The following is a 47,001-nucleotide window of genomic DNA, read 5'->3' on the forward strand; positions in this document are numbered from 1 at the left end:
ATGCTGCTCGGCGACGCCAAGAAGGTCACCGAGAACATCGTCAAGGCGATGTAGGGCAGGCGGCGGATGGCGCTGAACCGGGAGTGGCATCGAGACCATCGCATGCCGCCTCGGGCCACCCGCGAGCAGCGCATCAAGTGGCATGTCGCGCATGCGGTGGCGTGCGCGTGCCGGCCGGTCCCCGACAGCATCAAGGTTGACGTCGAGAAGCAGCGGAAGCCCCGCGGCAAGACATAGCTGCGGTACCGATCATGGGGCTGGCACTCGCAATCCTGAAATGGCTCGTGATCGCCGCGGTCGCCATCTATCTCGGCGGGCTCGCGGTGCTGTACGTCAAGCAGCGCGAATTGCTGTTTCCGATCCCGCCGGTCGGGCGGACGGCGCCCGCAGCCGCGGGCCTTCCCGACGCGGAAGAGCATGTCCTCACCACGGCCGATGGCGAGAAGGTCATCGTCTGGCATGTGCCGGCGAAGCCGGGCCGGCCGGTCGTGCTGTTCTTTCCCGGCAATGGCGATTTCCTGGCCGGCCGTGTGGCGCGCTTCAAGGCCATCACGGCCGACGGTACCGGGCTGGTCGCGCTGTCCTACCGGGGCTACGCCGGCTCGAGCGGAGCTCCGAGCGAGCAGGGGCTGCTACAGGACGCCGCAGCCGCTTACGCCTTCACCACCGCGCGCTACCGCGCCGAGCAGATCGTGGCCTGGGGATTCTCCCTCGGCACCGGCGTTGCGGTCGCGCTTGCCGCCGAACATCCGGTCGGCAGGCTGATCCTGGAGGCACCCTATACCTCGACGGCCGACGTCGCCGGTGAGCACTTCTGGTTTGTGCCGATCAGCCTGCTGATGCGGGATCAATTCCATTCCAATCGACGAATCACAGGCGTCACGGCGCCGCTCCTGATCATCCATGGCACCAACGATCCGGTGATCCCGATCGGCTTCGGCGAGCGGCTGTTCGGCCTCGCCCATGAGCCCAAGCAGTTCGTGCGCCTGCCCGGCGGCGGGCACGACGATCTCGATAATTTCGGTGCGATGGATCCCGCGAGGCGGTTTATCGACGCCGCAAGAGGCTGACGGCGGCGATTGTCTGTCGCATAATCGGGGCCAATGACGTGAGGGGACCCCCACAATGAGCGCACACGGACCGATGCCGCGGTCGGCCTGGCTGTATCCCGTTCTGGCGGTGCTGTTGTTTGCCGCGGTCTCCGCCACCGGCTACAGCTTCGCGCCATCGGCCGGGGGCTGGGTGTTCGCGGCCGTGCTGCTGGTGATTCTGTTCGGCACCGTGTTTGCGGCCGTCCATCATGCCGAGATGATTGCGGAGCGGATCGGCGAGCCGTTCGGCACGCTGCTGCTGACGCTGGCGGTGACGATCATCGAGGTGGCGCTGATCTCGACCATCATGCTGGGCGACACCCCGGCGCCGACGCTGGCGCGCGACACCGTGTTCGCGGTGGTAATGATCGTCTGCAACGGCCTGGTCGGGCTCTGCATCTTCATCGGCGGCATCCGCTACCGCGAGCAGGATTTCCAGATCACCGGCGCCAACCTTTACCTCAGCGTGCTGTTCGTGCTCGCGACCATCACGCTCGACATGCCGAATTTCACGCTCACCGCGCCGGGACCGATCTATTCCACGGCCCAGCTCGCCGTGATCAGCATCGTGACCCTGCTGCTCTATGCGGTGTTCCTCTACACCCAGACCATCCGCCACCGCGATTACTTCGTCAGCGGCGCCAATGAGGCGGCTGCGCATGGCGAGGTGATGTCGGACCGCGAGACCGCGATCAGCGTCGCCCTGCTGCTGGTGTCGCTGCTGGCGGTGGTGCTGCTGGCGAAGAAATTTTCGCTGGTAGTCGACGTTGTCACCGTCAAGATCGGCGCGCCGCCGGCCTTTGCCGGCCTGGTGGTGGCGGCGCTGATCCTGCTGCCGGAGAGCGTTGCGGCGGTCTCGGCGGCGCGCAAGAACGACCTGCAGAAGAGCATCAACCTCGCGCTCGGCTCATCGATCGCGACCATCGGGCTCACGGTTCCCGCGGTGGCGGTTGCCGCCTCTGTGCTCGACAAGCAGCTGGTGCTGGGGCTCAGCAATCAGCATATGCTGATCCTGTTGCTCACCTTCATGGTCAGCATGCTCACCTTCGGAACCGGCCGCACCAACATCCTGTTCGGGCTCGTTCACATGGTGGTGTTCGCCGTGTTCGTGTTCATGGTTTTCGTGCCCTAGAGCCGTTACCGTCCCGATCGAATCGGGACGCGGCTCTGGATTCCTGCTTTGACGCGTTTTTCTTCACGCGAACCGGTACCGACTTCGCTTGAAAACGCTTTCGTGGAGAGGTGATGTGACGATGCTCAGTGCCAAATCGGATGTTCAGGTGGATACCGCGGAGGTCCGCGTGACCGAATGGCGGCTCGCGCCGGGCAGCGCCACCGGCCACCACACCCATGAGATGGACTACGTCATCGTTCCGATCACGGCAGGCGAGATGACGATCGTGGCGCCGAACGGCGAGCGCTCGAAGGCGCAGCTGGGGGCCGGCAGGTCCTATTTCCGCAAGGCCGGGGTCCAGCACGACGTGCTTAACGAGACGGCCAGCGAGATCGTATTCCTCGAGGTCGAACTCAAGCCCTGACGTAGTGCAAGAGCCCTGCAGAGAACCTTACAAGGAACCCTGCGTGCGCCGAATGGCAGGTCCGAGTCCGCGAGGCTGTGGAAATTCATAACCCGTTAACGGCTGCACGATGATCTAGAAGGCGGATGCGGCCTACGCAGGGGGCGCCTCCGCTGAAACCAAAGTGACACCAAAGGTGACGTCGGAACGGGGGTTTGCCACCGATCCGTCGCAGTTGATCCCTGAATGTGCCTCAAAGTTCCAGCATGAAATAACGGGGTGGGAGTGGCAGGTCATGCTGAGTTACCTGAAGAAATTCGTGATGGACATCTTACCCTCGGTGGCAGCGACCATCATCGGGGCGTACATCGTTAATCACTACATCGTGGCCAAGCCGCAAGCGCCGGATGCCGCAGCCGTGACCGCGGCCGTGGATCCCAAGGCGGATCCGAAAGCCGCCGCCAAGCCCGCCGAAAAGTCCACCGTCGTCAGCAGCCTCCCGGAAGCCGGTGTGAAGGCCAAGGGCATGTCCGAGCGCACCCTGATCGAGCGGTCGGCGTCGGAGAAGGCCACCGTCACCGAGAAGCCCGCCGATCCCAAATCGGCTGATCCCAAATCCGCCGACACCAAAGCTGATGCGCCGGCCGAGACGGCCAGCATCCCGGCCGACGCGCGCCATCATCCGGCGGCGCCGAAGGCGGTCGCGAAGGTTGCGCCCGCCGCCGCGCCGGTCGAGTCCGCCGTCACGCCGGAGGAAGCCCGCGATGCCAACGACCTTGCGCGTGCCGCCATCGAGCGGCTGCGCAAGGAGCGCCCGCAGGAGGCTGCGCGTTCCCAGGACGCTGCGCGTTCCCAGGACGCTCGCAGCACCGATCTCGCCCGCCTGCCTGACCAGCAGCGTCCGGCGGCAGCCCCGGCGATCCGGCCGTTGCCGCCGCCGATCATGGTGTCGAACCCGTCCACCGACAATGCCGATCAAGCCGCGCAGCCGCGTCCGCCCTACGCTGCCAATGCCCAGGATGCGAATCGGCTGACGCCGCCGGCCGACATTCCGGTCCCGGTGCTGCAGGCCCCGCTCGATCTGCGCGCCGACGCCGCCATGCCGGCGCCGAAGAACGACCGTACGTCGGTGACCGACGACATGTTCTCCGGCATGAAGTCGATGTTCCACGCCGTTCTGCCGAAGTAACCCGAAGCTCTAGCCGCCGGTGCGCGCCAGCCCGCTGCGCGCGCTGCCGTCATTCGGCCGCAGCGCGAGCGCGCGATTGTAGGACGCCGCCGCCTTGGCCTTGTCGCCGAGCCGCTCATAGGCTTGGCCGCGGGTGCTCCACGCCGCAACATTGCTGGGATCGGCCTGCACGGCCTCGTCGAGGTCGGTCGCGGCCTGCTTGGCCTTGTCGAGGGCGAGGTAGCTGGTGGCGCGGCCGATCAGCGGCTCGGCCTTCTGCGGCGACAACCCGCTCGCCGCCGTGAAATCGTCGATCGCCTGCTGATGCTGTCCACGGCCCTGATAGATCAGGCCACGGCCGTACAGCGCCTGGATGTTGTAGGGGTCGGCGGTCAACGCCTGCTCGAACTCTGCCTGCGCCTCATCGACCTTGCCGGAATGCGCCAGCACCTGGCCGCGCGTGGCGTGATCCTTGGCGCTGTTGATGTCCTGTGGGGTGATGGTGTCGGCAGCAGGCTTGTCGGCAGCGGCGGCCTGCTTCGGCTTGTCGTCCGAGCCCCATGATCCCAAGTCGAAGGAGCAGCCCCCGAGCGGCAGGCCGAGAACCACGGCCATGATGACGAACTGCGCCGCACGACGGCGGTGCGCAGTGTCCGGGAGCGGGGGGCGGGACGCCGGAACGGCCATCATGCAAAATGCTCTTGCCGGTCGTTTTGCATGGGTACCCCGGAATACGGCTGGCTTCAAAACAACAACGCGGGCCCGTGGCCCGCGCTGTTAGACTTCCAGATCGGTAAAACGGTTCAGCGCGGTCCGCGACCAGCGCCTGCACCACCGGGACGGCCGCCGCGGTCGCCACCGGGACCAGCGCCGAACACCGGCTTCGGCTTCATCGGCAGCAGGCCTTCGCGCTGCAGCTTCTTGCGCGCCAGCTTGCGTGCACGGCGCACGGCTTCAGCCTTTTCGCGGGCCTTCTTCTCAGAGGGCTTTTCGTAGTGACCGCGGAGCTTCATCTCGCGGAAAATGCCCTCGCGCTGCATCTTCTTCTTCAGCGCCTTCAGGGCTTGGTCGACATTGTTATCGCGGACGAGAACCTGCACGCGGCATCCTCTTTTGAATTGATCGGTTCGGAATTCTGGCGAGGTAAAGGGGCGGCAAAAGGCCTGCCTCTTAACCCTAGGCGCGCGCATGTATCAGACAAACGCGCAGATGTCCACCGGTCGAGTGACTTTAGGGCCTAGTAAAGCCACGAAATGGGGCGAAAATGCCTTTGTGCGGCCCTGATTTGGGTGGTTTGGCGCCAGGATCGGGGCCGCTCCCGGCGTTTCAGATAACCCGGACATTGGAAATAGGGGAGATGCCACATGGACATGAAGAAATACGCGGCCGAACTGATCGGTACGTTCTGGCTCACATTCGCGGGCTGCGGCAGCGCGGTGATCGCGGCCGGCTTTCCGCAGGTCGGAATCGGCCTGGTCGGGGTATCATTGGCGTTCGGGCTCAGTGTGGTGACCATGGCCTATGCGATCGGCCATATCTCGGGTTGCCACCTCAACCCGGCCGTGACGGTCGGGCTCGCCGCCGGCGGGCGTTTCCCCGGCGGCCAGGTGTTGCCCTACATCATCGCGCAGGTCGCCGGTGCGATCATCGCGGCCTGGCTGCTCTATGTGATCGCCAGCGGCGCACCCGGCTTCGATGTCACCAAGGGCTTCGCCTCCAACGGCTATGACGCGCACTCACCGGGCCACTACAGCATGGTGGTGTGCTTCATCACCGAGGTGGTGATGACCATGATGTTCCTGTTCATCATCATGGGATCGACCCACGGCAAGGCGCCCGCCGGCTTCGCGCCGCTCGCCATCGGCCTCGCGCTGGTGATGATCCATCTCGTCAGCATTCCCGTCACCAACACCTCGGTGAATCCGGCGCGCAGCACCGGGCCGGCTCTGTTCGTCGGCGGCTGGGCGCTGGGGCAACTGTGGATGTTCTGGGTCGCGCCTCTGATCGGCGGCGCGCTCGGCGGCGTGATCTATCGCTGGCTGAGCGATGAGCCGACCGGCGTCGTCGCCGGCGTCAAGACTGCGTGATCGGCTAGCGCGCTAATGGGATCGTGGTTGCCACGATCCCATTTCCGTTGATGCCGCGAAGGCGGCCGCGACCGCGGGTGTGGAATTACGGCTTGCGGGCCGGCGTCACTTCGGTGACGTGGCCCATCTTGCGGCCGGGACGCGGCGTGCCCTTGCCGTACAGATGCACGGTGGCGCCGGGAACGGTGAGCCACTGCTCGTAGCTCAGGATGTCGTCGCCGATCAGGTTGGTCATGGTGACCTCGCCGTGGCGCACCGGCTTGCCGAGCGGCCAGCCGGCGATCGCACGGATGTGCTGCTCGAATTGTGAGATCGAGGCGCCGTCGAGCGTCCAGTGGCCGGAGTTATGCACGCGTGGCGCGATCTCGTTGACCAGCACTGTCGCTGCGCCGTTACCGGGCACCACGAACATCTCCACCGCGAGCACGCCGACATAATCGAGCGCCGTGGCGATCTTTTCGGCGATCGCCCGCGCTTGCGCGGCAAGCTGCTCGGGGATTGCGGCGGGGACCCGGGAAAATTTCAAAATGTGGTCGCGGTGCTCGTTCTCGGTGACGTCGAAGCACTCGACATCGCCGGACGCCGAGCGCGCGGCGATCACCGAGATCTCGCGCTCGTACGGCACGAAGGCCTCGAGGATGGCCGACTTGGTGCCGAGGTCCTGCCAGACCTGCTCGAGGTCATCGCCGGCGCGGACGATGGCCTGGCCCTTGCCGTCATAGCCGAAGCGCCGGGTCTTGATCACGGCGGGCAGGCCGATCCGTTCGATCGCTGCGCGCAGCGTCGCGACCGAGGAGACGTCGGCATAATCGGCGGTGCCGATCCCGAGCTTGCTGACGAAATCCTTCTCGATCAGCCGGTCCTGCGTGGTCTCGAGGATCTTGTACGCGGGCAGCACCGGCCGGCGCGCCGCGAGCACCATCGCGGTCGCGGCCGGGACATTCTCGAATTCATAGGTGACGACGTCGACGTCGTTGGCGAACAGTTCGAGCGCTTCGACGTCGGCATATTCCGCGCAGGTCGCGTGCTGCACCACGTCGAAGGCCGGCGAGTCCGGATCCGGCGAAAACACCTGGCAGCGCAGTCCGAGGCGCGCCGCGGACATTGCCAGCATCCGGCCCAATTGTCCGCCGCCGAGGATTCCAATGGTGTCGCCCGGCTTCAGCTTCACGAGGTTCGAAGCCGTCACGCCGTGCCCTCCGGATGGTCCTTGACCGCATCGGTCTGCTGCTGGCGCCAGGCCGCAAGACGGGCCGACAAAGCGGGATCGCTGAGCGCTAGCACGCTCGCCGCGAGCAACGCGGCATTGATCGCACCGGCCTTGCCGATCGCCAGCGTCCCGACCGGGATGCCGGCCGGCATCTGCACGATCGAGTACAGCGAATCGACGCCGGACAGCGTCTTCGACTCGACGGGAACCCCGAACACCGGAAGCTCCGTCAGCGCCGCCGTCATGCCCGGCAGATGGGCGGCGCCGCCGGCGCCGGCAATGATCACCTTGTGCCCGGCCGCCTTGGCGCTTTTGGCAAAGGCATAGAGCCGGTCGGGGGTGCGGTGTGCCGAAACGATGCGCGTTTCGCAGGCAACGCCCAGCGCGGCCAGGGTCTCGGCGGCATGGCGCATGGTCTCCCAGTCGGACTGACTTCCCATGATGATGGCGATCGGAGCGGTCATCTCTTCAATTCTGTGCAGGAATCCAAAAGCATAGGCCGGATTATAGGGGCGGCCCGGGCGTCATCCAAGGCGTGGCAAGGGAGTTAGAATGGACTATCCTGTCTTGGTGAATCCCGGCAAGCCTTCATAAGCAGGCCTCAACAAGGATGCGCATGAAGAAGAAGACGACGGCGGCCGCCTCCGGGGCGGCAAAACGACGAAAAGGCGCGCCCGCCGCGCGCAAATCCGGCCCCGGCAGGACGGCAGCAAAGGGGACTGGAGCCAAGGCGGCTGGAACCGAAGCTTCCACTAGAGGCGCGGTTGCGTCCGGCGACAAATCCACGATCCGCAGGTTGCGGGCGCAGCTGGCGCGGGCCCAAGCCCGGATCGAGGAGCTGCAGGCCTCCGCCGAGACCGACTTCCTGCTCGACATCCTGAACCGCCGCGGCTTCGAGCGCGAGCTCGTCCGTTCGCTCTCCTTCATCAAGCGCTATCAGGCCTCCGGCGCGCTGGTCGTGCTCGACGTCGATCGCCTCAAGCCGATCAACGATGCCTTCGGGCACGCGGCAGGTGACGAGGTGCTGAAGACGATCGTCGCCGCAATATCGGACCAGGTGCGCGCCTCCGACGTGATCGGCCGTCTCGGTGGCGACGAGTTCGCGGTGCTGCTGTGGAATCTCAGCGAGACCGATGCCCGCGCCAAGGCCGCTGCACTGGAAGAGGCGATCGACCGCCTGACCTTTGTGTTCCGTGGCAGCCGCGTCACCGCAGGCGCCTCAGCAGGCGTTGCGATCCTCACCGCGCATTCGGATGCCGATCGCGTTCTCGATGAGGCCGATCGTGCGATGTATGTGCGCAAGGCGCAGCGGCGCCATGAATCCAGCAGCTAGTAATCCAGCAGCTAGCAGGCCTAAAGCGCGCTCAGATCCTCCGGCACGTTGCCGTAGGCCCGCAGCAGCTTGGCATCGCCGAATTCGCCGATCGCGGGATCACCGGTGCGGCTGAACGCGACGGCGCCGATGCTGCCGGGCATCCGCGACATCGTCTCAGCCCGGCGCAGCGCGACCGCCGAGCTCTGGCATTCCTCGGCACTGCCGGCGACCGGCGTGCCGTCGTCGTCCTGCATGAAAGGCAGCGCCACGTAGTAGGTCACATCTGCCATTGCTGTGCTCCCTCAGAGATCAGGCGGCATCGCTCGCCGCATGGGTTCGCGCCGGCACGCAGCCGGCCGCGATCGCGGCCTGCAATTCCTCGAGTTCGGCTTCCAGATATTCGTTGGCCATGATCAGCGCCTTGATGGTGCTGCGCAGATTGCCGTCGCACATCGCGATCGCCTGATCGCAGGCCTTCTCGTAGCGGCTGTTGTCGGGCAGGGAAGGCAGTGCGGACATAACGAAACTCCCTCTGATGGCTGGCGGCTGGATCGGCATGTTCTTATTTTGTTCTTTTGGAGTCAAGCGCCGAAAAGCACGTCCGCGTCCGTTGCCGCGAACGTGAAGCCAATGAGGCGCTGTGGATGACGGGGAAAACCGCCGCCTGATCTGAACCGGCGGGCCGCCGAAACCGCGGAGGCGGGCGTCAGGCGATGATGTCGGGCGTGATCTGATCTTCGATGAAGGCGATGCGGTCGCGCAATTGCAGCTTCCGCTTCTTCAAGCGTTGCAGCATCAAGAGATCCGGCGCCGGCGATTGATGCAACGCGTCGATCGCGGCATCGAGGTCGCGGTGCTCTTGTTGCAGACGCGCAAGCTCGGCGAGGAGTTCGCGCTCATCCTGATCGTTCATGGTTGTGTATTGACTGGTAAGCACGATGAGGTTGTTGCGGCCGAAGCAGCCGCTCGCCGGAATATCCTCCCTGAGCGCGCGCGGCGCAAGCCGAACCGGTTCCATAGTCACGATTAGTTACAGATAAACCGAAATGAGTGCGTGCGGCATTTCGCGTCCCCTATCGACAGCACCGTCCACTCGTGTAGACTTATTGGTCCGGATCGAACCTGAGGTTTAACGCACCGAGGAGTGTTCGCAATGGCAATACAGGCCCATCTCGTTGAGCTGGAGCGTAAGCACAAAATACTCGAGAACGAACTGCACGAAGCACTCGTTCACCCCTCCGTAGACGATCTCCACATTTGCGAGCTCAAGCGCCGCAAGCTGATGGTCAAGGATCAAATCGAGCGGTTGAGACTTTCCGCCGACGACACGGTCCACTAAGCCGGTTCCTCCGCAAATTTAGCAAATAGTCTGGCCTTTTACCGAGGGATGAACGCCGCAGCGCGCATCCCCCGGGAAGGCTATGCTGCATTTGCTCAGAGCTCCGCCAGCTCGCCGACGTGGTCGGCGACCGCGAGCGATGACGTCAGTCCTGGCGATTCGATCCCGAACAGGTTGATCAGGCCGGCGACGCCGTGATCGGCTGGTCCCTGGATCAGGAAATCCTGGGTCGCGACCGCCGGCGGCACGATCTTGGGCCGGATTCCCGAATAGCTCGGCATCAGCGCCCCGTCCGGCAGGGTCGGCCAGTATTTGCGGATCGCCGGATAGAACCGCTCGGCCCGATCGGGGTCGACGGCATAATCGATGTGATCGATCCATTCGACGTCGGGGCCGAACCTCGCCTGTCCGGCCATGTCGAGCGTCAGATGCACGCCGAGCCCGCCGGGCTCCGGCACCGGATAGATCAGGCGCGAGAACGGCGCCCTGGCGCTGCAACTAAAGTAATTACCCTTGGCCAGATAGGCCGTTGGAATCAACCCGATCGGCATGCCCTCGACGTTGCGCGCGACGGCCGTTGCGCCGAGGCCGGCGGCATTGACCAGGAGATCGCAGGCCAGCGTCATCGGCGCCGCGCCGCCGGCCTCGACCTCGAACCCGTTGGCCGTGGCCCTGGCGTGGAGCAGCGGCGTATGGAAGGCGAACGCCGCGCCGGCCGCCTCGGCGTCGCCGCGCAGCGCGAGCATGTAGGCATGGCTGTCGATGATCCCGGTGGAGGGCGACAGCAGCGCGGCGTCGCAGTTCAGCGCCGGCTCCAGCGCGCGTGCCGCCTCGCCGGATAGCAGCTGCATGTCGTCGACGCCGTTGGCCTCGGCATGGGCCCGGATCGACTGCAGTTTTTCGGTTTCCGCAGGCGTGGTGGCGACGATCAGCTTGCCGCAATTCTTGTGCGGGATGCCGTGCTCGGCGCAGTAACGATAAAGTGCCCGCTTGCCGCTGACGCACATCCGCGCCATCAGGCTGCCGGCCCGGTAGTAGATGCCGGCGTGGATCACCTCGCTGTTTCGCGACGAGGTCACAGTGCCGATCCCTTCGGCCTCCTCGATGACAATCACTTCGCGGCCGGCCTGTGCCAGCCGGCGCGCCACGGCGAGGCCGATCACCCCCGCACCGACGATCACGCAATCAACCCTGTCCATCTCGTCCTTCAGGTCCGAACATTTCCGCGCAGCGACGCGCGTGCTGCTACCGCCACCATCGTTCTGCCGATCCCGCCGATTTGGGCAAGTGCTTGGGCCATCTCAAATAGTTGGGGAGCCATGCTCTGTTAGGGCAGCATTAATCATGTCAGGGCAATTGCCGTACATTAAGTGGCATTTTCCAGTTGCGTCCCTATGCGTTTACCCGATCCAAACCGCCCGAGCCGGACACTCGCCCCGGAAATCCGCGGGTGATTGATGGCTGGCAGGAAGTGGCAGGCGGGCGGGAAGAATTCGATTCCGGCAAGGGCCGTCCTTTGCCTGATCGCCGCCGTCGTGCCGTTCGGTGTCGCCCAGGCCGCCACGGCCGCCTTCGCACCGTCGACCTACCTTGGTGACCTCGATCCCGGCGTGGTCTGGGAGCTCCTGATCGGCAGCGTGGTGGTTGCCTCCTTCCTCGGCGCGGTCGGGCTGTGGATCCTTTCGGCCCTGCGCAAGGCCAAGCGCGCGCAACTGCGTCGCAACGCCTTCGTGTCGTCCGCCCTCAACCATCTGAACCAGGGCGTGGTGATGACCGATGCGCGCGAGCGCATCGTGTTCTGCAACGACCGCTATCTCGACATCTACGGCCTGTCGCGCGCCGACATCAGGCGCAACATGACCGGCACCGAGCTGCTGGAACTGCGCCGCGACCGCGGCGTGCTCGACATAAGCGCCGAGGATTTCTTCGCCAGGGCCGCAGCGCCCGATGGGCTGGTCACCGAACTGCCCGGCGGCCGGTCGGTGCTGGTGAAATATTTTCCGCTGCCGAACGGCGGCTCGGTCGCAACCCATCTCGATTGCACCGACCAGCGCAAGCTGTCGCGCAAGCTCGCCTCGACCACGCAATTCCTCGAATCCGTGCTCGACAACGTCCCGGTCTGCGTCGCGGCCAAGAACATCGAGGACGGCCGCTACATCTTCGCCAATCGCGCGTTCGAGCGCTTCTCGCGTTTCTCGCGCGATCACATCGTGGGCAAGCGCGCCGACGAGATCTTCCGTTCCGAGACCGCGGTCAGCATCGATGCCGCCGACCGCGCGGCGCTGGACGCGCCCGAAGGCTATCATCGCAGCGAATTCTTCGTCGAACGTGGTTCGGAGAAGCGCATCCTGGCGTCGAACCGCGTGATCGCCCGCAACGAGGCCGGCGATCCGGAATTCCTGATTGCGCTGTTCGAGGACGTCACCGATCGCCGTTCGCTGTCGCGCGAGCTCGAGAACAACAAGAAATTCCTCGAGCTCGTGGTCGACAACATCCCGGTCTCGCTGATCGTGCAGCGCGTCAGCGACGGCCGCTACCTGCTGGCCAATCGCAGCGCCGAGACGATCCTCAACCGCCGCCGCGAGGACGCCGCCGGGCTCACCGCGTCCGACATCTTCAATGCGCGCGAGGCCAAGCTGATCGTCGCTCGCGACGAGGCTGCGATCCGCAAGCGCAGCATGATCGCCGAGGAGCACCCGATCTCGACCAAGGACGGCCTGCGGCTGTTCCTGACCCGCCGCATGACCGTGCTCGATGACCATGGCGAGCCGCAATATCTGATCAAGACCCATGAGGACGTCACCGACCGGCGGCAGACCGAGTCGCGCATGGCGCACATGGCCTATCATGACGGCCTGACCGATCTGCCGAACCGCGCCGCCTTCCTGCAGGCGCTGACCCAGATGATCGAGGCCTGCGATGGCACCGACGAAGAGTTCGCCGTGCTCTGCGTCGACCTCGACGGGCTGAAGGAGATCAACGACGTCTACGGCCATGCGATGGGCGACAAGGTGCTGATCGAAGTCGCGCAGCGCCTGCAGACCGTGGCGCGCGGCGGCGTGGTTGCGCGGCTGTCCGGCGACGAATTCGGCCTCATCATCGACGGCCAGCAGCCGGCCGCCGGCATTGCGCTGGCCGAGCAGGCCGCCGAGGCGCTGGGTGAGGATTTCGCGATCGACGGCAAATCGGTGCGCACCGGCCTGACCGCGGGGGTCGCGGTGTTCCCGCACAACGGATCCGACGCGGCCTCGCTGCTGGCGAATTCCGGCGCGGCGCTGTTCCGCGCCAAGGCCAAGTCGCGCGGCACGATCTCGATCTTCGAGCCGGAGATGGACCAGCAGATCCGCGATCGCCGCGTGCTGCATCAGGAGCTGTCGGTCGCGATCAAGAACGGCGAATTGTCGCTCTACTACCAGCCGCAGGCGGCCACCGGCGCGAGCGTTGCGGGCAGCCAGATCATCGGCTTCGAGGCGCTGGCGCGCTGGCACCATCCGGTGCGCGGCTTCGTGCCGCCCAGTGACTTCATTCCGCTCGCGGAAGAAAGCGGCCTGATCGTCGAGATGGGCGAATGGATCTTGCGCGAAGCTTGCCGGGAGGCCGCCTCCTGGGCGGTGCCGATGCAGGTCGCCGTGAACCTGTCGCCGGCGCAGTTCACCCATGGCGACCTTGTCGGCCTCGTGCATTCGATCCTGCTCGAGACCGGGCTGACGCCCGACCGGCTCGAGCTCGAAATCACCGAAGGCGTGCTGATCGAGGATTTCGACCGCGGCCTGTCGCTGCTGCGGCGGCTGAAGGCGCTCGGCGTCCGCATCTCGATGGATGATTTCGGCAGCGGCTATTCCTCGCTGAGCTACCTGCAGGCGTTTCCGTTCGACAAGATCAAGATCGACCGCGCCTTCGTCATCAATCTCGGCCGCAATCCGCAATCGGCCGCGATCGTCCGTGCGGTCATCGATCTCGGCCACGGCCTTGAGATGTCGATCGTCGCCGAAGGCGTCGAGACCGAGGCACAGCTCAGTTTCCTCGCTGAGGAAGGCTGCGACGCGGTGCAGGGCTATCTGATCGGCCGGCCGGCCCCGATCGGTCAATTTGCCGCGCTGGTCGGCGGCGACCACCTTGCCGAAACCGTGCGCAGGGCCGGGTAAAATCGGCCTGAGCCGTCGGATCGGCCCGGCCGGCGGTGCTTGCCATCCGCGGTACGTCCGGTTAAATCTCGGCCCACCACAACATTCTTGCCGAGAAAGGAGGGCTGCGTCGTGGCGACATTCATCGATCATCACCTCAGGCGTGGCCCCGTCAACGCCCTGCAGATGCGTTTGCAGGGCTGACCGGAAGCTCGGATAAAATCTCTTCCTGGTCTGCCCTTCGTGGCCGTGCGGCGCCGAACGTTTGAACGTCCGTGCCTGCACATGAATCCCTCGCCGCGCTTCGACACGCACATCCGATGATGGCTGGATGCCCAAGGGCATGCTGGCATGCCCGGGGATGCTGTGGTGATCGCCGGCAAGACCAGAGAATCGATCGTGACCCTCATCAATGTCCGCAATCTCGGCGTGACGCTGAACGCGCCGCTGTTTTCCGAACTGAACTTTGTCGTCAATGCCGGCGACCGGATCGGCCTCGTCGCCGCCAACGGCCGCGGCAAATCCACGCTGCTGCGCTGCATCGCAGGCAGCATGGAGCCCAATGCAGGCGACATCACCCGCGCGCGCGGCCTGACCGTCGGCCATGTCGAGCAGGATGCGCCAGCGAGGCTGCTGGATACCCCGTTCCATGCCGCCGTGCTCGCGGCGCTCCCCACCGAGCAACGCACGAGCGAGAGCTGGCGGGTCGATGTCGCCTTGCAATCGCTCGATGTCCCGGACGAGCTGTGGGCACGACCGCTCAAGCAATTGAGCGGGGGCTGGCTGCGGCTTGCGCTGCTCGCGCGCGTGCTGGTGACCGAGCCCGACGTGCTGCTGCTCGACGAGCCGACCAACCATCTGGACCTTGCCAAAATCGCCCGGCTCGAGGCCTGGCTGAATGCGCTGCCGCGCGAGATGCCGGTGGTGATCGCGAGCCACGATCGCGCCTTCCTCGATGCGACCACCAACCGGACGCTGTTCCTGCGCCCGGAACGCTCGCAGCTGTTCGCGTTGCCCTACACCGCGGCACGCGCGGCGCTCGACGAGTTCGATGCCTCGGACGAGCGGCGCTATCAGCGCGACATGAAGGCCGTCCGGCAACTGCGGCAGCAGGCCGCCAAGCTCAACAACCTCGGCATCAATTCCGGCAGCGACCTTCTGCTGTCGAAGACCAAGCAGTTGAAGCAGCGCGCCGAGAAGCTCGAGGAGACCGCAAAGCCGGCGCATGTCGAGCGTTCGGCCGGCACGATCCGGCTTGCCAATCGCGACACCCATGCCAAGGTTCTGATCAGGCTGAACAACGCCGCGATCGCCACGCCGGACGGCAGGCCGTTGTTCAGGACCGGCCAGCAGTTCATCTGCAAGGGTGACCGGATCGCGTTGCTCGGGCCGAACGGCGCCGGCAAGACCCGGTTCGTCGCGGCGCTGCGGCTCGCGATGGAGAACCCCGAGGCGGCAGCCGCCGAGATCAGGGCCACCGAGTCGCTGGTGCTTGGCTATTGCGACCAGGCGCTGGCCGATCTCGCGGATAGCGACACGCCGATGCGCATGCTGACGCGGCGCTTTGCGGTCGGCGATCAGCGCGCCCGCGGCCTGCTCGCCGGTGCCGGGCTCTCGATCGAGATGCAGTGCCGTCCGATCGGGCGGCTGTCGGGCGGGCAGAAGGCCCGCCTCGGCATGCTGGTGCTAAGGCTCACCCAGCCGAACTTCTATCTGCTGGACGAGCCGACCAACCACCTCGACATCGAGGGCCAGGAGACGCTGGAGGAGGAACTGATGGAGCAGCAGGCCAGTTGCCTCCTGGTGTCGCACGACCGCCAGTTCGTGCGCACGGTCGCCAACCGGTTCTGGGTGATCGAAGGCAAGAAGCTGATCGAGGCCGATGGCCCCGAAGGCTTCTTCGCTTCGGCCGGTGCGGGCTAGCGCTGCCAAAATATCGAAAACAACCCCATGCAAAGTAGCCGGTGGCGGTCGGCGTTGCAGCAAGCGACTTGACACGTCGGGCAACTCAGGAGCATTATTCTAATATTCCGAAATCGTGCAAGCGTACGCTCGTCGCCGCAAGCGGGAGAGGTGCGCCACGCCTTGACGCATTTTTCGCGCGAACACGTATTTCGTTCGCATTGAAATGCGATAGGCGTTGCCATGGCGGACTATGACGTCGCGATCATCGGCGGTGGCCTGAACGGCACGAGCATTGCGCGTGATGCGGCCGGCCGCGGCCTGCGCGTGATCCTGCTGGAGCAGGGCGATCTCGGCTCCGGCGCGTCGCAGGCCTCGCCGCGGCTGGTCCACGGCGATCTGGCCGGGCTGGAACGGCGCGCGTTGTTCCGCGTCCGCAGGGCGCTCAGGGAACGCGACGTGTTGCTGCGCATCGCGCCGCATCTGGTGCGGCCGGCGCGCTTTGCGATCCCGGCGCATGCCGAGGAGCGGCCGCCCTGGCAATTGCGGTCGTTGCTGCTGCTCTACGAGCGGCTCGCCTCGCGCAGCGGCCTGCCGCGGTCGACGACGCTGGATGTCACCCACCATCCGGTCGGCAATGCGCTGAAGCGGCCGTTCGGAACCGCGTTCGAGTATTCCGACTGCGTGGTCGACGATTCCCGGCTCGTGGTGCTTAACGCTGTCGATGCCGCGGCACGTGGCGCCGATATCCGCACCGGCGCGCGCGTGATCCGGGCCGAGCGCAGCGAGACCTGGCGGCTGGTCGCAATCGACCGCGGCTATCGCCGGGTGATCACGGCGCGGTCGCTGGTCAACGCGACCGGCGCATGGACCGCCTCCGTCGCCGACACTGTGTTGCGCGTGCCGGCGCCACCGCTTGCGACCGTGCAGATCAGCCAGATCGTGGTCCGCCGCCTGTTCGACTGCGACAACGTCTATGGGTTCCAGAACAGCGACGGCCAACTGATCTTCGCCAGTCCCTACGCGCGCGATTTCACCCTGATCGGCAGCGTCAGCCATGCCTTCAAGGGTGATCCCGCCATTGTGGCGATGGGCGTGCGCGAAGTGGCCTATCTCTGCGACGCAGCCAATCGCTATTTTCGCGAGCAGATCACTCCGGCCGATGTGCTGCGCACGATCTCCGGCGCCAATTCCGTCATCGCCCCCCGGCGACGGCGCATGAGCGATGGCGCCGCGTCGCTCGATTATCGGCGCGGCAAGGCCCCGCTGCTCACCATCTTCGGCGGCGACGTCACCACCGCGCGTTACCGCGCCGAGCGGGCGATGTCGGAGTTCACGCGGTTCTATCCGATGACGCCGCGCTGGACCGCAACCGTGCAGCTGCCGGGCGGCGAATTCGCGTGGCAGCGCTTCGAGACCGAGGTCGACATCGTTCGCGACCGCTGGCGCTTCCTGGGCGAGGACGAGGCGCGGCGGCTGGTGGCCGCCTATGGGTTGAACGTGAAGGACATCCTGGGCGAGGCGAAGCAGAAGGCGGATCTCGGGCCGGCCTTCGGCCCGGAACTGACCGGCGCGGAGGTGCGCTACCTCATGCGCAAGGAGTGGGCGCGCTTTCCCGACGACGTGCTGTGGCGCCGCTCCAAGCTCGGCCTGACCATGCCGCAAGCCGATCAGGATTCGCTCGCGGCGTTCATGACGAAGGGCGATTAAGGCTCGGCTACTGCCGCGCCGCCTCCTGCGACCAGGCGAGGTCACGCCGGGATGGACGGCGATGCAGCCGATCCGAGATCAGGTTCGTTGCTTGCCGGCCCTGGCCGGCGCGGAGGCAGGCGACGATGAAGGTGTCCTCCCACAATTCGCGTTGCGCATGGCTGCCGCCGATCCGCACCAGTTCGGGCATCAGCGGCGCCAGGATGCGCACGGCGCGCTCATGGTCGCCGGCGGCGAAGGCGGCAACGCCGCGGCCGAGCCCGATTGCGGCAGGGCCGGGCGCCAGCTTGCCGTCGGCGTCGCGCGCCGCCATCTCGGTCAATCGCGCCTCCAGCGCATCAATGTCCGTCGTGGCTGCGACCAGCGCATGGTGCACGTCGGCGAAATGCGCGCCGGCCTTCGGGAAGTAGCCGTCGCCATAGGCGGCGACATCCTTCCAGTGCGGTTCGAGGCCGGTCTTGCCGGCGACCGACAGCCGCCACAGCAGCGAGGCCGTGTCGGTGTAGATATTGAGCGGCGGATAGGGCCGGCCCGCCGGCTTGATGTGTTGCTCGTAGATCGCGAGCGCGCCGTCGGCGTCGCCTTCCTCGATCGCGATCAAGGCGAGGTGCCAGGCGAGGTGGCCCTGCAGGAAGCTGGTGCGATCATTCGCCGGCAGCCATGCGGAGAGGAAGCTGCGGCCTTCCGCCGCGTCGCCCTGCTCGAACAGCGCATGCGCCACCGCATGTGCGGCGCCGGCATTCTCCGGCTTCAGCGCATAGCCGCGCTCGGTGATGGCGCGGCCCGAGACGAGGTCGCCGGCCTCGGTCTTCGACCAGCCGAGATAGGTGAGGAACCACCAGTCGTCGCCATAGTCGCCGGCATAACGTTCCGAGATTGCGAGCCGCGCGGCGTCATGGTCGGGCCGGCCGGAGAAGGCATAGAGGCCGAAGGCGCCGAGCAACAGCGAGAGGATCTGCGCATCGCGCGGATATTCGGCGAGATGCTGCTCGGCCGCTGTCATCGCCGTCTTGCCCCGACCCTCGATCACCGACGCGATGATCTCGATGTGCTGACGCTCGCGCGGCGTCGCGGTCGGCGCGAGCTGCCGCGCATCGGCCGCCTTGGCGCGCGCCTGGGCGCCTTCCATGTTGAGCTGGTGGACGCGGGCACGGCCGAGATGGGCCAATGCGAACGCCGGGTCCTCGGCGATCGCAGCCTCGAACGCTGAGTCGGCGCCGTGCAGCGCCGCCAGCATGCGATCGACGCCGTCGACATAGTACGCGGCGGCGCGGTCCGAGGTGGTGGTCAGTGGCAGGCCGTAGCGGTCGTGAATCATCGGTTGTCCTCCCGAGTTTGGCTGCGAAGTCTAGCAGAGGCGCGGAAGCCGACAATATTGCGGGAGATGTTCCGAGAAGCGGTTGAGCCGGTACCGATCCGCCGCTAGCTTGCCGCCAGGATTGGACCTTGTGGGGAATCGGGGCTTGCGGACGTGACATCGGGCGAAGCGAGTGCGCAGGCGGCAAGGCCGTTGCCTGAACCGGCCGTCTCGGACATGCCGCTGCTGCGGATCGAGGGCGTCGCCAAATCGTTCGGGAATTTCCGCGCGGTCGACCAGCTCTCGCTCGACATCCGCGCCGGCGAATTCTTCGCGCTGCTCGGCCCGAGCGGCTGCGGCAAGACCACGCTGCTGCGCATGCTCGCAGGCTTCGAGACGGCGGACGAGGGCCGCATCCTGCTCGGCGGCAGCGACATCGCGCAGGTGCTGCCGCATGAGCGGCCCGTCAACATGATGTTCCAGAACTACGCGTTGTTTCCGCATCTGTCGGTGCGCGACAACATCGCCTTCGGCCTCAGGCGTGCCGGCATGGCGCGCCGCGACATCGCGACCCGCGTCGCGGAGATGGTGGCCCTCGTCAAGCTCGAGGGGCTCGAGAAGCGCAAGCCCGACCAGCTCTCCGGCGGACAGCGGCAGCGCGTGGCGCTGGCGCGCTCGCTGGCGCGCCGCCCGCAGGTGCTGCTGCTCGACGAGCCGCTCGCCGCGCTCGACAAGAAGCTGCGCGAGAGCACGCAAGGCGAGCTGATGGAGCTGCAGCGCCGGCTCGGCATGACCTTCATCATCGTCACCCACGATCAGGAGGAGGCGATGACGATGGCCGGCCGGATCGGCGTGATGGATGCCGGCCGTCTGGTCCAGGTCGCCACCCCGCGCAATCTCTACGAGGCGCCGGCCTCGCGCTGGATCGCCGAGTTCGTCGGCGACATCAACCTGTTCAACGGCCAGATTGCCGCCCGCGAGAACGGACGGTTGACGGTCTCGACCGCGGAAGCAGGCGCGCTCGCGGTCAGCGAGCTGTGGCCGCCGGTGACCAAGGAGATGGTCAGCGTTGGGATCCGCCCCGAGAAGGTGAAGCTGTCGCGCCGTGCGCCGGCCTCGGATGCGGGCGCATCGCAGACCATCAACCGGCTGGAGGGTGTCGTCACCGACGTCAACTATCTCGGCGGCGTGACCAGTTACCGCGTGAAGCTGGAGACAGGCGCGGTGGTGCGCTCGTCGATGGCCAATACCGCGCGGCTCGATGTCGACGCCTATCTCGCCGGCCAGCGCGTGGTGGCATGGTTCACCGCCGACGACTGCCTGGTGCTCGAGCAATGAGCGCGCGCCGCATCTTCGCTCGTCCGGCGCGGTTCGCCGCCATCGCACCCTATCTCTGGATGGTGCTGTTCTTCCTGGTGCCGTTCGGCTTCGTGCTGAAAATCAGCCTGTCGCAGACTGCGATCGCGCAGCCGCCCTATACGCCGGTGTTCGATTTCACGGAGGGGCGCGCGGCGCTGGCGGCCGCGTTCGCGCAATTGTCGTTCGATAATTTCCGCCTGCTGCTGCAGGACAATCTCTACATCCTGTCCTATCTGCGCAGCCTCGTCGTCGCCGTAACCTCGACCGTGGTCCTGCTGCTGATCGGCTATCCCATCGCCTACGGCATGGCGCGGCTCCCGCAGCGTTGGCAGGGCGTGGCGATGATGCTGGTGATCGTGCCGTTCTGGACCTCGTTCCTGATCCGCATCTATGCCTGGATCAACATCCTGCAGCATGACGGCCTGCTCAACCAGATCCTGCTCGCGCTGCACATCGTGTCCGCGCCGGTGGTCTGGCTGTCGACCGACAGCGCGATGTATCTCGGCATCGTCTACTCCTATCTGCCGTTCATGATCCTGCCGCTCTATGCGACGCTCTCGAAGATGGATGCATCTCTGCTGGAAGCCGCGGGCGATCTCGGCGCCTCGCCGCTGCAGGCGTTCTGGCTGGTGACGTTCCCGCTGTCGCTGCCCGGCGTCGGCGCCGGCGCGCTGCTCTGCTTTATCCCCATCGTCGGCGAGTTCGTGATCCCCGATCTGCTCGCCGGCTCCAATTCGCTGATGATCGGGCAGACGCTGTGGCTCGAGTTCTTCACCAACAAGGACTGGCCGGTGGCGTCAGCTGCGGCGGTCGCATTGCTGCTGCTGCTGGTGCCGCCGCTGGTGCTCTACGACCGCCTGCAACGCCGCCAGTTGGCGGGTGGCCGCTGATGGCGCACTCCGCGACCCGCCTCACGCGCTTCAACATGACCTCGCTCGCGCTCGGGCTGGCGTTCCTCTACCTGCCGATCGTGATCCTCGTGATCTACTCGTTCAACGCCTCGCGGCTGGTGACGGTGTGGGGCGGCTGGTCGCTGCGCTGGTACCACGAGTTCTTCAGCGACCGCGCCATGCTGGATGCGGCGTGGATGAGCCTGTCGGTCGCCGCGGTGTCGGCGACGCTGGCGACTCTCCTAGGCACGCTGGCGGCAGTCGGGCTGGCGCGGGGTGAGCGGTTCCGGGGACGGGCGCTGTTCTCCGGCATGCTGTATTCCCCGCTGGTGATGCCCGAGGTGATCTCCGGCCTGTCGCTGCTGCTGCTGTTCGTGGCGCTGAATGCCGAGCGCGGCTTCTGGACGGTGACGATCGCCCATACCACGCTGACGATGTGTTTCGTCACCGTGGTGGTGCAGTCGCGCCTCGCCACGCTCGATCGTAGCCTGGAGGAAGCCGCAATGGACCTCGGCTGCGATCCGGTGCGCGCGTTCCTCCTGGTGACGCTGCCGCTCATCGTGCCGGCGATCGTGGCGGGGTGGATGCTCGCCTTCACGCTGTCGCTCGACGACGTCGTGATCGCGAGCTTCACCACCGGTCCGGGTTCGGCGACGCTGCCGATCCGGATCTATTCGGAAGTGCGGCTCGGCGTGAAGCCGGAGATCAACGCGATCTGCACGCTGGTGATCGCGCTGATCGCCGTGATCATCGTGGTCGCCTCATTCGCCTCGAAACTGTCGAGCGCGCGCGGCGAGAGCGCCGCACCGCTGTGAGGCGCGTTACGATTTGACGGCGCCGGCAGTCAGCCCACCGACCATGTAACGCTTGAAGGCGTAATACACCGCGGCCGGCGGCAGCGCGTAGATGAAGCCGGTGGTCATTAGCAGCTCCCATGGCGAGTCGTCGGCGGCGAGGAAGTTGCCGAGCGCGACCGGCAGCGTGATGTCGGTGTCCTTCGACAGCAAGAGGAACGCGTAGAGATATTCGTTCCAGGCAAGCAGGATCGCATAAGTGCCGACCGCGACCAGCGAGGGCATCATCAACGGCACATAGACCAGGCGGAACAGCTGCAGCGTGGTGGCGCCGTCCATCGTCGCGGCTTCGTCGAGCTCGACCGGCAGCTTGTCGGAGGCCTGCTTCAGCACCCAGATCGCGTAGGGCGCGGCGATCGTCACCATGGCCAGAATCAGCGACCAGTGATTGTTGAGCAGGCCGTAGGTGCCCATGGTGCGGTACATCGGCACGGCGAGGAACGCCGCCGGGATGAAATAGGTGAACAGCGCCATGTTCATCACCACCCGACCGCCCGGCACGCGCAGCCGCGAGATCGAGAATGCCGCGGCGGTGGCGACGAACAACGTCAGCGCGCCGACGGCGAGCGCGATCACGGCCGAATTCCAGAACTGGATCCAGAAGTCGCGCAGGAAGTAATGCTGCTGGTGGAACACGATCGAGAAATTATGCAGCGTCGGATGCGTCGGCCACAGCTTGCCGGTGAACGCGTCCTCCTTCGGCGAGATCGCGAACACGAACATGTGGTAGATCGGGATCATGGTCCAGATGAAGACCGGGATGCCGATCAGCAGCAGCTTGGCTTCGGTGCCGACTTCGCGGAGGGTGGGCAGCTTCATCGCGACAACCGTTTCATCATGTAATAGACCAGCGGCAGCACGAACGGCATCGCGCAGACGATCGAGGCCATCGCCAGCGACAGCTGGTCGAGCCTGAGATAGCGGATGCCCAGCGTCGACAGCACGTGGGTGAGGTCGGCGGGTCCGCCGCCGGTGAGCAGATAGACGCTGTTGAAGTCGCCCAGCGTCCAGATCATCGAGAGCAGCGTGCAGGTGATGTAGAGCGTCTGCATCGACGGCCAGGTGATGTAGCGGAATTTCTGCCACCAATTGGCGCCGTCGACGTCGGACGCCTCGTACAGATCGTGCGGGATGGCGAGCCGTCCGGTCAGCAGGATCAGCGTCCAGAACGGCAGCGACTTCCAGATGTGCACGCCGATCGCCATCGCCAGCGCGACCGCCGGATCGTTCAGCCAGTTCGGGCCGTCGTCGCCGGTGAACTTGAAGATCAGCTGGTTGACCACGCCCCATTCCGGATTGAGCATGAAGCGCACAGAGAGAATGGTCGGGATCGACGGCACCGCCCAGGGCAGGATGAAGATGACCGACAGCCACCTGATCCAGGGCCGCTGCTGGGCGAAGAAGCCGGACAGGAACAGCGCGATCAGCATCTTGATGTTGATGCCGATGACCAGGAAGATCAGCGTGTTGACGGCGGCGCGGGCGAAGATCGGATCGTTGTACAGCGCGACATAGCTCGATGGATGGCGCGCCAGCCACAGCCCATAGCCGACCGGATAGACCACGAAAGCGAGGAAGACGAGCAGATAGGGCGCAAGCAGCGCGATGCCCCAGATCTGCGGCGGCGACAGCCGCGCCGACAGCGGCGGCGAGGGGACATCGGATGCGGAGAGCGTGATCGCCATAGTCTGTCTCGTCTCTTGGCCCTCTTTACCTCGCCCCGCTTGCGGGGAGAGGTCGGATCACATCGCAGATGTGATCCGGGTGAGGGGGTACAGGGCTCTCCGCGCGTATTGCTCGCGGATGGAGCCCCTCACCCCGACCCTCTCCCCGTGAAGGACGGGGAGAGGGGGAAGATTATCACCCCGCCACCTGCTTGATGCGCGTGATCAGCTCGTCGACGGCCTTGTCCACCGGCACCTTCTCGCTGACCACGCGGTTCATGGCCTTGGCCCAGACGTTCTCGTTGTTCAGGATGGTGAACTTCCAGTTCTTGGTAAAGTCGAACGGCGCGGTGCCGCCGGTGAACTGGTTCCAGACCGCCTTGCGATGCCGGTCGGCCTGCCAGAACGGGCTCGCCTGGCTGGCCTTGGTCACCGGGAACCAGCGGCCGAGCGCACCTTCGATGTAGGGCCGGACGTTGTCTTCCTGCATCAGGAAGCTGATGAACTGCTTGCCTTCCGCCTTGTTCTTGGCGTTGGCGAAGATCAGCCCGGTCTTGACGTCGGAGCGGTAGCGGATCGTCGAGCCGTCCGGAGCCTTCGGGAACGACGCGGTGATGATGTCGTGCTCATAGGCCTGCTTGCCGGCGGCGCGCTGCGCGTCGGTCAGCGCCGGGTTGGTGGAATCCTCGAACCACTTCGCCGCGATCGAGATCGTGAAATTGTGGGTCATCACGATCGTCTTGTTGTGGAAGGCGACGTTGTTGTCCGGGTCCTTCCAGGTCGTCGAGGAGGGCGGCGTGCAGCCCTTGGTGTAGGTGTCGGTATAGTCCTTCAGCGCGTGGATCAGGCCCTCGCGCACCTTGGGATCATCGACCAAGAGCTTGCCGTCGTCGTCGACCAGCTTGACGTGGTAGGCGTCCATGAAGGTGTAGAACGACTGGAACGAGTCGGTGGATTCCACGCCCATCGGCTGGCCGACGCCGTAGATGCGCTGGCCGGTCGCCTTGCGGATCCCCGGCTGCACCTTGTCGCACCAGAACGTCCAGTAGTCCTCCCACTTGGTCGGGATGTCGGCGGCCTTGAAGCCGGCCTTCTCCAGCATGTCGTTCCAGATCTGGACGTGCATGCTCTGCTGCTTCAGCGGGAAGCCGTAGTAGGACTTCTTCTTGGCGACGCCATTGTAGAGCAGGGCGGCTTCCAGCGTGTTCGGCGCGAAGGCATCCTTCATCGGCAGCATGATGTCGGAGAGGTCTTCGAGCTTGCCCTCGAAGGCCCATTTGCCCTGGGCCTGCACATCGTAGGTGTCGGAATAGGCGACGTCGGGCACGGTGCCGGAATCGAGCGCGGCGACCGTCTTCGGAATCATGTCCTGGATCGCATATTGCGACAGTTCGACCTTGATGCCGGTCTTGGCTTCGAATTTCTTGATCGTGTCGAGCAGCGCGTCGTCTTCGGATTTGTAAAATCCCTTGCCCCACCAGACGGTGATCGTCTTGCCCTGGGCGAGAGCGGGTGCAGTTGCGGCGAACAGGCCGACCGCAGCGACCGCAATTGATAGCGCACCGATAACCTTGGATCTCACGTTCTTCTCCCCTCATGAGGCCGGCTTTTTTTAACCGGTTGGAGAAAACATTAGCGCATGCCCGTGACCCGATAAAGATGCCGCGTCGACGACTTCTGTAGGGGGCTCATGGGAGAGCGTGGATCAGTCCCGCTGCATCGATGCGGAAAGTGAATGGATCGATCGGTTCGGCCTTGGTCAGTTCAACTGGGCCAGTTCGACTTCGGTCAGTTCGATTTGGCATTCTCGGCCGATGTCGCCGGTGCGTTGCCGGGCACGCCGGAAGCGGCATCGGGCGCGACCGCGGGCCGTGCGGCGCCGCCGGTGAAGCGCTCGATCACCGAACGCACCGCGTCGCGGGTCTTGCGATCCTTCACCGCGTCGAGCAGCGGGGCGGATGCCGGCGAGCGGCGGATCAGGCTTTCCGGATCGGGGAAGATCAGCGGATCGTCCCACGGGCCTTGAATCACGAACGGCAGATCGAACGCGGTGCCGCCGGCCGCCGCCGAGGTCAGGCTGGCGACGCCCTTGAGATCGTACTCACGCGACGGCACCGAGGCGGTGCCGGTCAGCGTGATCTTCGCCGCCGGGCTCACGACATGGATGTCGTCGGCGGTCGCGACTCCGTCGGAGAATTTCACCGAGACACTGAGATTGTCATAGGGTGTCGAGCCGGAGCGGAAATTGCCGCCGCCGGACAGCGGCCGCTTCTCCAGCCGCCGCAGCAATTGCTCGACATTGAAGCCGGCGATCGCGCCGTCGTGGCCGTTCAGCGTCGCGGTGCCGTCCAGCGACGACGCGAGCCCGAACGGGCTCGAGCCGGAGGCCGTCAGCGAGACGTTGAGGTTGCCCCGGCCGGACAGCTTGTTGATGCCGAACAATTCGCTGGCGCAGGCCTGCAGATCGACATCGGTGAACTGGAATTGCGCCCTGACGTCGGCGACCGCATCCGAGCGCGCGATCGCGAACGAGCCCTTGGCGATGCCGCCATACATCTGCGCCTCGCCGACGCTGAGCGCGAGCGCGCCGCCGCGCAGATTGGCGCCGAACGCGGTGCGGCCGAGCTTGGACGGACCAACCGTCACCTTGGCGGCCGACAGGCGCATGTCGAGATCGGTCGACGACAGCGAGGAGAGGTCGAACAGCTGCCTGTTCCAGTCGCGCTGGCCGCTGGCCAAGAGGCGGAAGGTCGAGATGTAGGGCGTGAAATCGAGATTGCCGGCGGCAAGCGTCGCCTGCAGCGTCTGCCGGCCGTTATTGGCGTAGGTCATCACGCCCTCGGCGACATTGCCGTCGAGCTCGACATTGACATTGGTGAGCGCGACCGAGCCGCCGACCACATTGGCGCGGGCCTTCAGCGCGAAACGGCCGAAGCCGCCACCGCCGCCGGGCGGCGCCTGTCCCATCCAGCGCAGCGCGTTGCGCAGCGACGGTGAGTCCATGGTGGCGGTGCCTTCCATCATCAGGCTGGTGCGGTTGGCGACGGTTCCGTCGAACGCAACCTTGAGCGGTGCGCTGGCCAGCCGCGCCTTGAGGCCGGAACGGTCGCCCGACAGCAGCGCGACGAAATCGCTGGCGCTGATCGAGCCGTCGACGCGCTCGCCGCGCCAGTCGAACTGGCCGGTTGCGGCAAACGAGCGCGAGATCGAGGGCCAGGCCAGCGACAGGTCGATGTCGCCGAGCTGCTCGGAGATATTGTTGGTGCCATCCTGGTAATTCAGCTCGCCGTCCTGGATCCGGATTTCGGAGAACGACACCTGGTTCTCGGCGCCGGGCGTCATCGTCCTGGCGATGGTCTCGACGAACGGGGTCCAGTTGCTCTCGCCGGCGCTGTCGCGGACCACACGGATATGCGGACGGAGCATCATGACGTCGGCAATCTCGAACCGCCGCAGCAACAGCGGCAGCAGACGCAGATTGGCGGTCAGCACATCGACCTGCAGGGCAGGACCGATGGTATCGGCGCCCTTCAGCCCGACATTATGGAAGGAGACATAGCTGCCCGGAAACACCGAAACATCGATCGGGCCGTTGACGACGAGCTCGAGCCCGGTCACGGCGCGAATCTGTGCTTCCACCGCGCTCCGCAGCGCGTCCCGGTTGAGGAACCACGACGTTCCGACCAGCCCGACGAGCGCCAGGCCGAAAAGCGCCGCGATCGGCATCCCCAGGCGCTTAATTCCTTGGGCCATCGTCAATGACATATCCGGGTCGGGTTGAGTTTTGTCGGGTCGTCGTCGGACACAGCGGGCTCGCTCCGGAGGCCCCTGCCAACCCACGCAACTTGAAGGGTTTTCTTGACGCTTTCAAGGCCATGTTGATGTGGCAGGCCGCCGCCCGTCGCCGCACCGGGGCCGTGATTGACGCATTGCGAAGATTTCGCCTAATAATCCGCTGGACAGAGCCGTTCCGCGCCCTCCATCAGGTATTCATTGCATGAACAAGGTTTATCCCGACGCCAAATCGGCACTCGATGGTCTCCTCAAGGACGGCATGATGATCATGTCGGGCGGCTTCGGCCTCTGCGGCATCGCCGAGACCCTGTCGGACGCGATTCGCGAATCCGGCGTCAAGGGCCTCACGGTCGTCTCCAATAATGCCGGCGTCGATGGCATCGGCCTCAGCCGGCTGCTGGAAACGCGCCAGATCAAGAAGATGATCTCGTCCTATGTCGGCGAGAACAAGCTGTTCGCCCAGCAATATCTCGCCGGCGAGCTCGAGCTCGAGTTCAACCCGCAGGGCACGCTGGCCGAGCGCATCCGCGCCGGCGGCGCCGGCATCCCGGCCTTCTACACCAAGACCGGCGTCGGCACGCTGATCGCCGAGGGCAAGGAAGTGAAGGAATTCGACGGCGAGAAGTACATCATGGAGCGCGGCCTGTTCGCCGACGTCGCCATCGTGCACGCCTGGAAGGGCGACACCGCCGGCAACCTGGTCTACCGCAAGACCGCGCGCAACTTTAACCCGATGATGGCGACCGCCGCGAAGGTCACCGTTGCCGAGGTCGAGCATCTGGTGCCGGCCGGCGAGATCGACCCGGACCACATCCACACCCCCGGCATCTTCGTCAAACGCATCATCGAGGTCGGGACCGGCAAGAAGCGGATCGAGTTCCGCAACACCCGCCCGCGGCCCGCCGCTTAAATCACACCTCTTCAGGAGAGCCTCATGGCCTGGACCCGTGAACAGATGGCCGCCCGCGCCGCCAAGGAATTGCGCGACGGCTATTACGTCAATCTCGGCATCGGCATCCCGACGCTGGTCTCGAACTACATTCCCGATGGCGTCGACGTGAACCTGCAGAGCGAGAACGGCATGCTCGGCATGGGCCCGTTCCCCTATGAGGACGAGGTGGACGCCGACCTCATCAACGCCGGCAAGCAGACCGTGAGCGAATTGCCCTCGACCAGCTATTTTTCCTCGGCCGATTCCTTCGGCATGGTGCGCGGCGGCCATATCGACCTGTCGATCCTCGGCGCCATGCAGGTGGCGCAGAACGGCGACCTCGCCAACTGGATGATTCCCGGCAAGATGGTGAAGGGCATGGGCGGCGCCATGGACCTCGTCGCCGGCGTCAAGCGCGTCGTCGTCGTGATGGAGCATTCCGCCAAGGACGGCGCGAAGCTGCTCAAGCAGTGCAACCTGCCGCTGACCGGTGAGCGCGTGGTCGATATGGTCGTCACCGATTTGGCGGTGTTCACCATCGACAAGCACGGCAAGGACGGCATGGCGCTGATCGAGCTCGCCGACGGCGTCACGCTCGACGAGGTCAAGGCCAAGACCGAAGCGGAATTCCGCGTCGCGCTGAAGAACACCTGAGATGATTGGTGCGGGACGATCCTCGATCCGTCCCGCACGATCCGACGACGCCGGCTTCATCGCCCGCGTCGTGCTGGCCGCGCAGCGCGGCCCGTTGCCGCGCGGCTGGTTCGACATCGCGCTCGACCGGCCGGAGGGCGAGTGTCTCGCGTTCATGACGCGGCTCGCCGTGGCGCGGGTGCGCTCATGGTACCATGTCGCCCATTTCCTGATCGCTGAGGTCGACGGCGTGCCGGCTGCCGCGCTGTGCGCCATGCCCGCATCCGGAACGGTCGTCGCCGCACGCGCGGCGATCGAGGAGGTCGCGGCCGAGACCGGCGCGGATGCCGACGGCATCGTCGCACGCGGCGGCTATGCCCGCAATTGCTGGGTTCAGGGCGGCGAGGGCGACTGGCTGATCGAGCACGTCGCAAACCTCGGATCCTATCGCGGCGGCGGTCTGGTGCAGGCCCTGATCGCCCGTGCGCTCGCCGACGGCAAGGCTGCCGGCTATTCGCGGGCATCGATCTCGTTCGTGATCGGCAACCACGCGGCCGAGCGCTGCTACACCAAGGCCGGCTTTGCCTTCGCCGAGGAGAAGCGCGACGCGGCCTTCGAAGCCCTGACCGGCGCGCCGGGCTTTCGCAGATTTGCGCGGGGGATGTGAGGGGCGGCAGGCGCCGCATTCACTCCCGTCGTCCCGGCGAAGGCCGGGACCCATAACCACCGCATTCCGTGATGAACGGGATAGCGGCCCCAGCGACGCGCAACAACAGCATTTGGGGTAATGGGTCCCGGCCTTCGCCGGGACGACAGCGAATGTGTTGCGCTGCCGGTGAATCAGACATCCCATCCTCACGACATGAGTTGCCGTCGAGCAGTCACACAGCGCGTGACATTCGGCAACCGCTTGCCCGCTCCCGCCCGCGATGGCAGAATTGCCCCATCTTGTGCAAGATCGGACACGGCCATGCCACTCACCCGGATTTGGGTCTATGACGGCATTCTCGCTTCGGGCGTTGCGGGCATCGTCGATGTCTTCACTGCCGCCAATTCGGTGGCGGCGAAGCGGCCGCTGCGTCACAACGGCAAGCCGTCCCAGCTGCGCTGGCGCGTCGAGTCACTCGATGGCCGGCCGGTGCAGACCGCGTCCGGCCAGGTCGTCGGCGTCGATGGACCGATCAGCGCGCGGTCGGCGGCGGATGCGGTGGTGATCCCCGGACCGTTCGTCGGCGATATTGAGCGCTTCTTCGCCCGGCTCGAGACGGTCGAGCCGCTGCTCACCGCGCTGCGGCGGCAACATGAGCGCGGCACGCTGCTGGCGTCCTATTGCACCGGCAGCTTCATCCTCGCCGAGGCCGGCCTGCTCGACGGCCGGGTCGCGACCACCCATTGGGCGAACGGGCGGACATTCGCGATGCGCTATCCGGCGGTGGATCTGCGTGTCGCCGAGATCCTCACCGAGCAGAATCGGATCGTCTGCTCGGGCGCGGTGACCACCTCGCTCAATCTTGCGCTCCGGCTGGTCGAGAAGTTCGCCGGCACTGAGGTGGCCGCCGAGACCGGCAAGCTGATGCTGATCGACGGCAATCGCGTCTCGCAGGCGCCCTATGCCGGCCGCACGCACGACGCCCAGCATTCCGATGCGCTGGTGGCGCGGGCGCAAAGCCTGATGGAGAAGTCGCTGCAACGCGGCTTCAGCCTCGCCAGGCTGGCCCGCGACCTTTCGGTCAGCGAACGCACCTTGAACCGCCGCTTCAAGCTCGCGGTCGGCGAGGCGCCGCTGCAATATCTGCAGGCGCTGCGCGTCGACGTGGCCAAGCGGCTGATCGAATCCAGGCGGCTGAGGCTCGACGCGGTCAGCGCGCGCGTCGGCTACACCGATCTGTCGACCTTTCGCCGCCTGTTCAAGCGCGAAACCGGGCTTTCGCCTCGCGAATACCAGCGCCGGTTTGCGCGTGTCACCGCGCGCATGGCGCCTGCAAGCTGACGCCGTGTCTGAATCTGCCCTGAGAATGGCGATACTGCCACTGCTGCCGGAAACGTCTCGCGCATAAACCTCCTGTTGCAACAACAGGAGGTTTCTCAAATGCCGATGATCGACGTCACAATTCCCGAAGGAGCCCTGAAGCCGGCCGCGGAAGCGCGGCTGATCAAGGAGCTCGGCGATATCCTGATCGGTCACGAGGGGTTCGACCCGGCAAGCAAGGTTGCGCAAAGCGTCACCGTCGTGTTCCTGCATCGGCCGGCCGCGGTCTATGTGGCGGGCGAACCGTCGCCGTCGCCGCGCTATCGCATCGTCCCGACGGTGCCCGAGGGGCAGTACACCGAAGCCTCGCGCGCGGCTTTGGTGAAGGACGTGACCGCTGCCGTGGTCCGCGCCGACGGCGGGTCGTACGAGGACGTGGCGCCGCAGGTATGGGTGTTTCCGACCGAGATACCGGATGGCCAGTGGGGTAGCCGCGGCGTCATTCGTCTGCTGCCGGACATTCAGGCCTTCATCGCCGGCGAGCATGAACGCAAGGTCGGCGAAGAGCGCCTTGCACGGCGGCGGCGCGTCAAGGCGCTCGAACTGCTGGGTGGCGCGATCGATGCGGCGCGACGCGGCGTCGATTAGGCCGCGTACTCATAAATCGACTGCATCAATCGACGTCCGCTGTTCCCGACAGCGACGCAAAAGCGGTCGTTGCCTGACCTCCGAGATGGGCCATCGGCGAATTAATGCAGGTCGTCCCACTCGATTACCTCTTCGGCGCGAGCCCGGGTTTTGCCGGATCGTAAATGAACCAGCACTCCTTCTTCTTCTGGAGCTCAACGTCCTTCAGATAACAATTCTCAATTTCGATGCCGTCGCCCTCGCAGAAGGCACTCCGCCTTCCGCATTTGCTTCCGGCCTTGTCCATGTCCTCGGGGCAAGCGCAGGGACCTTTCTCTTCATGATATCGCTGTGCTGTCATGGACTGCGCCGCGACAAATGTCGGAACGGCGATAGAGGCTGCGAAGGTGAGAAGAGTCAGCGTTCGCATGACGGGCACCTCCTCCTTGGGGCGTCGGCTATCACCACCGTGGTCCGCGTCGACGCCCCACATGTCGATCGCCTACTCTAGCGCCGCAGATCTATCGGTTGGAAGCCGAGACGTCATCAGACCACCGCGACGTCAGCGACCTTGCCTTGGTCCAGTTCGCTTCTATGGCTCCGCGCCAATCCGTCCACGCCCTGATTGCACGGCAGCGGGCAAAGCAGCGTCATCCGTGATGACGCTCACGCCGTCGGTTGCGATGCGCGCAACTCTGGAAGCGATTTAATCGCGATTGGCGTGTCGCGTCAGTCCAAACGCGTGTCGCAATAGTCCAAATGTTCGAACGCAAGTGACGCCAATCAAAGACATTTTGGTGTTTCGTCGCAAGCGCGCCGCACGTGCATCGCATCGGCAATCCGGCCAACAAAAAACAAAATCCGGATCGAATGAGGGCGCGGTTGCGGCAAGGCGCGGATGATCTCACGATGTGCCGCGCCGTCGCAGCCGTCTTTGCCCTCCGATTGTCTCCATCATCGAGGATCGATCCGTGATTAAGGTTTTTCGCCGCTCGTTCGTTGCCGGCCTGCTGTCGCTTGGCCTGGCGTTGCTGTCACCTCATGGCGCCCAGGCGCAGGCGCAAGGGCAGGGGACGGACACCATCCTCGTGCTCGATGCATCCGGCTCGATGTGGGGCCTGGTCGACGGGCAGAGCAAGATCTCCGCCGCGCGACAGGCGGTCGATGCGATCCTGTCGAAATGGAATCCCGCCGATCGTCTCGGCGTGATGGTCTACGGCCATCGCTCGAAGGGTGACTGCAAGGACATCGAGCTGATGGTGCCGGTCAGCAAGTTCGATCCGGCGAGGATCAAGGCTGCGATCGATGGCATCAACCCGAAGGGCAAGACGCCGATCTCGGACTCGCTGCGTGCTGCCGCCGAGGCGCTGCACTCGACCGAGAACAAGGCCAATGTGATCCTGGTGTCCGACGGCATCGAGACCTGCGCGCCGGATCCGTGCGCGGCCGCGGCCGAGTTGAAGAAGGCCGGCATCGGCTTCACCGCGCACGTGATCGGCCTCGACGTCGCCGATCCCGCGGCGAAGAGCCAGCTGCAATGCATCGCGCGCGCGACCGGCGGCGTCTATCTCGATGCCGGCAACGCCGCGAGCCTCACCGGCGCACTGACCAAGGCGGTGGCGGCGACGCAAGGCACCAAGGTCGCAAGCGAGGCGCCGCCGAAGCCGGCGGCCGCCGATCCCTATCTCGGCAAGAACCTTCGTGGCGTGGCGCGGCTCGCCGAAGGGCTCGATCCGATCAGCGACGAGGACGTCAACTGGGGCGTCTACAAGCGCGCCGGAGGCGAGAAGGGCGAGCACGTCAACACCTTCTACGGTGCGCCGTTCGCCGACAACATCGCGCCCGGCGATTACATCGTGGAAGTGAGCTACCGGCAGCTCAAGCGCGAGTTTCCGCTCAAGGTTGAGAACGGCAAGCCGACGACGCTCGACGTCATCCTCGATGCCGGCTACGTCACCAGCGAGGGCTCGGTTGCGGGCGGGGCTGCCAAGGTGGACGACGTGGTCTGGCAGGTCACTGACAAGGGCGGCAGACTGGTCGCGCAGGAGTATGACGCGGTGCCACGCTTCGTGCTCGCGGCGGGCAATTACACGCTGACCCTGACCAAGGGGCAGTCGAAGACCAGCAAGCCGTTCGCGGTCGCCGCGGGCGACTCCAGCAATGTCCAGCTCACCCTCGACGTCGGCAAGCTGATCGTCACCACCACCTATGCCGAGGGCGGCCCCAAGGTCGAGAAGGACCTCGTGGTTGCCGTGCACCAGCCGGCGAAGGCCGACGGTGACGAGGGCGAAAAGGTCGCGCAGGAATACGACGCCGAATCGAAGTTCGATCTGCCCGGCGGCAGCTACGAGGTGATGGTGACGGTTGGCGAGGCCAAGGGCACGGCGCACGCGGAGGTGAAGTCCGGCGCTCCGACCCGGATCACCGTCAACCTCAACGCCGGCGTGGTCGGGATCAAGGCCGACGGCGCCCAGGAGATCGACATCTACGGCGCCGAGCGCGACATCAATGACGAGCGCAAGCGCGTCTCGGTGAGCTACGAGGCGACCACCAACGTCGCGCTCAGCGCCGGCGACTATGTCGCGGTCGCGACCTATGCCGACGGCCAGAAGGCGGAAAAGCCGTTCTCGATCGCCGCCGGCAAGCGCCAGACGCTGGAGATCAAGCAATAAGGCGGCTGGATCGTTCGGGCGGCGGAAACAGTGCACCTCTCCCGCTCGCGGGGGAGGTCGCATCTCATCGAAGATGAGATGCGGGTGGGGGCTCTCTCCACACCGGGACTCGCGGAGAGAGCCTCCACCCCGACCCTCCCCCGCAAGCGGGAGAGGGAGCCCTTCGGCCGCTCCGTCCCTGACGCACGGCCTGCCGACAATTTGGGCAGACCGCCCGGCTAATCCCGTTCACGTCGGCCGCATCTCCGCCTAGTCTGACTGCAGACGGAGATGAAACAGCATGCGAGCGATCCTTGAGCACTGCACCGGCGGCAACAGGCGCAGCCTGCCGGCCGGCACGGAGTTCATCGAGGAGGGCGGCAAGACAGGTCATCTGTTCGTGCTGCTCGAGGGCAAGGTCGAGGTCGTGAAGGGCGACAGTCTGGTCGCGGTGATCGACGAGCCCGGCGCGGTGTTCGGCGAGATGAGCGTTCTGCTCGACAAGCCGCACAGCGCGAAGGTACGCGCGGCATCCGATTGCGTCCTCTATGAATTCGACGATGCGGCGTCGTTCCTGCGGGAGCAGCCTGCGGTGGCGCTGCTGATCGCACAGCTGCTGGCGCAACGGCTGCACGTTGCCACGACCTATCTGGCCGACCTGATGCACCAATATTCCGATCACGGCACCCATCTGGCGATGGTCAGTGAAGTGCTGCAGAGCATGATCAACCTGCCGCCGATGCAGGTCGCGCCAGGCTCGGATCGGCAATCTGATCCAAGGATGTGAGCCAGTCCGGCGCCTCGCTGAGCGGCGTTGCCGGCCGATGCAGGGGCGCGTCGAGATCGACGATCTGCGCGTCGCCGGCGGCGAGCCAGAAAGCCTTCTCCTGGGTGAGATCGAGCACGATGTAGACCGGCGGCCTGCCGGGCTGCAGCCCGGTATTGAACACCCAGGTGGTCCCGATCCGGTCGAACCACGAGCCGTTCGGGATGAAGGGCGATTGATGCACATGGCCCGAGATCACCATCGCCGGATGGTGACGCTCGATCCAGTGCAACAGCTCGACGTCGCCGAAGAAGCGCTTGCCGCCCCAGCTGATCGGCGAATCCGCCGGCGGCGCATGATGCACCCAGACCCAGCGGCGATGCGGGATGGCGGCTGCCCCGCGCAGCTGGGCGTCGATCCGCGCCTTGACCAGCGGGCCGTCCCACCACGGGCACACCGTGAACAGCGTGTCGCCGATGGTCAGATTGTCGCCGTCGCAGGCGATGCCGAACTCCCTGACGGCAGCGACCCATCGCGCGACCTTCTCGCCCTCCGCGTTGCGCTCGTCGAGGTCATGATTGCCCGAGCAGAAGATCACGCGCGTGAGGCCGGCGAGCCGCGCGAGGTATTTCGTGACGACGACGATCTGGGCGCGGAAGTCCACCGCCGAGCCGAGGTTGAGCGCGTCGCCGGCGAAGATCACGAGATCGAATTGCGGCGCGGCCGCCAGCAGCCAGTCGAACTGCGGCAATGAATAATGCAAGTCGGCGACGACGAGGCAGCGCATCCGCCAGATCCAGATGCCCGGGAAAGCGGGCTGGGTTCGCAAGACAATGAATTTCAAACAATCGGAATTGCAGCAAGATCTATGCCGTGCCGCACGGGGCAAGCGCGACAGATTCTCGCAGTGCGCAGATATGCGCCGCTCGAACGACGTGAGGCGAGCACACCAGTCAGGCTCCCTCTCCCACGCAACCGGGGTTTACCCCGGTTGCGCATCATTGATTTGCGCAAGTCGGGCAGGCCCGACTTGCGACGGGAGAGGGGTGGCCCCGGGAGGGATGATTGAGATGAGTGTCGGTCTTACAATCTCGGCCGCGTGGTGTTGGCCGTTAGGTCGAGAGGGCACGCCGTGTGGCACCCCTCTCCCCAACCCTCCCCCGCAAGGGGGGAGGGAGCCGGCGCGCCGGCGCGTCCCTTACATCGAGCAACGCGCACCTGCTTGCGCGACGCTCCTCAAGCCCTCGCCGCAGCATGCGAGAACACGATCTCGATCAGCGTGCCGGTGCGGCCGCCGGTGCGGATCTGGAATTTGGCGCGATTGGCCTCGACCAGCGCCTTGGTCAGCGACAGGCTGACGCCGCCCGAGCCGGCCTGATCTGACGGCGTCGGCGCGCGGAACGGCTCCAGTGCGGCGGCGACCTCGTTGTCGTTGAGGCTCTGGCCGGTGTCGCGCACGCGCAGCATCACCTCGCCGAAATCCGACAGCGCGGTCGAGACGATCACCTGGCCGCCGGCATTGGCGAGATGGATCGAGTTGCCGATCAGGTTCAGCGTGATCTGGCGCAGCGCGCGGGCGTCGGCGACGACAGGCGGCAGCGTGTGCGCGAGCGAGGTGCGGATGATGATGCGCTCGCGGTTGGCCTGCGGCTGCATCACGGCAACGCAGCTCTCCACCATCTCGTTGAGGTTCTGGCTGGTGAAGGCGAGGTCGAGCTTACCGGTCTCGATCCGCGACAGGTCGAGCAGGTCGTTGACGATCGCGATCACCCGCTCGCCGGAGGCGCGGATGTCCTTCATGTATTCGACATAGCGCTCGTTGCCGAGCGCGCCGAAGCGCTCTGATATCATCACCTCGGCAAAGCCGATGATGGCGTTGAGCGGCGTGCGCAGCTCATGGCTGATCCGCGCCAGCATGTCGGATTTGCCGTTGGCGGCGCGCTCAGTGAGCCGCCGCGCCTCGCGCAACTCGCCCTCGCTCTTTTTCGCCTGCGAGAGATCGCGGAACACGGCGAAGAAATTAGGCCCGTCGGCGCGGGTGCGGCCCATCGTCACCGAGAGCGGGATGATGCCGCCCTGGCGGACGCGGCCGAGCGTCTCGCGGCCGTGGTCGAGCAGGCTGGCAACGCCGGCCGATTTCACGCTGGTGAGATAGTCGAAGATGCCGTGCTGGCTTTCGGGCGCGAACAGGTCGGCGAGATTGCGCGTGACGAACTCGTCGCCATCATAGCCGAACAGCGCCTCCGCGCTGCGGTTGCAGGAATGGATGTTGCCCTCGGCATCGAACATGATGATGCCTTCGGCCGCGGTGTCGAGGATCGCACCTAACTCCTCGGCGTCGGCGTGGCCGGCCTGCGGCGGTAGCGGCGCAAGCACCGGCTCGGCGGCAGCAACGGGCTCCGGATCGGGCGCAGGATCGGAGAGCGCGGCCGCGACCGCGGCGTCTTCGTCCAGCGTGCGCGAGAAGATCAGCGCCAGCGCGGAATCGTCATCCCAGCTGATGGTGTGCAGCCGCGCCTCCGCGGACACCGACTGCGCGCCGTCGTCCGCGTTCTGGTTCGCGGAGATCGTCACCGGCGTACCGGTGCCTGACGTGCTGCTCGCCTGCGAGACGCCGGGCTCGACATAGAGCGCATCGAGCCCGCCGGCGGCTTCCAGCGCGTGCAGGCTGTCATAGCCCATGCGGGCGAGGAAGGCGTGGTTGGCATAGAGCAGGCGGTCGAGCCGGTAGATCAGGATGCCGACCGGCAGCAAATCGAGCAGCGCGCGGTCGCGGCGGGACTCTCCGCGTGGTGCAGGTTCGCTCGCGGCGAGCCAACCGGCCTTTGGCGCCTCGGCCGGCGTCTCCGGTTGCGCGATCGCTTCCTGCTGCTGCGGCGCCTCCGCCTCCGGTTCGCTGGCGGGCGGCGCTTCGGCTACCGCCTCCGTGGCGGCGCGCTCGTTGGTCGTCGCGGTGAGGCCGGCCTCGCTTTCGAGCCGCGCCGACAATTGGCGCGCGAGCTCGTTGAAGGCGTTGTTCTCGACCGGCGTCAGCGACGGCGGCCGGTTGTCGCCGGCAAGACGGAACTGCACCACATTCTGCGGCGGGTCGTGACGCACGTCGTGCGTTTCCCCCTGCGTTCCTCCTTGCGTTTCTTGCGGCGTTTCCACGGCGTGGTCCGGATCGGCTTGGTGTGAAGTCTCTGCTGCGCTCGGCTCGGTCAATTCCTCGGGTGGTGCTGCGGTCGGGTCGGGCGGCGGAGCAACATCATGTGGTGCGGCGGGCCCGGGCGGCGCAGCGGTGCGCGGCGCAGGCGCGACATCGGCCGACAGCGATCGCGGCGCGATCGAGCCGCTGAAGAACTCATAGCGGCGCAAAGCGGCGAGTCGCGCAAGCCCGTCGAGGTCGCGACACACACCAAAGCCGCGGTAGCCGGCGAAATTCCGGGAGCGATCGAACACCGGCAGGCCGGACAATTCGACCGGCAGCCGGCCGCCGCCGTCGACCGGCCAGTGCAGCGTGATGCTGCTCCAGGTGTCGCGGCTGGCGAACGCCTTGAGGACGCGGCCCTCCGGATCGAGGCCAAAACTCTCGGCGATGTCGCTCCAGAGGCGGCCGAAGCCGGCCGCGGTGTGCAGGCCGATCAGGCGGGTGAACTCGTCGGAGCCGAGCGAGAAGCGCGCCTCATGGTCCATCTGCCACATGAAGCGCAGCGGATGGCGCCGTACCGGCAACGGCTCGTCGAGCCAGGATGGCGGTGGCACGGGCGCGAGCGTCGCGGGTGCTGGCTCGGCGGCAGGCGGCGCAGCCGCGATCGCATAAGGCGAGGGCACGCCACCGGCCGGTGGCGCCGATGTTTCCGAAGCGGGCGCGTGTGCGGTCTCTTCGAGATCGGGAGTAGGTTCAGCTGCGGGCGCTTCGACCTGTGGCGCAGCGGGCACCTCGATCAGCGCTTCCGATAGCGGTTCCTCGACCGCGGCAGTTTCGTCGGGCGTGGTGTCGAGAGATGAGGTCTTGAGCGGTGCTGGCACGTCGTGCGCGAGTTCTGCCGATGCGAGCGGTGGAGCAAGGTGCGCAGGTGCTTCGATCTGCGTCACTGCAGGCACCTCGATCAGCGCTTCCGATAACGGCTCCTCGACGGCGGCAGTTTCGTCCGGCGTGGTGTCGAATGCGACAGGCGCGACGGGCGCAGTCTCGGCGTGCATCTCTTCTGGCGCGGGAGCTGGAGCAACGCCCGCAGGTTCGGATTCAGTCACGCTGACAATCGGCTCGGCTGCGGCTTGTTCTTCCGCAGGCGGATCCAGCGCATCGAACAGCGTGAAGGTGGCCGGCGCTTCGCTTGCCGGCGTGGCGGCTTCGGCAAGCGCCGTTGGCGGTTCGACGGCGGCGGGTGCCGATGGTGGCTCGACTGCTGCTGCGTCTTGCTGCGCTGCTGCCGCTACCGGTGCTTCCGGTGCAGCCGTCTCCGGCTCAACCGGTTGAGGCACGATCGGCGCTGCAGGTTTGGCGGCGAGATGCGCCGCCGGCTTGATCAGCGCGATCAGCGCGCGATCGGCGCCGTGGCCGATCCGCTGCAGCACGACGCGGCCGATCGCGACGCTCGCCGCCGCGCGGCCCTGCGCCAGCGCCTCGTTGCGCGCGGCATCGAGGCCGGCTTCGCTGAGATCGTGCAGGCCGGGCAGCGAACGTGCCGCCTCGCTGGTTGCGAGCAAAAGTCCGTCGCCGTTGAAGGCGGCCGCCGGCCGCGGCAAGCCTTGCACCAGCCGCAGCAAGCGCTCGGCGAGCGGCATGTTGCGGCCGATCGCATTGAGCGAGGTCATCAGGATGCCGTGGCTGCCGTCGGATAGCTCGATCCGCCTGCAGCCGCAGGTCGCGAGCATGCCGGGCGCCGCGCCGAAACCGCGCAGCCGCTCCAGCCGCATTGCGCCGCCGGCGTCGAGGCTGGGACCGAGCCGCGCAACCTGGCGGCGATGCGGATCGGCCGGGCCGAAGGCGCGCTTCGCCAGCTCGGCGCCATTGGCGGCACCGAATACCTGCGCGCCGACCGGATTGGCCCACAGAATCCGTGCGCCGTCGGCCGACCACAGCCATGCCGGCAGGGCGCCCGACGCATGGTCCGCCAGCCGCACATCGCCGAGCGCCAGGATCTGGAATTCCGCGTCACTCATCACGCAAGATTTGACCGCATCGTTTGGCTTCTTCCTTAAGCTGCCGGCGCGCCGGCGGTCGCAGGACGACAGCCTTAACAGAAGGTTAGTATCGCAACTGGGGGGCGGCAGGTCCATGTCCGCGGCCAGGGTGCCCCGGCTTAAGCCGGGATAACGTTAACTTGGTTGAACGATCCACAGCCGTTTGACGTTGTCGGGCGGAGAGAGGCGGCTGCGACAGCGTGTTGCGGAACCGGCGGCGCCGTCACACCTGCGATTGCAGTGCCACGATATATTCTGCCGTCCATTCTACCCGGGGCCCGCAGGGCCAACCCGGCAGGCCGATCACCAAGCAAGGGAGAGCGACCATGAGCGACAACGGGCGTGACCATTTCGAGATCCCCAAATTCGAGATCCCCAAGGATATGCGGTCGATGGCGGAAGCGAGCTTCGACCAGGCGCGCAAGGCTTTCGAGCAGTTCGTGACCAATGCGCGGGACACCGCCGGCAAGATCGAGGAGCGCAACGCCACGGTGCGCGCCGGCGCCAAGGAGCTGTCCGCCAAGGCGCTCGGCTACGCGGAGAAGAACGTGCAGTCGTCGCTGGACTACGCCCAGTCGCTGCTCAAGGCCAAGGACCTCAGCGAGGTGATGCGGCTGCACAGCGAGTATGTGCAGGGCCAGATGCGCTCGCTCGCCGAACAGGCCAGCGAAATGGGCCAGGCGGTCAGCCGCGCCGCGATGGATGCGGTCAAGCCCAAGAGCTGAAGCGCTGACGAACTGTGGCAGGCCAACCCCGGTCGGGCGCGGTAATCCCATATTCCGTCGCATAAAAAATGTGGCGTTGCACGCGATCTTACGTTGCGTTGCACAAAATTGACATGATATGGGTGTTTATTAGGCGCGCCCGACGAAGGGCACTCCCGTGAATCAAGGCAGCGTGATCCATTCAACGTTCCCGGCCCTTGTGTCTCCGGGACGTCCGCAATGGTCACATCTACTCACCCGTTGCGAAGGATTACACGTATGACCAACCCGTCCGATCCGTTCTCCGCCTCGATCATCCCGTTCGAAGTTCCCGAGCAGGTGCGTGCGTTCGCCGAAAAGGGCGTGCTGCAGGCCCGCGACAGCTACGCCAAGTTCAAGGACGCTGCCGAGACCCACAATTCGACCGTCGAGGCCGTGTTCACCTCGATGAACAAGGGCGCCACCGCCTATTCGGCCAAGCTGATCGAGTTCTTCAAGGCCAACACCACCTCCTCGCTCGACTTCGCCCAGGAGCTGTTCAGCGTGAAGTCGCCGACCGAAGCGGTCGAGCTGTGGACCTCGCACGCCCGCAAGCAGTTCGAGACCTACACTGCGCAGGCCAAGGAACTGGCCGAGCTCGGCCAGAAGGTCGCCAGCGAGACCGCCGAGCCGATCAAGGCCGGCGCCTCGAAGTTCTACCAGCAACCGGCCGCCTGATCGCGGTCTGCACGACTTAGCGAAAGGCCCGGGCCGATCGCGGTCCGGGCCTTTTTGCTGGACGGGGGCCGTGGATTGGCCCGAGATAAGAGCGGAAATCAGCGCGTTACGGCCTTGCCAAAGGCGGGCGTTGCACCTAGTTTCCGCCGAAATCGCCGCCCCCCTTTTTGCGGGGCCGTGCGTCAGGATGCAGTTGTAGCTCAGTTGGTTAGAGCGCCTGTCTGTGGAACAGGAGGTCGGTGGTTCGAGCCCACCCAACTGTACCAACGAAATCAGCGCCTAGTGTTGGCTGAAGTAGCCTGCTACCGCCATGCTTGCAGGCACCTACGCCATTACGACCAAATCGCGAAATGCAGGTGACCCTCGGTCAATAGCAACCGGTGGTTTTCGTGGCATCGACAGCCCTATGCGAGGATCGCTTGACCGCCGAATGGATCGGTGGCGGCCTGACTGTTTGACCGTGGAATTCGTGTTCCTCGCTGCTTCTTGTCACGCAGGGTGACGTACATCATCGCGGTCATTAAGGCGTCGTTGAACGCGTCATGTTGAGGAAGCGAAGGGATTTCGAGATCTGCGAGAATTGCGGAGAACGACAGATCGATCGAGATGTTTGGGGGGGCATCGCCGTACTTCCGCTCGTAGTAGAGGCTGGAGATCTCGATGCGCGGATTTGGCAATTCGATTCCAATAAACGGAAGAATATATTTGTCCAGCATCGCGATGTCGAAATCGACGTAGTACCCGACTAGCGGCCGCCCGCCGACGAAATGCAGGAAGTCGGGCAGCAACTTCCGGATCGGGGCCTGATGCTCAACGTCGACCTGACGTAGACGGTGTATCTTGATCGCATCCGTTCGCATGCTTGCATCGGGGCGTACGAACCCCTCGAAGCGCTCACTTGTCAGAATGCGGTTGCCTCTGATTTTGATGGCGCCGATGCTGATGATGTCGTCGGTGCGTACGTTTAGCCCCGTGGTCTCGCAATCGATGGCGACAACTTCGTCCTCGGGACCGCGCTTGAACATGAATCGATATGACTGGTCGCCGATCGAAGCTTGGTGAAACAGGCGTTTGATCGCGCGCGGAATCACGTCAGAAGACACCGAGATTGAAGTGATGGCGAATGAACTCGCGGAACTTCTTGACGACGTGGAATGCGTCACGCAGCAGGTCGCGCTCCATGCTCGACAATGATGATGGTCGTACCAGCGTGCCTGTGGCGCCAGCTGACTCCGCCAGTTGACCGTCGAGCCGCAGCATCAGCATGAAATTGAAAGCTTGATGAAGTTCGCGGGCGAATTCGGCGTGCAAGACGCCCATCTCGCGTAGACGGCCGATGCGCTTGTCAGTCGCGGTTTCCATCAACCCATGCTCGAGAGCAAGGCTGCGAACGCCATGCACAATCGGAAATAGACCGCCTTTCTTCAGATCGATGGCGTCGCCATTGCCCGCAGAGGTGATCAAGTTCTTGAAGAGGCCAATCGGCGTCGCGAAGAGGTCTACGGCCCGCGCGAAATGCGCGAGGAACGCCTGTTCGCCGCGTGCCGTCTCGATCAGCGTCGTCTTCGCTTCGGCCAGGAGCGTCGCGTCGCCGGCAACGCACCGTGCGTCGAAAAGTATGGCGACGTTCAGATGAGCGGCATCGTCCGGCAATGTGAGCCAATAGCGTATGTCGGCGATGTAGTCGGCCAGTGGTTTGGACCATGCTGGATTGTTCACCATCACGTGTCCGGGGCAGGGAGGAAAGCCAAAGTCGGACAGCGCGCCGGAGAATGCAGCGCGAAACTTATCAAGCTCCGCTTGTTCGATTGCCTCTAACAGAATGAGGCCGTTGTCTTGATCCGTACGGGCGGTCTGCTCGCCCCGGCCCTCGCTTCCCATGACCATCAGGCACCCGCCCGCGCGAATCTCAGCCGGTGCCACGAGATCGAACAATCTGGAAAACAGACGCTGGTTCAAATCGGAGACGATTTCGCCGATCAGCTCGACGCCGATCCCTTGGCGCCGCAGGGTCCGCACCTGGGCCGCTGTTTGGCGAGCGGCGGCCGCCAGGTCGTCTTGGTTCGCAGCGCGCTCAATACGTCCGGCGATGACCTGAGCGCTACCGGCGAGGAAGCCCAGGACATCGATGTCCTCCAGGATGCCGACGAAACGTTCGTCGTCGCGAATGGCCACGCGGCGCTTATTGAGCTTGGTCATGAGCACGAGCGCTGACGACACGAAATCGTCGGGCCGCAGTGTGACCAGATCGAAGTGCGCCAGATTGCGAACGGATGTTTGAATAGATTGGCGGCGTAACACAACGGCTTTTGACAGGTTCATGCCCGTGATGATGCCGGTCCGTTGGCCGTCGCGCACAAACAATGCGTTGCTGTTGATCTCTTGCATCTTGCGGCCTGCCGTTTCCACGGTGTCGTCGGCTTCGACGAAGGCGGCAGGGTGCAGAAAAAGCTCGGAAATGCGAGCGCGCATCATTGATCCGTGTCGCTGCTCATCCTGGTCCTTGACGAACTCATCCAGTTTACGCGCGATATCGTGGTAGAAGAACGAGGCAAATCTCGGATTATTCTGGATCAGGTCGAGCACCGTAGATCGCGGAGCGGAGTAGCATAGCGTTTCGTCGCGGGCGCGGAAGGCGTGTCCGCTTTTGCCGTGCACGAGGGCGCGGCTGTCGAAGCTGTCCTTCGGGCCGAGCAGGGCCAGCAGATCGGTCCCGTCGCGCTCCTCTATCGTGCCTTTGATGACGACGAAGAGGGCCTGCGAGGCGCTGCCTTGGTCGATGACCGGTTCGCCGGGTCGAAAGTAGACGACGTCCAGCGCCGCACGAAGCGTCTCCACTTCATGCGGCGTCAGACGATCGAACGGCGGATTAGCAGCATCAAATGCCTTGGGCATTCGCCATTGTGCCTATTTTCCACGTGCGGAAGGTTCAGTGACTGGTGGCGCTTGCTGCTCCGATGCCAGTCTGGCTCCGCACGAATTGCGCGTCGAAGCCGTCGCGGTCCTTGCCCGCACGCGCGCTACGGTCCAGGACCGAGATCAGCCAGATGGACACGAATGCGATTGTCATCGAGAACAGAGCAGGGTTGTCCAGTTTGATGGGGGCCGATCCCTTTGCAAAGCCGAGCGTCACCTCCCATACCGCCGGCGACAGAATGACGCCGACGACAGCGCTGATCAGGCCGAGCAGGCCACCAATCAAGGCGCCTCTCGTGGTAAGGTTCTTCCAGAAGATCGACATCACCAGCACCGGGAAGTTGCAGGACGCTGCGATGGCGAAGGCAAGGCCGACCATGAAGGCGACGTTTTGGTTTTCGAAGATAATACCAAGTATGATCGCGAGCACACCCAGGAACAGAGTCGCGATCTTCGAGACACGAACTTCATCCTGTTCATTGGCATGTCCGCCCTTGATTACCATGGCGTAGATATCGTGGCTGATGGAGGACGCTCCCGCGAGCGCCAAGCCCGATACGACGGCCAGGATCGTGGCAAAGGCGACGGCCGAAATGAAGCCGAGGAACAGGTTGCCGCCTACTGCGTCGGCCAGATGGATCGCGGCCATGTTCGACCCGCCCCTTATCGCGGCGATTCCGCTTTTGGTCTTCTCGAGAATCCCTGCGTCGAGGAACGCCAGATCGGTCGAGACGAGCGTGATGGCGCCGAATCCGATGATGAAGGTCAAGATGTAGAAATATCCAATGAAGCCTGTTGCATAGAATACCGACTTGCGTGCGGCCTGCGCGTCTTTCACCGTGAAGAAGCGCATGAGGATGTGAGGCAGACCGGCGGTGCCGAACATAAGGGCCAAGCCGAGCGAAATGGCCGAGAGCGGATTTGAGATCAGGCTGCCGGGCTCCATGATTGCGAGCTTCTTGGGGTGTACTTCGGTTGCCTTGGCGAACAGCGCTTCCGGGCTGAACCCGAATTTGTAAAGCACGGCGCCTGCCATGAATGTCGCGCCGAACAGCAACAGCACAGCCTTGATGATTTGCACCCAGGTCGTGGCTTTCATGCCGCCAAAGGTCACGTAGACCATCATAAGGCCACCCACCAGGATGACGGCAATCCAATAGTCCAGGCCGAAAAGCAGTTGGATCAGCTTGCCGGCGCCGACCATCTGCGCGATCAGATAGAAAGCGACAGTCACCAGCGAGCCGCACGCGGCCAGGATGCGTATCCGCGTCTGGCCGAGCCGGAATGAAGCGACGTCGGCGAACGTGAACTTGCCGAGATTGCGGAGCTGCTCGGCAATCAGGAATGTGACGACAGGCCATCCAACAAGCCAACCTACCGAGTAGATCAGGCCATCATACCCTGAGGTGTAAACAAGACCTGAGATACCCAGGAACGATGCTGCCGACATGTAGTCGCCGGCGATCGCAAGCCCGTTCTGGCCAGCCGAGATGCCTCCACCTGCCGAGTAGAAATCCGCGGCCGATACCGTCCGTTTCGATGCCCAGTAGGTTATCACAAGCGTCAGAGATACGAACCCGATGAACATGCCAATAGCGGACCAGTTGACCGCTTGCTTGGTGCCGCCGTCGATCGTCCCGGCCGCAAGTGCGACCGAAGGAATGCAAATGAACAGCGTCACCAACAGGTGGGGTATCTTTTTCATTGGCGGCGCGCTCCAACAATCTTGCGGATCAGAGGGTCGTATTTTGAGTTCGCCTTGCTGACGTAGATGCCCGTCAGCAGGAATGCCGAAACGATGACCAACAGTCCGATCGGAATGCCAATGGTTGTGACGCCTGTCCCCATCGGTGTGCCAAGGAAGTGTGGCGCGTAGGCGACGAGCAGGATGAAACCGAAATATACGATCAGCATGATCGCCGATAGCGTCCAGCCCAGCGACGAACGCCGGCGAACCAGTTCTTGATAGTTCGGGTCCTGCTCAATTTTTTCGTAAGTGCTCAATGTTTGGGTTCCCTCAGAAATGAGTGGAAGAACGTTTAGCCGCGCAGAGCGGCGTTCAATTCCAGCGTATTCAACGTCAGGCATGTACGGGCGTGAGGCGGGCGGACTCACAACAGTCGCTGTTGAAGCAATGTGAATATGTACGATCGAAGAAGAGGGATCTTGATGCAGATCAAAATGTCGCGTGTGCGCACTGATCTGCCGGCCTCGAGCGCGAAGACATCTCTGGTGCGGTGTCTGGAAAGCAAACTGCGGAGGGTGATTCTTGATGGAGATCAACCCGGCATCGATCATATGACCATATATGGCGAACGAGTGGGGAGTTGGACAAGCAACCAGTTGGCCGCGTGCGGACCGCATGACCTCCGAGAAGAGAGAGCCAGCTTCCCTGGTGTTGTTGGTAATGGTGTCACACAGAAGACAATCTCGGAGGAATTCCCATGGATGCGAAGTCCGTGAATGCTGGTTCGCCGGAAGCGAGCTATGACGTGCCGGCCGACTGGGCCAAGCGCGCTTATGTCAACGACGCCAAATACCGCGAGATGTATGCGCACTCGGTCAAGGACCCCAACGGCTTCTGGGGCGAGCACGG

General features: G+C 65.0%; 42 protein-coding genes, 1 tRNA gene and 1 pseudogene. 24 read left to right on the forward strand and 20 right to left on the reverse strand.

Annotated elements, in window-relative coordinates; all coding sequences use genetic code 11:
- Positions 1-102 precede the first annotated feature (102 nt).
- The 5 genes from CO675_RS41840 (at position 103) to CO675_RS38365 (ending at position 3,797) form a co-directional block, all read left to right on the forward strand.
- Positions 103-237 carry a hypothetical protein gene (locus tag CO675_RS41840; RefSeq protein ID WP_283808137.1) on the forward strand — a complete coding sequence of 45 codons (135 nt, stop codon included), beginning with the start codon at positions 103-105 and terminating at the stop codon, positions 235-237.
- A 14-nt stretch (positions 238-251) separates the two neighbouring features.
- Positions 252-1,070 carry an alpha/beta hydrolase gene (locus CO675_RS38350; RefSeq protein ID WP_097677062.1) on the forward strand — a complete coding sequence of 273 codons (819 nt, stop codon included), beginning with the start codon at positions 252-254 and terminating at the stop codon, positions 1,068-1,070.
- Between the two features lie 55 nt (positions 1,071-1,125).
- The gene (locus tag CO675_RS38355) at positions 1,126-2,223 is read left to right on the forward strand and encodes a calcium:cation antiporter (protein ID WP_097677063.1); all 1,098 of its coding nucleotides are present in this window, start codon (positions 1,126-1,128) and stop codon (positions 2,221-2,223) included.
- 121 nt (positions 2,224-2,344) lie between these two features.
- Positions 2,345-2,629 carry a cupin domain-containing protein gene (locus CO675_RS38360; RefSeq protein ID WP_092123500.1) on the forward strand — a complete coding sequence of 95 codons (285 nt, stop codon included), beginning with the start codon at positions 2,345-2,347 and terminating at the stop codon, positions 2,627-2,629.
- 274 nt (positions 2,630-2,903) lie between these two features.
- Positions 2,904-3,797 (forward strand): hypothetical protein, encoded by an 894-nt coding sequence (locus tag CO675_RS38365; RefSeq protein ID WP_097677064.1) that lies wholly within the window; start codon positions 2,904-2,906, stop codon positions 3,795-3,797.
- A 9-nt stretch (positions 3,798-3,806) separates the two neighbouring features.
- Here CO675_RS38365 and CO675_RS38370 read toward each other — a convergent pair whose 3' ends face one another.
- Both CO675_RS38370 and rpsU read right to left on the reverse strand, forming a co-directional pair.
- Entirely contained in the window at positions 3,807-4,391 is a 585-nt protein-coding gene (locus CO675_RS38370) for a tetratricopeptide repeat protein (RefSeq protein WP_245453084.1), read from the reverse strand.
- 188 nt (positions 4,392-4,579) lie between these two features.
- Entirely contained in the window at positions 4,580-4,876 is a 297-nt protein-coding gene (gene rpsU / locus CO675_RS38375) for a 30S ribosomal protein S21 (protein WP_021078544.1), read from the reverse strand.
- A gap of 264 nt (positions 4,877-5,140) precedes the next feature.
- Between rpsU and aqpZ the strand changes: the two genes are divergently transcribed.
- Positions 5,141-5,863 (forward strand): aquaporin Z, encoded by a 723-nt coding sequence (gene aqpZ, locus CO675_RS38380; RefSeq protein WP_097677066.1) that lies wholly within the window; start codon positions 5,141-5,143, stop codon positions 5,861-5,863.
- Positions 5,864-5,948: 85 nt separating this feature from the next.
- Here aqpZ and CO675_RS38385 read toward each other — a convergent pair whose 3' ends face one another.
- Complete coding sequence (locus CO675_RS38385; RefSeq protein ID WP_097677067.1) at positions 5,949-7,052, reverse strand: 5-(carboxyamino)imidazole ribonucleotide synthase; 1,104 nt, start codon at positions 7,050-7,052, stop codon at positions 5,949-5,951.
- Positions 7,049-7,537, reverse strand: coding sequence for a 5-(carboxyamino)imidazole ribonucleotide mutase (gene purE / locus CO675_RS38390; RefSeq protein ID WP_097677068.1), 489 nt, complete (start codon positions 7,535-7,537; stop codon positions 7,049-7,051). Before purE ends, CO675_RS38385 begins: the two co-directional genes overlap by 4 nt.
- Before the next feature lie 146 nt (positions 7,538-7,683).
- Between purE and CO675_RS38395 the strand changes: the two genes are divergently transcribed.
- A complete protein-coding gene (locus tag CO675_RS38395; RefSeq protein WP_097677069.1) occupies positions 7,684-8,406 on the forward strand; it encodes a GGDEF domain-containing protein in 723 nt (240 codons plus the stop codon).
- 20 nt (positions 8,407-8,426) lie between these two features.
- On the opposite strand, the gene CO675_RS38400 is transcribed toward CO675_RS38395, so the two are convergent.
- The 3 genes from CO675_RS38400 to CO675_RS38410 form a co-directional block, all read right to left on the reverse strand.
- Positions 8,427-8,678, reverse strand: a complete 252-nt coding sequence (locus CO675_RS38400) for a hypothetical protein (protein WP_097677070.1) — start codon at positions 8,676-8,678, stop codon at positions 8,427-8,429.
- A 19-nt stretch (positions 8,679-8,697) separates the two neighbouring features.
- Positions 8,698-8,907 carry a hypothetical protein gene (locus CO675_RS38405; protein ID WP_097677071.1) on the reverse strand — a complete coding sequence of 70 codons (210 nt, stop codon included), beginning with the start codon at positions 8,905-8,907 and terminating at the stop codon, positions 8,698-8,700.
- Positions 8,908-9,094: 187 nt separating this feature from the next.
- Positions 9,095-9,301 carry a YdcH family protein gene (locus tag CO675_RS38410; RefSeq protein WP_024583705.1) on the reverse strand — a complete coding sequence of 69 codons (207 nt, stop codon included), beginning with the start codon at positions 9,299-9,301 and terminating at the stop codon, positions 9,095-9,097.
- 240 nt (positions 9,302-9,541) lie between these two features.
- Here CO675_RS38410 and CO675_RS38415 point away from each other — a divergent pair, with 240 nt between their 5' ends.
- Entirely contained in the window at positions 9,542-9,727 is a 186-nt protein-coding gene (locus tag CO675_RS38415; RefSeq protein ID WP_050422666.1) for a YdcH family protein, read from the forward strand.
- Between the two features lie 95 nt (positions 9,728-9,822).
- On the opposite strand, the pseudogene CO675_RS38420 reads toward CO675_RS38415, so the two are convergent.
- A pseudogene (locus tag CO675_RS38420) lies at positions 9,823-10,983 on the reverse strand (NAD(P)/FAD-dependent oxidoreductase); the annotation flags it as partial.
- A 201-nt stretch (positions 10,984-11,184) separates the two neighbouring features.
- On the opposite strand from CO675_RS38420, the gene CO675_RS38425 reads away from it, so the two are divergent.
- The 3 genes from CO675_RS38425 to CO675_RS38435 all read left to right on the forward strand — a co-directional run bounded on the left by CO675_RS38425 (position 11,185) and on the right by CO675_RS38435 (position 17,463).
- Complete coding sequence (locus tag CO675_RS38425) at positions 11,185-13,872, forward strand: EAL domain-containing protein (RefSeq protein ID WP_097677073.1); 2,688 nt, start codon at positions 11,185-11,187, stop codon at positions 13,870-13,872.
- 330 nt (positions 13,873-14,202) lie between these two features.
- Positions 14,203-15,774 carry an ABC-F family ATP-binding cassette domain-containing protein gene (locus tag CO675_RS38430; RefSeq protein ID WP_245453085.1) on the forward strand — a complete coding sequence of 524 codons (1,572 nt, stop codon included), beginning with the start codon at positions 14,203-14,205 and terminating at the stop codon, positions 15,772-15,774.
- 222 nt (positions 15,775-15,996) lie between these two features.
- Complete coding sequence (locus tag CO675_RS38435) at positions 15,997-17,463, forward strand: glycerol-3-phosphate dehydrogenase (protein ID WP_097677074.1); 1,467 nt, start codon at positions 15,997-15,999, stop codon at positions 17,461-17,463.
- Positions 17,464-17,470: 7 nt separating this feature from the next.
- Here the strand turns inward: CO675_RS38435 and CO675_RS38440 are convergent, their stop codons facing one another.
- Positions 17,471-18,700, reverse strand: coding sequence for a tetratricopeptide repeat protein (locus tag CO675_RS38440; protein ID WP_097677096.1), 1,230 nt, complete (start codon positions 18,698-18,700; stop codon positions 17,471-17,473).
- 273 nt (positions 18,701-18,973) lie between these two features.
- On the opposite strand from CO675_RS38440, the gene CO675_RS38445 reads away from it, so the two are divergent.
- The 3 genes from CO675_RS38445 to CO675_RS38455 are packed head-to-tail and all read left to right on the forward strand — an operon-like array spanning position 18,974 to position 21,824.
- On the forward strand, positions 18,974-20,098 hold the full coding sequence (locus CO675_RS38445) for an ABC transporter ATP-binding protein (protein ID WP_097677075.1): 1,125 nt from the start codon (positions 18,974-18,976) through the stop codon (positions 20,096-20,098).
- Entirely contained in the window at positions 20,095-21,009 is a 915-nt protein-coding gene (locus CO675_RS38450) for an ABC transporter permease (RefSeq protein WP_097677076.1), read from the forward strand. Before CO675_RS38445 ends, CO675_RS38450 begins: the two co-directional genes overlap by 4 nt.
- Positions 21,009-21,824, forward strand: a complete 816-nt coding sequence (locus CO675_RS38455; RefSeq protein ID WP_097677077.1) for an ABC transporter permease — start codon at positions 21,009-21,011, stop codon at positions 21,822-21,824. Before CO675_RS38450 ends, CO675_RS38455 begins: the two co-directional genes overlap by 1 nt.
- Before the next feature lie 6 nt (positions 21,825-21,830).
- On the opposite strand, the gene CO675_RS38460 is transcribed toward CO675_RS38455, so the two are convergent.
- From CO675_RS38460 to CO675_RS38475, 4 genes are all read right to left on the reverse strand, one after another.
- Complete coding sequence (locus CO675_RS38460; protein WP_097677078.1) at positions 21,831-22,682, reverse strand: carbohydrate ABC transporter permease; 852 nt, start codon at positions 22,680-22,682, stop codon at positions 21,831-21,833.
- Positions 22,679-23,548 (reverse strand): carbohydrate ABC transporter permease, encoded by an 870-nt coding sequence (locus CO675_RS38465; protein WP_097677079.1) that lies wholly within the window; start codon positions 23,546-23,548, stop codon positions 22,679-22,681. The genes CO675_RS38460 and CO675_RS38465 overlap by 4 nt, the downstream gene beginning before the upstream one ends.
- Before the next feature lie 175 nt (positions 23,549-23,723).
- A complete protein-coding gene (locus CO675_RS38470) occupies positions 23,724-25,109 on the reverse strand; it encodes an ABC transporter substrate-binding protein (protein ID WP_097677080.1) in 1,386 nt (461 codons plus the stop codon).
- Between the two features lie 206 nt (positions 25,110-25,315).
- Positions 25,316-27,280 carry an AsmA family protein gene (locus CO675_RS38475; protein ID WP_245453086.1) on the reverse strand — a complete coding sequence of 655 codons (1,965 nt, stop codon included), beginning with the start codon at positions 27,278-27,280 and terminating at the stop codon, positions 25,316-25,318.
- A gap of 244 nt (positions 27,281-27,524) precedes the next feature.
- Between CO675_RS38475 and CO675_RS38480 the strand changes: the two genes are divergently transcribed.
- From CO675_RS38480 to CO675_RS38500, 5 genes are all read left to right on the forward strand, one after another.
- Entirely contained in the window at positions 27,525-28,232 is a 708-nt protein-coding gene (locus CO675_RS38480) for a CoA transferase subunit A (protein ID WP_028336014.1), read from the forward strand.
- A gap of 24 nt (positions 28,233-28,256) precedes the next feature.
- Positions 28,257-28,907 (forward strand): 3-oxoacid CoA-transferase subunit B, encoded by a 651-nt coding sequence (locus tag CO675_RS38485; protein ID WP_097677082.1) that lies wholly within the window; start codon positions 28,257-28,259, stop codon positions 28,905-28,907.
- Position 28,908: 1 nt separating this feature from the next.
- The gene (locus tag CO675_RS38490) at positions 28,909-29,553 is read left to right on the forward strand and encodes a GNAT family N-acetyltransferase (protein WP_097677083.1); all 645 of its coding nucleotides are present in this window, start codon (positions 28,909-28,911) and stop codon (positions 29,551-29,553) included.
- 303 nt (positions 29,554-29,856) lie between these two features.
- Positions 29,857-30,876 (forward strand): GlxA family transcriptional regulator, encoded by a 1,020-nt coding sequence (locus CO675_RS38495; RefSeq protein WP_097677084.1) that lies wholly within the window; start codon positions 29,857-29,859, stop codon positions 30,874-30,876.
- 99 nt (positions 30,877-30,975) lie between these two features.
- Positions 30,976-31,503 carry a tautomerase family protein gene (locus tag CO675_RS38500; RefSeq protein WP_097677085.1) on the forward strand — a complete coding sequence of 176 codons (528 nt, stop codon included), beginning with the start codon at positions 30,976-30,978 and terminating at the stop codon, positions 31,501-31,503.
- Between the two features lie 124 nt (positions 31,504-31,627).
- Here CO675_RS38500 and CO675_RS38505 read toward each other — a convergent pair whose 3' ends face one another.
- The gene (locus CO675_RS38505) at positions 31,628-31,975 is read right to left on the reverse strand and encodes a hypothetical protein (RefSeq protein ID WP_097677086.1); all 348 of its coding nucleotides are present in this window, start codon (positions 31,973-31,975) and stop codon (positions 31,628-31,630) included.
- Between the two features lie 478 nt (positions 31,976-32,453).
- On the opposite strand from CO675_RS38505, the gene CO675_RS38510 reads away from it, so the two are divergent.
- Positions 32,454-34,154, forward strand: coding sequence for a vWA domain-containing protein (locus CO675_RS38510; RefSeq protein ID WP_097677087.1), 1,701 nt, complete (start codon positions 32,454-32,456; stop codon positions 34,152-34,154).
- 280 nt (positions 34,155-34,434) lie between these two features.
- Positions 34,435-34,920 carry a Crp/Fnr family transcriptional regulator gene (locus CO675_RS38515; RefSeq protein WP_097677088.1) on the forward strand — a complete coding sequence of 162 codons (486 nt, stop codon included), beginning with the start codon at positions 34,435-34,437 and terminating at the stop codon, positions 34,918-34,920.
- Here the strand turns inward: CO675_RS38515 and CO675_RS38520 are convergent.
- Positions 34,859-35,686, reverse strand: coding sequence for a metallophosphoesterase family protein (locus tag CO675_RS38520; RefSeq protein WP_097677097.1), 828 nt, complete (start codon positions 35,684-35,686; stop codon positions 34,859-34,861). The genes CO675_RS38515 and CO675_RS38520 overlap by 62 nt on opposite strands.
- 449 nt (positions 35,687-36,135) lie before the next feature.
- Positions 36,136-40,047: a PAS domain-containing protein gene (locus tag CO675_RS38525; protein ID WP_097677089.1), complete on the reverse strand. Its 3,912-nt coding sequence runs from the start codon at positions 40,045-40,047 to the stop codon at positions 36,136-36,138.
- 347 nt (positions 40,048-40,394) lie between these two features.
- On the opposite strand from CO675_RS38525, the gene CO675_RS38530 reads away from it, so the two are divergent.
- The 3 genes from CO675_RS38530 (at position 40,395) to CO675_RS38540 (ending at position 41,755) form a co-directional block, all read left to right on the forward strand.
- Complete coding sequence (locus CO675_RS38530) at positions 40,395-40,793, forward strand: phasin family protein (protein WP_097677090.1); 399 nt, start codon at positions 40,395-40,397, stop codon at positions 40,791-40,793.
- Between the two features lie 258 nt (positions 40,794-41,051).
- Complete coding sequence (locus CO675_RS38535; RefSeq protein WP_097677091.1) at positions 41,052-41,489, forward strand: phasin; 438 nt, start codon at positions 41,052-41,054, stop codon at positions 41,487-41,489.
- A gap of 189 nt (positions 41,490-41,678) precedes the next feature.
- Positions 41,679-41,755: transfer RNA gene (locus CO675_RS38540), tRNA-His, on the forward strand.
- 138 nt (positions 41,756-41,893) lie between these two features.
- Here the strand turns inward: CO675_RS38540 and CO675_RS38545 are convergent.
- The 4 genes from CO675_RS38545 to CO675_RS38560 are packed head-to-tail and all read right to left on the reverse strand — an operon-like array spanning position 41,894 to position 46,409.
- Positions 41,894-42,580 carry a 3'-5' exonuclease gene (locus CO675_RS38545; protein WP_097677092.1) on the reverse strand — a complete coding sequence of 229 codons (687 nt, stop codon included), beginning with the start codon at positions 42,578-42,580 and terminating at the stop codon, positions 41,894-41,896.
- Position 42,581: 1 nt separating this feature from the next.
- Complete coding sequence (locus CO675_RS38550) at positions 42,582-44,384, reverse strand: putative nucleotidyltransferase substrate binding domain-containing protein (protein ID WP_245453087.1); 1,803 nt, start codon at positions 44,382-44,384, stop codon at positions 42,582-42,584.
- 34 nt (positions 44,385-44,418) lie between these two features.
- The gene (locus CO675_RS38555) at positions 44,419-46,110 is read right to left on the reverse strand and encodes a cation acetate symporter (protein WP_097677093.1); all 1,692 of its coding nucleotides are present in this window, start codon (positions 46,108-46,110) and stop codon (positions 44,419-44,421) included.
- Positions 46,107-46,409 carry a DUF485 domain-containing protein gene (locus CO675_RS38560; protein ID WP_097677094.1) on the reverse strand — a complete coding sequence of 101 codons (303 nt, stop codon included), beginning with the start codon at positions 46,407-46,409 and terminating at the stop codon, positions 46,107-46,109. The genes CO675_RS38555 and CO675_RS38560 overlap by 4 nt, the downstream gene beginning before the upstream one ends.
- Between the last annotated feature and the right edge of the window lie 592 nt (positions 46,410-47,001).

Source organism: Bradyrhizobium sp. C9 (assembly GCF_002532045.1).
Taxonomy (GTDB): Bacteria; Pseudomonadota; Alphaproteobacteria; order Rhizobiales; family Xanthobacteraceae; genus Bradyrhizobium.

Coding starts and splice junctions, on each gene's coding strand:
- CO675_RS41840 (WP_283808137.1), top strand. CDS start 103: ATGCCGCCTCGGGCCACCCGCGAGCAGCGCATCAAGTGGCATGTCGCG.
- CO675_RS38350 (WP_097677062.1), top strand. CDS start 252: ATGGGGCTGGCACTCGCAATCCTGAAATGGCTCGTGATCGCCGCGGTC.
- CO675_RS38355 (WP_097677063.1), top strand. CDS start 1,126: ATGAGCGCACACGGACCGATGCCGCGGTCGGCCTGGCTGTATCCCGTT.
- CO675_RS38360 (WP_092123500.1), top strand. CDS start 2,345: ATGCTCAGTGCCAAATCGGATGTTCAGGTGGATACCGCGGAGGTCCGC.
- CO675_RS38365 (WP_097677064.1), top strand. CDS start 2,904: ATGCTGAGTTACCTGAAGAAATTCGTGATGGACATCTTACCCTCGGTG.
- CO675_RS38370 (WP_245453084.1), bottom strand. CDS start 4,391: ATGGCCGTGGTTCTCGGCCTGCCGCTCGGGGGCTGCTCCTTCGACTTG.
- aqpZ (WP_097677066.1), top strand. CDS start 5,141: ATGGACATGAAGAAATACGCGGCCGAACTGATCGGTACGTTCTGGCTC.
- purE (WP_097677068.1), bottom strand. CDS start 7,537: ATGACCGCTCCGATCGCCATCATCATGGGAAGTCAGTCCGACTGGGAG.
- CO675_RS38395 (WP_097677069.1), top strand. CDS start 7,684: ATGCGCATGAAGAAGAAGACGACGGCGGCCGCCTCCGGGGCGGCAAAA.
- CO675_RS38400 (WP_097677070.1), bottom strand. CDS start 8,678: ATGGCAGATGTGACCTACTACGTGGCGCTGCCTTTCATGCAGGACGAC.
- CO675_RS38405 (WP_097677071.1), bottom strand. CDS start 8,907: ATGTCCGCACTGCCTTCCCTGCCCGACAACAGCCGCTACGAGAAGGCC.
- CO675_RS38410 (WP_024583705.1), bottom strand. CDS start 9,301: ATGAACGATCAGGATGAGCGCGAACTCCTCGCCGAGCTTGCGCGTCTG.
- CO675_RS38415 (WP_050422666.1), top strand. CDS start 9,542: ATGGCAATACAGGCCCATCTCGTTGAGCTGGAGCGTAAGCACAAAATA.
- CO675_RS38425 (WP_097677073.1), top strand. CDS start 11,185: ATGGCTGGCAGGAAGTGGCAGGCGGGCGGGAAGAATTCGATTCCGGCA.
- CO675_RS38430 (WP_245453085.1), top strand. CDS start 14,203: ATGCCCGGGGATGCTGTGGTGATCGCCGGCAAGACCAGAGAATCGATC.
- CO675_RS38435 (WP_097677074.1), top strand. CDS start 15,997: ATGGCGGACTATGACGTCGCGATCATCGGCGGTGGCCTGAACGGCACG.
- CO675_RS38440 (WP_097677096.1), bottom strand. CDS start 18,700: ATGCTGGCGGCGCTGCACGGCGCCGACTCAGCGTTCGAGGCTGCGATC.
- CO675_RS38450 (WP_097677076.1), top strand. CDS start 20,095: ATGAGCGCGCGCCGCATCTTCGCTCGTCCGGCGCGGTTCGCCGCCATC.
- CO675_RS38455 (WP_097677077.1), top strand. CDS start 21,009: ATGGCGCACTCCGCGACCCGCCTCACGCGCTTCAACATGACCTCGCTC.
- CO675_RS38460 (WP_097677078.1), bottom strand. CDS start 22,682: ATGAAGCTGCCCACCCTCCGCGAAGTCGGCACCGAAGCCAAGCTGCTG.
- CO675_RS38465 (WP_097677079.1), bottom strand. CDS start 23,548: ATGGCGATCACGCTCTCCGCATCCGATGTCCCCTCGCCGCCGCTGTCG.
- CO675_RS38475 (WP_245453086.1), bottom strand. CDS start 27,280: ATGGCCCAAGGAATTAAGCGCCTGGGGATGCCGATCGCGGCGCTTTTC.
- CO675_RS38480 (WP_028336014.1), top strand. CDS start 27,525: ATGAACAAGGTTTATCCCGACGCCAAATCGGCACTCGATGGTCTCCTC.
- CO675_RS38485 (WP_097677082.1), top strand. CDS start 28,257: ATGGCCTGGACCCGTGAACAGATGGCCGCCCGCGCCGCCAAGGAATTG.
- CO675_RS38490 (WP_097677083.1), top strand. CDS start 28,909: ATGATTGGTGCGGGACGATCCTCGATCCGTCCCGCACGATCCGACGAC.
- CO675_RS38495 (WP_097677084.1), top strand. CDS start 29,857: ATGCCACTCACCCGGATTTGGGTCTATGACGGCATTCTCGCTTCGGGC.
- CO675_RS38500 (WP_097677085.1), top strand. CDS start 30,976: ATGCCGATGATCGACGTCACAATTCCCGAAGGAGCCCTGAAGCCGGCC.
- CO675_RS38505 (WP_097677086.1), bottom strand. CDS start 31,975: ATGTGGGGCGTCGACGCGGACCACGGTGGTGATAGCCGACGCCCCAAG.
- CO675_RS38515 (WP_097677088.1), top strand. CDS start 34,435: ATGCGAGCGATCCTTGAGCACTGCACCGGCGGCAACAGGCGCAGCCTG.
- CO675_RS38520 (WP_097677097.1), bottom strand. CDS start 35,686: ATGCGCTGCCTCGTCGTCGCCGACTTGCATTATTCATTGCCGCAGTTC.
- CO675_RS38525 (WP_097677089.1), bottom strand. CDS start 40,047: ATGAGTGACGCGGAATTCCAGATCCTGGCGCTCGGCGATGTGCGGCTG.
- CO675_RS38530 (WP_097677090.1), top strand. CDS start 40,395: ATGAGCGACAACGGGCGTGACCATTTCGAGATCCCCAAATTCGAGATC.
- CO675_RS38535 (WP_097677091.1), top strand. CDS start 41,052: ATGACCAACCCGTCCGATCCGTTCTCCGCCTCGATCATCCCGTTCGAA.
- CO675_RS38550 (WP_245453087.1), bottom strand. CDS start 44,384: ATGCCCAAGGCATTTGATGCTGCTAATCCGCCGTTCGATCGTCTGACG.
- CO675_RS38555 (WP_097677093.1), bottom strand. CDS start 46,110: ATGAAAAAGATACCCCACCTGTTGGTGACGCTGTTCATTTGCATTCCT.